Source organism: Phenylobacterium sp. J426, assembly GCF_024699945.1.
Classification (GTDB): domain Bacteria; phylum Pseudomonadota; class Alphaproteobacteria; order Caulobacterales; family Caulobacteraceae; genus Phenylobacterium.
In genome coordinates this window covers 1-56,390 of sequence record NZ_JAJOMY010000002.1, presented here as the reverse complement: position 1 = coordinate 56,390, position 56,390 = coordinate 1, and the positions used below count along the sequence as shown (strand labels likewise).

The following is a 56,390-nucleotide window of genomic DNA, read 5'->3' as shown; positions in this document are numbered from 1 at the left end:
GGCGGCGCTGCTCTTCCGAAAGCTGCACCCGAAGCTGTTTCACGACATCGCTCGCAAGCGCCTCGCCGATGTCTTCGCCAGATCCGCCGCGCGCCAGTTGTTGGCGTGCGCTGTTCAGGCGAGCCTGCTTCTCCGCAAGATCCGCCGCAGCCTGGCTCTCGTTGGCCAAGAGCTGCGACACGCGTTGCTCGGTCAGCTGCGACCCCGTGGCGGCGAGGAGGCCGCGTTGCGCCTGGTATTGCGCCACCGCCTGTTCCGACTGTCGCACCTCCCCGCCGAGCCGCTCGACCTGCTGAGCGAGCCAGCGGTTCGCGCGATCGGTGGCCTCCAGCTTGGCGTCGAGCTGTGACGTGAGGTACCGCTCGGCGAAAGCCGTGGCGACCTGAGACGCCTTGGCGGGGTTCTGCGAGGTGAAGCGGATGTCGATGACAAAGGTCAGCCCCCGCCGCTCCACCTTCAGTCGGGACAGCACCGCGTTGATTGTCGCTTCACGTTGCCGTCGCTGAGCCTCTGGCGTTGCGGCGGGCGCGGGCTTGCCGAACAGGCCGCCCCGCAAGCGCGCGTTGAACTCCGGATCGCGAACGAGACCGAGGTCATCGACCACCCGGCCGGCGATCGTGCGCGATCGGATCAGCTCGACCTGAGTGTCCACGACCGTCGTTTGCGCCGGCAGATCGGACATCACCTCCTGCATCTGCGTCACCGAGCGCTGCCGCTGATCGATCATGACGCTGGCGCTTGCGGTGAACAGCGGCGTGCGGGTGAAGGTGTAAAGCGCGTCGAGCACCAGAACAGAGCCGAGCACGAGGGCGAACACCATCCAGTAGCGCCGCAGTGTGACCACGAGGCGGCGCACATCGAACGGCCCGCGCACAAGCGCCTGGGCCCAGGCGCTTGCGGGGATGGCGGGATTGGCTTGGGTCATGGCGAACGGGTTCCCGTGGTCCTCTGGTCTGCAGGCTATTTGTAGGCTGTGAGAACCAGACTCAGCGTCTGGTCGTCGAAGGACCTGCGCGCATTGAAGCCGCGGGATCTCGTGCTTCGTGAAGTCATAGCCGAGGTCGACGCGCAACCTGCGGTTCAGTTTGTAGGTGACTGCCAAGCCGAGCCGGGCCTGTTCGTCCTCACGGTCGATCAGGGCGTAGTCCGTCTGAAACCAAGTGCTTCGGGCGGTGACGATCACGTTGCGCAGCAGTTCGTGATCGATCGCGACCGAAGCGCTGGTGGTGATCCCGCCAGGCGAGTCGGCGTCCAGCTGCGGGGCGCTCCTGCGGCCGCCAGCGAGACTGACCGTTGTCATCTGGCTGGGGAACCACTGCACCTCGGCGTTCAGCGCCAGCCCGCTGTCGGCGCCGGCGCCGGCTGTCTGATACTGCTGATCGAGGTAGCCAATAGCCAGCTCGCCCCGCGCCAAATTGGTCAGGTCGAAGTTGGCGCCGCCCAGAAAACTGGTCGTCTCATATCCGAGGGAGCCAAGCCTCGGCGAGGTCCTATCCACCTCCTCACGCAGTAGGGCGCCGAAAACGGCGAAGTCGGGAGATAAGGCATAGGTCACGCGACCGCCGTAGGTCGTGTAGTCGCGGTCTCGGGAATCGAAATTGTAGACGCCCGACGCGCCCCGCGTCTCCTTGAAGTCCTCGGACTGGCGCGTCGCGGCGACCGCGATCTGAACACGCGGCATGGTGCGGATCGCGCGCAGCGTGACGACATCCTGATCATAGTAGACCGGCTCAAGGGTGTCGACCGGCACATCCGGGTCGAGGCGTGAAAGCACCAATCGCGCATGTGTGGCGCGGGCGTCGACGGCCAGGTTCCGACGGACGTCGAGCCGCCCGACGGCGGTGGCGTTGTACTCCGTAGAATTGTCTTCCTTGAAGTCGGCGTGGAGCTCACGCGCCGCCCAGAGGTTCAAGCCCACGCCGTGACGCGACCAGGTGGAGAAGATCCGCGCCGCGGGCCGGATGCGCCAGTAGGCCTCACCCGTCTCCGCCGTCTCGGACTTCTTGGCGTTGCTCGTGTAAGCTGAGGTCACGGATATCTCAGGATAAACCTCGAACGCGCGCACCCGCCAGGAGATCGGATCCCAGCCGGGCTGAGGACGTTCCCGCACCGCGGTGTTGCGCCCTCGGGCATAATCCGGCGGTTGCTCAAGCGGTCCGAGGCTCTGAGCGGCGGCCACGCCTGCGCCGGCCGTCGCCGAGGCGGCGGTGGCGAACAGAAGCAGATGACGCCACACCATGCGCGCTCCTTGGGGACGGGTGTCGGAATCAGGCGAGCGCTTCAGAAGAAGCGCTCTCGGACGCGGATCGTGTCGCCCGGCGCGATCGGAGTCGATGCGTCGACCGTGATCTCACGCTCCTTCTCCGTGCCTGCCCGGCGAACCAGCACCTTCCGCTGATTGGCCCGGTAGGTGAAGCCTCCTGCCGTCGCCACCGCGTTCATGATCGTGAGCCCATTCCGATAGGCATATTCCCCGGGCTTGTTGACCTCCCCCAAGATGAAGAAGGGCCGGTAGGTCAGCACCTCGGCAGCCACCCGCGGGTCGCGAAGATATCCATCCGCCAGCCGGGTGCGGATCGCGGCCTCAAGATCAGCCACGCTGCGCCCCGCCGCCGGCACGGCGCCGATCAGCGGGAAGGCGACGTCGCCCGACCCCGAGACCGCGAATTCGCCGGTGAGGTTCTCCTCCCCGAACACGATGATGCGCAGACGGTCGCCCGGTCCGAGCGTGTACTGGCCATCGGCAGACCCTGCGCCCAGCGGACCGTTCCCCGCCGATGACGGCGCTTGCGCGGCGGCCGTCGCCGCCGGTGCGAGCGCGAGCAGCAGCACCGCGAGGCAGAGGTTTAAGATTTTCAAGGTCCAACGCATGCTAAGTTCCTATTTCAAAGCGCTCGCCGTCTCAAGTTTGGCGGCGTGTGGTCCCTCGATCTCGACACGTCCTTGGGCGGCGACTGCCTGCCATAGGCGGCAGCCGTCATCTTCGATCACAGCCGCCGTCAGACGGCCGGTGGCATAGGCGCCAGTATCCAGGCCGATCCGCCGATGCGAGACCACGGCCTTTTCTTCCGGGGTATGACCGTGCACGATCGTCTTCGGCCAGACGAACTTGGCGCGCAGGAAGCTGTCGCGGATCCACATCAGATCCTGAGCGGACTGGTCTTCAAGCGGGACGCCTGGACGAGCGCCAGCGTGCGCGAAGAAGTAGTCGCCATACTCGGCGCAGTACTCCAGCTCTTCAAAGAAAGCTCGGTGCTCGCCCGGGAGGAGCTCCGCGAAGGCGGCGCGCGTCGCCGCCCAGCCGGCCTCGTCGCCGCGCGCGCTGGGCAACGGCGCCCCATAAGACTCAAGCGTGGCGCCGCCGCCGTAATCGATCCAGGTTGGACCCGCCGCGGGGTCCGCCAGGAAGTTCAACACCGTGTCGTCATGATTGCCGCGCAGGAAGCGCACCTCGCATCCGGCGACGCGGCGGAAGGCGAGCAGGCTGTCGATCACGCCGCGGGAATCGGGGCCGCGGTCGACGTAGTCGCCGAGAAACACGACCGCGCTGCGCCGAGATCCCCGCACCAGCTCGCCAATCACGTCAAGCAGCGGGCGCAGGAGATCATTGCGCCCGTGGATGTCTCCGACGGCGATCAGACGCCCGGCCTCGCCCACGCAGCGGGGCGGCGGCGCTTTCAAACGTCGTCTTAGACCAAACATTCCGTTGCCTGCAGTCCCCGGCCGCTCGCGAGCAGATGCCCGCCCCGCCCCATGTCGTCAAGCGCAGCAGGCCAAGGTGGCGCAAGATGACGCGGCGCTGTACGTTGGCAAGTCTTATGCCGCCTTGGCGACGAGCCGTTCGATCTGCGCCATGCGTCGCTCTGTGGCGTAACGAGCGTCGAACACAGCGCGTGCCGAGGACGCGAGCGCCGCATACCGTGCGGCGTCGTGGAAAAGAGGTGCGATGAGCCGCGCGACCTGATGGACCTCGGTGAAGTCTAGAGCAAAGCCGTTCGCGCCGTCCTCGACGACGCCCGGGATGCCGCCGGCCCGGGACGTTAGGGTCGGCACGCCGTAAGCGTGCGCCTCGATCAGAGCGATCCCCATCGCTTCAGCCCGGCTCGGCAGCACCAGGAAGTGCGCTTCAGCCAAAAGCTGTTCGAGGCGCGCCATGTCGGTCGGATCAGTCTTTCTCAAGAAGCCGAGCTGATCCACGAACGCGGGACAGGCGTCTGGAGCGAATGGCGTGGCGCCGACAACGGTCAAGGTGGCGTCCACGCCCGCGTCGCGTAGAGCCTGGGTCAGCGCCACCGCTATATCGCCCCCCTTCCGCCGCCAATCGACGCCTATGAACAGAAGTTTCGGTTTCGCGCCAAGGCGCGCAGCGATCTGCGCCTGAACCCGTCCGGCGTCCGGCGCGCGGGGCAGTCCGACCGGAAACGGCGCCAGGACAAACTTCTCCGTGGCTTCCGGATGGCGGGCGGCCAGCGGCTCCCGAACCCACTCTGAGGCGCAAAGCACCCATCGCGCCGATGACACCGCCTGAGCTTCGCGCGCCGCAACCTGCTGCGGATTGAGCACCTTGCGCCAGTAGCCCGGGAGATAGGCCTCATAAAGCGGCTCGGCCAGGGCGTCACACCAGTAGAGGACACAGGGGTGACGGGCGCACGCGGCGGTCACCGCATCCTGGCAGAACACCGCATCATAAGCGCCAGCGGTAATCAGCTGACGGATGCGCCGCCGCGTAATCTTGCTGTAGCTGTCGGTGTAACGGTGCATCAGGCGCCGCCCGAGGCCATAGGCTGCAAGCCGCGCGGGACTCAGGAGACGGCCAGCCAGCGCGGGCTCGGCCTGGGCCGCCGTCACCGCGTGGCCGCGTTCTCGCAGGTGCCGGACAGTCCAGTACGGAATGCCGGACCAATCCGACGCATTCTCCGGGTCGTCGCGCCCGAGGTAAAGGAACCGCAGCTTGCGTCCAGTCATGCAGGCGCCAGCCGCCATGGGGCCCCCCGACATCAAATCTTGTAACCCAAGCTGCGCGCTCTTCCAGCCGTATCGGCGCGCGTCGTCTCGAGGGCCCGCGGAAAGGCGATGTCACGCCGCGGCTCGGTCGCAGCAAGCCGCCAGACCGCTTTGAGCCAGAGGCGCCGTCTGCGCGCCTCAGCGCAGACTGCGAGATCGGCGATCATGGCGCCCCGTCGCCGAAGCGGATGCCTGAGCCGGGTCAAGAAGGTCGCCACCCTAGGCCTGAGGCTGGGCGTCCCCGCGATCAGCGTCCCAGGCTGTCGCTCGTCCTCAGTGGACATGCCGGGGTCCCGTCGTCGTGGTGGGTGATGGCCACCACACCTCCGGCGGATCATCAATAATGCGCGCCTCCCCCTCGTACCTGAGGGTGCAGCGGGGCAGGAGGGCGATCCAACGCCCGTCGCGCCAATAGGCCCGGGCGACGTGGGGCGCGTCCAGCCAGCCTACAAGCACAACGGTGCCGTCCTTGGGCGCCGAAGCGATCGGCTGATGAGGTCCTAGGCTCATGGCAGGCACGGCTCAAGGTTTGCACGAAGACGGGCGCAGGGCCGCCGCGACGTGACCTAGTAGGCGACGGACCATTCGTCCATCCAGGGCGAGCCCTTGGCCTCCTCAGCGAACCGATAGGCGAACCGGTGCTGGTTCTTGTCGAGGTAGGCGTAGTGTTCCTCGAACACCTTGGTGTTGATGTTCTCGGTGTCGCATTGGCACGTCATCGCCGGGCACGGCTTGGGACCGGCGAAGAAAACGATCTCGGGACTGTCGGCCAGATTGCCCAAAGGCTGCAGGTGCTGCGCGCCGCCACAGGAGAACACCACGCCCTCGGGATCAACGAACAGGTATTTGAAGCCGGCGTTGCAGAGCCCGGGACGTTTCAGGTTCAGCAGGAACTCCCAGTCGTGGCGCGAGTAGATCACCTGCCGAATGATCGCCCGCTCCGCCTCGGTATAGGCTTGCGGGTACATCTTGCCCTCGTGCTCGCCAATGAAGGGCTGCACGAAGTGGTCGACGCCTGCAGCTTCGAACTTGGCCTTAATCTCAGGCATCTTATGCAGCGACGGCGGATAGGCGACGCTCATTGTGGTCAGGTCGTAGTAGGTCCCCAGCTCCTGGGCCGCAGCGATCCAGGCGTCCTCGTTCTTGATCTCGGTGGGGTGATAGCTGGCCACCAACGCCACCTTCTCCTTCGGAATGCCAGCGAGGATCCGAGCGTACTGCTTCGGATGGAAGGAGAGGTTGGTGATCAAGTTGAGCACCTTGACGTTCTCGGAAGCGCCCAGCCGGCGGGCGCCCTCCACCAGCGTCTTCGAGATAAAGAACTCGCCGCCCACGCCGATGCGAATATTGATCGGGAACGGCAGTTGGCAGAGATTGTCGATAATCCGGAGGTAGCGCTCCTCATTCCACGGGCTCGGCCCACGGCCCTCCGGCGGCGCATGCCCCGCCACGCAATACGGGCATTTGTAGTTGCAGACCGGATAGTCGGTGAAGAAGCGCACATTGATTGTTTGCTGTGCGACGGGCGCGGCTGTGGGAGACCTTACAGCCTGCCGGGCGACAGGTTTGAAGAACATCCGGACTAGGCCTCCGTGGACGGCGCGTCGTACCCGAACAGTGCAATGTCCTCCGCAAAGCGACGGCGGACAGCCTCGAGGGTTTCGGCGTCGTAGTAGCTCATTGCGCTCTGGCGCGTTGATCTGTTCCGTACAGGTAATGCGGCCCGCGGCAAACCCAAGCGCTCGCAGACGCTGTCGAAATCCGCCTGCAGTCGTTCGAAACGCATGATGGCCTCGAAGTTGCTCGGGATGTCGGCGAGCGCTTGATCCGGTGCGTCCCGTAGATGCTCGACCATCGGAGGTGCGGTCTCCAGGAACGTCATAAAGTCGACCTTCGAGAAGGAGGTGACGCCCCTGTGAGGCGAGAAATAGAAGGAGATCGCGCGTTCCCAAGGATTGCGCACGCAGGCGAACTTGAACAGGGAGCGATAGACCTCGAGGGGCAGTTCCGTCCGGTAGGCGCTCAGCGGGCTGTGCTTAGAAAAGCCGAAGCCTGGCGTGACCAACTCGAACCGTTCCAAGCCGTCCTGATGGGGCTCACGGCAGACGATCTCATCTTCCGAATAGGCGCGCAGCACATTCTGCACCGAGTTCCCGCCGGTTTTCGGGACGTGGACAAATAAGAAGCGCCGAGCTTGGCCGAGCAACAGAGGTCCTCCACGCGGTAAGGCGGGGCGGCGGCGCTGGCGAACCGCCGCCGTCGCCGCGGAAACAGATCCAAAAACGAAAAGGGGCCGTCTTGCGACGGCCCCTCCGCTGTCTGCTGTCGAACGACGGTTAGATGATGTTCGACACGTCAATGTCGGCGAGCGTGCGGCCCACAAGGACCACAGCGTCGTCCGCGCCACCGGCCCCGTCCTGGTTGACGAAGACGATCACGTCGCCGCCAACCTGAACCGAGACGTAGGTGTACCCGTTGGTGGTCATTCGCGCGTTGGCCTCGGCTACCGCGGCGTCATAGGTGGCCGCCGTGGTTTCCAGGTAGTTCGCGTTCGTGGCCGCACCCGGGTTGAAGTCCAGCTTGTCGTTGGCTTCCCAGTCGCGGATCTGATCGATCGAACCCGCCGCCAGGCCCGACTCACCGCCCAGGATGCGGAAGGTGTCAGCGCCGCTGCCGCCGAACAGGATGTCCTGATCGCCGCCGCCGACGATGAGGTCGTTGCCTTCGCCGCCGTTGATGGTGTCACGGCCAGCGCCGCCGTCGATGCTGTCGTTGCCACCGCCCGCGGTGATCGAGTCGTTGCCCGCGTTGCCGAAGAGCACGTCGGCGCCGGCGCCGGCGGTGATCACGTCGTTGCCGTCGTTGCCTTCGGCATAGTTGTCGCCTTCGCCGAGGTCGATCACATCGTTGCCAAGCCCGCCGCCGATGCTGTCATCGCCCGCGCCGCCCGACAGCGAATCCGCACCGTCGCCGCCGAGAATGGCGTCATTGCCATCGCCGCCGCTGATGGTGTCGTTGCCGGCGCCGCCCAACAGGGTGTCGTCGCCAGCTTCACCGAAGATCTGGTCATTGCCAGCGCCGGAGTTGATGAAGTCGTCGCCCAGGTTGCCGTTGAGGAACTTGTTTCCACCGCCCAGCGCAACAATCGCGTCATCGCCCTGGCCGCCGAGGATCGTGTCCGCACCATTGCTGGTGCTGGTGATCGTGTCGTTGCCCAGGTTGCCTTGCAGGTTATTCGCCGAGGTGCCGCTGACGGTGATGACGTCGTTGCCATTGCCGCCGGCGATGCTGTTGGCGCCCGTGCCGCCGTTCAGCACGTCATCGCCGTCTTCGCCGAAGATCTGGTCAGCGCCGTCGCCGCCATTGACCGTGTCGTCGCCGAGGTTCCCGTACAGCAGGTCGTTGCCAGCGCCGCCGATGATGCTGTCGTCGCCTTGGCCGCCGTAGAGCCACGCCGTGCCGGTCGCCAGCGACGCCGAGATCGTGTCGTTGCCAAGGTTGCCGTGGGCGAAGTTGAAGCCGGCGTCGGCATTGGTGCCGTCGGTCACGTCGATCACGTCGTTGCCTTGACCGCCGTAGATCGAGTCAGCGCCGTTGCCGCCCACCAGGGTGTCGTTGCCCTGGTTGCCGTGCAGCAGGTCGGCTCCGTTGCCGCCCGTCATGCTGTCGTCGCCTTGACCGCCGTACAGGCCATCGGCGCCAGCGGTGCCAGCCACGGTGTTGTTGGCCGTGCTGCCGACGAACAGAACCGAGCCGTCGGAGAACACGCCGAGGTTGCTACGATCGGCCACCGCAGCGGTCGCGAAGCTCAAGGTCTTGCCACCGAAGGTGATTTGAACCGACGCGACGGTGGTCGCCGTCCGCCGGCACGTAGGTGACGGCCACCTGATTGGCGCGAGCCGCCGCGGTCGTGAAGACGATCACGTCGCCCGGGCCGAAGGCGGTGGCCTCCGCCTGCGTCATGTTTTCCCAGATATAGCTAGCCATAAGTCTCTCCAGTCAGTGTCACATGGACCCCGAAACGCCTGACCTCCACGGACTGGTGGAGCGATCCCGGCGGTCCCTTGCCCACACGCCATAGCAAGCTGCGGCGCAGGTTAGACGAGCCCGACCCGACACGTAACGGAAGCCTGCCAACCCTGCAACTCGAAAAACAACCGCCCGCGCCGTCGCCGCCGCCGTGTGGCCAACGCGCCGCTATTCCTCACGGAACGCGTCATGGAGGGTATCGGTAATCGGAGAGATCAGATACCCGAGCACCGTCCGTTGACCGGTGACAATGAGGGCCGTGGCGGGCATCCCGGGGGTGAGCTCGAGACCGCGCTTCAGCTTCTTCAGCTCAGCGGGCGGGATCTTCAGATCGACCCTGTAGAAGGCGACGCCCGTCTGCTCATTTGTCACGCGATCCGCGGACAGCACCGACACCTCGGCGTTCAGATCGTCATTGAAGCGCTGGTTCAGGCCGGTTAGCCGAACCCGCGCTGGCATTCCGACCCGGATCTGGTCGACGTCCTCTGGCTTGACCATGGCGGTCACGGTCATCGGAGAAGCGGACGGGACCACATCCATCAGCACTTCGCCGGAACCGACAATCCCGCCCGGCGTGAATTGCGTAAGATTGAACACATAGCCGTCGACAGGACTGCGGACGACGGTCTGGCTCAACGCTTGGCGCGCAGACGCGAGCCGGGGAACCGTGTCCGAGAGCCGAGTCTGGCTCTCCCGAAGGCCTTCGGCCGCTACCGACTGCCGCTCGCTCCGCAGCGAACCCAGCTGGATGCGCGTCTCACCCATCTGTTGGCGCAAACGAGCGATGTCAGCCATCAGTTGGCCCCGACGGCCGCCAAGTTCCGCCAGCGAGCGTTCATAGCGCAGGATCAGCGTCTTGGGGGCGTAGCCCTGCTCATTCAGCTTTCGGTAACCGGCGAGCTCTTCCTCGGTAAGCCGACGCTGCTCATTGATGGACTCGACCTGGGCCTGCAGCCCTTGAACCTGGGTCTCCAGCTGCTCGATCCGCTGGGCCAAAACCGCTGACTGGCTGTCGAACAGCTGCCGACGCGAGGTGAAGAGGAATTCCTGATCGCGCACCAGGGCCGAGACACGCGGCTCCGCCATACGCGCAGTGAGTTCGGCCGGGAAGTTAAGGGCGGCGCGACCCGTGGCTTCGGCGGTGAAGCGTGCGTTCTGAGCCAGCAGCGAATCGTACTGATTCTGGAATACGTCGACCGCCGCGCGCGCCTCGACATCGTTGAACAGGATCAGCGGCTGACCCGCGCGGATCAGCTGGCCTTCTCGAACCAGGATTTGGCGGATTGTCCCGCCCTCACGCGCGGCGCGCAGGGTTTTCCGATTGCTTTCGACCCGCACCTCCGCTGGAGCCGTGACGCCGCTGCTGAGCGGGGTCACCGCCGCCCAGAGCCCAAGTCCGATGACCAGCAGGCCGACAATCCAGGCGCCGAGCACGATCGGCTGCCGAAGCCGCTGCTGCAGGGCCGTCTCGCCGCCGTCCCGAGAACCGTCGGCGAAGACCGGCGCGACAAAGGCTGACCGCTTAGGGATCAGATCAACTTTCAACGGCTGCCCTCCACCGCACGGGGTTCGGGCGCTGGCTTCACGAGTCGCGCCATAACCTGGTCTCGCGGCCCGAAGAGCTCGACCCGCCCATCTCGCAGCACCAGCAGCCGGTCGGCAGAACGAAACACCCCCGGCCGATGCGAGATGATGATCACGGTAGAGCCTTCCGCCTTTAGCGCATCGATCGCCTTGACCAGCGCATCCTCGCCCTCGGCGTCCAAGTTCGCGTTCGGCTCATCAAGGACAACGAGCGCAGGCTGGGCCAGGACGGCCCGGGCGAGGCCGACGCGCTGACGTTGCCCAACCGACAGCACGACGCCACCTTCGCCGACGTCGGTGTCATAGCCCTTAGGCATGCGCAGGATGATATCGTGCACGCCAGCGAGGCGCGCGGCAGCGACGACCTGATCGTCCGTCACGTCATCGCGAAAACGCGCGATGTTGTCTCGGACGGTGCCGGCGAACAGCTCCGTATCCTGCGGCAGGTACCCGATGTAGCGGCCAAAATCGGCGCGGTCCCATGTGAAGACATCGGCGCCATCCAGCCGCACCACGCCCTGGAGCGGCTTCCAGATGCCCACCAGCAGGCGCGCCAGGGTCGATTTGCCCGCGCCCGAAGGGCCAAGGACGCCCAAGACTTCGCCGGGCTCGACGCTGAAGGTGACCCCGCTCAGGATCAGCCTGTTGGCGCCCATCGGAGCATAGTTCAGGCCCTCGGCGGAGAGCTTGCCGCTGGGCCGCGGCAACTGAGTTCCAGACGGCGCCGGCTCCGCCTTGGTGAGCAGGTTCTGAAGCCGCTCATGGGCGCGCACCATATTGTTGAGCGGCTCCCAGGCCCCCACGATCTTCTCGATCGGCTGCAAGGCCCGGCTTGCCAGGATCATGTTGGCGAACAGCATGCCGGTGTGGATCTTGCCCTTCAGGATCAAGTAGGCGCCGAGCGCGATGATCAGGACCTGCATGCCCATCCGGACGAACTTGATGAGGTCGGTGTACGCGTTGGAATATTCCGCAGCGACGGCGCCGCGCTCGATGGTCACATGCCGATGACGCGCCCAGGCCGCACCCAGCGTAGGTAGCATGCCCATCGCCCGAACCACTTCGCCGTTGCGCAGAGCGGCGTCTGTGAACGCATAGCTCTTGATCGCAGCCTCGTTGGCGTCGCGCATCGCGCCCTGCGTGGCGCGATGCTGCAAGATCGCCAGGACGAGGAGGACAGCCGCGCCCGCCAATGTCACCGCCCCCACGAGCGGATCGATGATGAAAAGGACGATCAGGAAGACCGGGATCCACGGCAGATCAAAGACGGCCGCCGCGCCAACGCCGGTGAAGATCTGGCGGAACTGGTCAAGGTCGCGCAACGCCTGCGTCCGCGCGCTCGCCTCGCCGCGCACTGCCGCGTCGAACAGGCTGGCGAACACCCGGCCCGATGTTCTCTGATCGAGCGCAACGCCGTAGTTGATCAACAGACGGGCGCGAACGTCGTCGATCAACCCCGAGATAGCGAAGACAAAAGCCGTGACCGCCGTCAGGACCCAAAGCGTCGCCTGGCTCTGGCTGACCATCACTCGACCGTAGACCTGGTAGGTGTAGAGCGGCAGCGCCAGATAGAGGACGTTCGACACCAGGCTGAAGGCGAACGCGGCCCCTGCCACCTTCTTGACGTCGGCGAGCGCGCGTGTCAGCGCGGTGTCGGGCTGGTTGGCGAGAAAGGTCAGAAATTTCATTGCGGCGCTGACCTGTTCCGTTCGGGCTGTGGCCACATAGTTCTTATCCAGCGGCCGTTGTGAACGCAGAACCGCGGTCGCTGTTCTCCAGCGCGCATCATCCGCGGGGCGGCTAGATGCGGAGCCCGTGCGCAGATGTCAACGTCAGCCCGCCGGCGCGCGGCGGACATAAGGGAAGCCGCCATGCCACGGATCGCCATCATTGGCAGCTGCATCACCCGGGATTTGTGGCCGATCCAAGGCGCCGCCGGGGACCACGCTCTCCTCTACGTCTCGCGCACCAGCCTGCCCAGTCTAGTGTCAGAGCCGGTGCGGGGGTTCCGCCCCGCGGCGACGCCGCCGCCTCCGCTGAAGGGGAACCAGCACAAGGCGCTCGTCGCCGACCTCGCCAAGACCGCGCTGGCGCGACTTGTGGCCTTTCGACCCACTCATCTGGTTCTAGATCTGATCGATGAGCGGTTTGACCTGATCTCGGTCGGCCGGTCGATCGTGACCCACAGCTGGGAGCTCGAAGCCAGCGGGTATCTTGAGCAGAAGGCCTTCCGCGGCGGGCGTCCGATCGGGCGGCTGTCCGCCGGGTGCCAGCGCCTCTGGACGGAGGCTGCGGGAGAGTTCGCGGCGCTCGTGCGCGCCACACCGCTCCGGGAAGCGCAGCTGGTCTTGCACGTCTCTCGCTGGGCCGACGAGGTGCGCGGCTCCGACGGCCGTCGACGGCCGCTGACCGACGTCGCCATCCTCGACGGTCGACCTGCAGACATCGGCGAACACAACGCGCTGCTGGAAGCCTATGAGGCGACGCTCACCGGGCTCATGCCGCCGATGGCGCGCCTCGACGCCGGCGGCCTACGGGTGGCCGACGCCGGTCACCGATGGGGGCTGAGCCCGTTCCACTTCACGCCTGAGTACTACGCCGAGATCTGGCGACAGCTGGAGGCGCTGGGCGTGCCCCAGCTCAGCGCTGCGCCTGCCGCGCCCAGTGTTCCAGCGGCGTGAGTCCGTCTTTCGCAAGCTCTGGCCGCGAGGCGAGATAGGCTGCCGTCGGGAAGCCCGGCCGCGCTTCGGTCACCCGCCAGGCTCCGCCCTGAAGATAGTCCACCAGCGGATTCACGCCGGGCTGCAGGCCGGCGCCGCGCGCTGCGACGTAGTGCGGCAGATCGAACCACGGCCCCGGACTGGCGCCCTCTTCCGCTCCGAAGGTGAGGAAGTGCGTCAGCGGCTCCTGCCCAGCCTCGGCCACATCCGGCCGGCGCTCAAGATACCAGTCGGGGTCGAACAGGGGGTGGGGTGACAGACCCTTGCGCCAACCTTCGCCAAGGTAGTGCAGAAGCGGCGGACTTCCTCGGGCGCCTCTGCCGGCCTGGCCGACGTACCAGCCGACGTCGAACAGCGGGTGGGGCGATAGGCCAGCCTGCCAACCTTCCCGCAGATAATGTCCCGCCGGGTCCTCTCCAGGGCGCAGCGACGGCGCCTGGGCGAGATAGTGGGGCACGTCGAACAGCGGATGCGGGCTGCGGCCGATGGCGGCGCCGCGCCGGACGTAATGCTCGAGCGGCGTGACCCCCGTCTGCGCGAGCTCACCGGCGTTGTGTCGGCGATACCAGGGGGTCGTCGAAGAGCGGCCGCGGGGCTCGGCCCTCGTAGCCCCCGGCCGACAGGTAGTGCACCAGCGGCGCGTCTCCACCCGCGGCGACGTCGGGGTTCTGCTCCAGATACCAGGCCTGATCGAGCATCGAGGGCGGCATGACCGCCGGGTTGGCGCCGCGCCGCGCGTAAGCGGCCATGTGGCGAAGGTCGAAGAGGGGCCGCCCCGTTCCTGTCCAGACGCCGCTGCGCGCGATCACCGCGGCCTTCCCGAAGGTTCCAAGGCGCAGCAGCAGCAGCTCCAGGCGTCGGTTCAGGCCCGCGCGGCTGCGAAGCGGCTGCTGCCGCATCCCCGCTGTATAGGCGGCCAGCGCCGCGGCCCGCAGCCGCGCGCTGAGCTCCGAGCGGATGAGCATCGCGTCGTGAAGCGCCGCGCTCAGTTCCGCGCGAACTACGGCCTCGCGGATCTGGGCGTCTTGCGCCACGCGGCGCAGGCCCGTCACCTTGCCGGCCACGGCGCGGGCCTTCTCCACGACGCGGAAGAGGGGATCGGCGGCGTCGCTCATGCGGCCTCGTGCTCAAGCCATTCGCGGAAAGTGCCGGCGCCGGCGGCGTAAGGATCCGGGTAGGCGGCCTGCAGGTCGCCACGCTCTCGATAGAGCAGTCGGTGGGCTCGCTCGATCGGCGCGCCGTCCGCATAGGTCCCATAGGCCCACCAGCGGTCGGGGATGGCGCTCTCGGTCGCCTGGGCGACCTCGCGCTTGTACCAGGACCAAATCTCGTAGACGGGGAAATTCGAGCCGGCGTACCGCTTGGTCATGGTGTCGCCCAGCGGGCCCAGCTTGGTGAAGTGCCAGAAACGCAGCGGGTGGCCATTGACGGTGATGGCGCCGTCCTTGCCGACGGCGACCTTGCGCTGGCTGAGGTTCCAGCTGGCCACGTTGTAGCCGGGGTCGCGGACCACCTTCACCTTGTCGAAGAGCGCGGGCACGTGGTCGCACCAGCGCTGGTCGACGAATAGGCCCTGCGGGATGTCGTCGTAGCAGTATGAGAGCAGCCGGTCGTTCCACCACTTGGCGAACCGCGCCCCCTCGCCCGTCGTGCGGATGGCCACGAAGCCTAGGTTATAGATGCCGGTGCGCAGCGTCGCGATGTCGTTGTCGAGGATCGCTTGAACGTCGTCGTTCGGGTCGATGAGGTGCGGCGTGAGCAGGATGTCGTCGGCCTGCAGCATGTCGAGCAGCGGATCGAGCGGGCCCAGCAGCGCCGTGTCCGGATCGAGGTAGATCACCACGTCCGCGCCCGAACTGCAGGCCCGGAGAATGTGGGGCCCTTTCACCGCTGTGCAGACCTCGACGATGTCGTGCTTGAACAGCCAGCCCTTGAAGTTCGGGATCCCGAGGTCCTGCGCCCAGACGATGCGGTCAAACGGCTCGTCAGCGACGTCGAAGGCGAACCCCGGCGGCGGCTCGTCGGTGATCAGGGCGACCAGTTCCCAGTCCGGATGGAAGCGGCGCAACGTCTTGAACAGCACCCGGGCGCGGTTCAGGTACGAGAACGTGAAGCTGGAATAGGCTTGGACTTTCATGCCTCGGTTCTCGCAGGCAGCAGGTCGGCGGTCATGCCGCTCAGGGTCAGATCGTAGTGCATCGGCCGCCGCCACGCGCGCGACAGCTTAGCCATGTCGGCCGATTCTGAACGCGGCCTCGACCGCCGCGTCGTCGGCCAGCACCGCCCCCTCGCCGCTGGCAGCGACCACGGCGGCCACGTTGCCGCTGTCGGGGCCGGTGACCACCGCGCAACCGGCGGCCAGCGCCTCGTGGACGGCGAACGAGAAGGTCTCACGCCACAGCGGCCACAGCAGAACGACGTCGATCTCAAGCTGCTCCAGCGCCTGCTGCATCGCGTTCGGCCCGCCGGCGGCGACGCGGACTTCGTGGAACTCGGCGGCGACGCCGGTGTCCTGCTGGGCGCCGAGATGGAAGAAGGCGTAGCGCAAATCGTCGGCGTAGCGGGTGACGAGGCGCTTGAAGAGCGGCCAGCCCTTGTGCGCGACAGGATAGCCGACGAACGCCACCCGCAACGGTCGCTCCGGCGGCGGGAGCGCCGCTGGGCCTCGCGGCGCGAGCTTCGCGTGGGGATGGACGAGGTGGCGGGCGGCGGGGAAGTCCCAGCGGGTCTTCCAGAAGTCTAGCGTCACAGCCGCCGGCGAAACGACAGTCAGCTCGAGGCCGCCGAACAGCTGCTCATGACCGACGAGATGGCGCGCACGCCACGGACCGAAGGCGCAGATGCCGCAGGCCGCGCTCTCCGGCGGCGGCGCGGCGCAGTCCTCGACGCCGTTGCGCAGCAGATTGTACCCGGCGCACAGGCTTGCGTAGTCGTGCAGCCAGAGGAAACCCGCCTGCAGGCGCAGCGCCGCCAAGATGTCCAGCGTCTCCGCCACGGAATGGCCGAGCAGGCTGTGGATGGCGAAGCTGCGATCGCGCGCATCAGCGCCGCAGATGTCGCGGAGGGCGGCCGACACGTCGGCCGGTGCGTACGCCCCGAGGTCCTGTCCGTTCAGCAGCACCCCGAGGGGGCCTTTCTCGCCGTCGCGCATGACCGGCCAGGGGGCGGCCGGGAAGATGTGCAGATGGTCGCGACCTTGTTCGCCGACGCGGGCGCTCTCGATCTGGAGGCAGAGCTGCACGCCGCCCACGTTGATGCGGTAGTCATCGTGACTGAAGGTCACGTGCAGGCGCGCGAGGCCCGTCCGCGCCCCGGCGAGCGCGGCGGCCAGGCGATCCGCGCCGCCCACGGGTCGCATCAGAGCCGCCTTGACCGATTCCTCGACCTGATCGTCGATCGGCCGCTGCCGGGCGAGGATGTCGTATCGGAAGCCGAGGTCCGGTCCCGCTTCGCGCCCCTCCCGACGCCCACGCCGCAGATAGTGGACGAACGGATTGACGCCGGTTTCCGCGACTTCCGGATACTCGTGAAGATAGCCCCGCACCGAGAAGTTCGGATTCGGGTCGCGCCCCTCCCGCCAGCCGTGCGTCAGGAAGTGGTGCAGCGGGTCGGCGCCGGCGGCGACGAGATCGGGGCTGAGCGCCAGATAGAAGCGGCGGTCGAACTCGGCGGCGACGAGCCGGCGGTCCGGGTGGAAGAGGCCAGCCACGCGGGTGACCACGCGGCGCATGATGGGCGGCAGGCCACGGATCATCGGCGCGGCGCCGCCTCGAACAAGTCGACCGTCAGATTGCTGAACGTCAGGTCGTAGAGGCGCGGTCGGCGTCTGGCGCGGCCGAGCTCGGCGATCGAGCCATCATCAAAGGCTTGGACCAGCGCCGTCTCGTCGGCAAGCACCCGGCCATGGTCGCCCTCGCGGACGAAGGCTTGGACATTGCCGCTGTCGGGGCCGGTGATCACGGCGCAGCCGGCGGCGACCGCCTCGTAGGCCGTGAACGAGAACGTCTCACGACACAGAGGCCAGACCAGCACGACATCGGCCTGCACAGCCTCGAGCGCCTCCTGCATCGCCCGCGGACGCTCCTCCGTGACGACCACCTCGCGAAAGTCCAGCGGGAGCCCGGGAATGGTGCGGCTGCCCAGGTGGAGGAAGGTGTAGCGGCCATCCGCCTCGTGATTCAGCACCAGATCGCGGAAGATCTCCCAGCCCTTATGAGCCGACGGCAGGCCGGCATAGGCGATGCGCAGCGGTCCGTTCGGGGGCGCCGGGGCCGGGCCGCGTTCCACCAGGGTCGCGTGCGGCAGGACCACCGTCTGCGCGGGCGGATGGACGTCGCTCGCCACCCACAGGTCGAGCGTTGGCTGCGAGGGCGCCACGACCGTCAGATCCAGCATCGAGAACAGCCGACGGTGAGCGTCGAGGTGGCGCATACGATGGCTGAAGTAGGAGCACACGTTGCAGGCGGGGCTGCCCGGCGGCGGGGCGGCGCAGTCCTGCACGTCGTTGCGCAACAGATGGTATCCGGCGCACAGGCTCGCGAAGTCGTGCAGCCAAAACCAGCCCGATCTCAGGCCCACCGCGCCCAGGATCTCGGCCGTCTCCTCAGGCGAATGACCGAGCAGGCTGTGGATGGCGAAGGTCCGGCGCCCGGGCTGCGCCTGGCCTGCCGCCGCCTTCAGGGCGCTCATCACCGCCTTCGGCTTGAAGAACCCGATCCGCTCGCCGTTCCAGAGCACGCCCAGCAGGCCGGGCTCATTCTTCTCGCGCACCACCGGCCAAGGATCGGCCGGATAGAGGTGCAGGTGATCCATGCCGAGCGCCGCCACACGCGCATCCTCGCGCTGCAGGCAGAGCTGAACGCCGCCGAGGTTGGCGGAATAGTCGTCGTGGCTGAAGGTCACGTGCAGGTTCGCGAGGCCCGACCGCGAATGCGCGAGGGCCTCCGTCAGCCTGGCCGGCGGAGCCGGCGCGCGCGCAGCCGCCCGGACGGCGACCTCTGCCGTTCGCACGGCCACTGGCCTCAGATCGGCCAGAAGCTGGTACCGGAAGCCGAGTTCGTTGCGCGCGATCCGCCCCTCCGCGCGGCCGGCGCGGATGTAGTGCACGAACGGGTTCACCCCGGCGGCCGCAATGTCCGGATAGGTGTCCAGATAGTCTCGCACGGAGAAGCGCGGGCTCGGATCGCGGCCCTCCAGCCAGCCGGTAATCAGGAAGTGCTCCAGAGGGTCCTGGCCGGCCTCCGCGACGTCGACGTTCGCCTGAAGGTAGAACTGGGCTTCGAACTCCGGCTCGATCAGCCGGCGCTCCTCGACCAGCTGCTCGGGCGACGGCCCCAGCGATTCGGTCGCCGCGGTCTCGCCCTTTGGCTGGAGAGCCTCGAAGCTCCAGCCGTTGCTGCGACGACTCAGCAGATAGCGCTCACCCTCGACCGACGGCCGCACCTCGCGCCCCTCGCGACGGCCGTGCGCCAGGTAGTGGAAGAACGGCTCCACCTTGGTCCGACGCACGTCCGGATGATCGTTGAGATAGGCTGAGGAGGAGAACCACGGCGCGGGGTCGCGCCCCTCGCGCCAACCCGTCTCCAGGTAGTGCTTGAGCGGGTCGGTCCCCGGCTTCGCCACGTCGGGATAGGCGGCCCGGTAGAACGCCGCGTCGAGGGCGACCGAGACGATCCGGTGGACTTCGTCGGCGGCGGCCGTCGCGGCCATGCGGCGCAAATTCCTTCACTTTGACGGGGGCTTCTCTGCAACAGAAGGTCCCGGTTATCAACGGGGGATGGTCAGGCGTCGCGGGCGCCGGCTTGCGGCGGACTGCGCACCTCCCTACACGCTGGGCGACAGATGACGACCCGAACCGCCTATCTCGTGCTCGGCATGCACCGGTCCGGCACCTCGGCCGTGACCCAGCTGCTGTCGCTGGCCGGCGCCGAACTGCCCGAGAACGTGATGCCGGGCGACGAGCATAACGAGAAGGGCTATTTCGAGCCCTGGAAGATCGCCCTGCTCAACGACGAGCGGCTGCGGGCCGGCGGCTCGGCCTGGGACGACGTCTTCGCCTTTCCCTACCGGCCCCTTCCTCGCAAGGACGAGCGCGCCTGGCTCAACCGCGCCATGGACCTGCTTGGCGAGGAGTTCGGCGACGCGCGCTTCCCGCTCCTCAAGGACCCCCGCGTCACCGTGCTGCTGCCCTTCTGGCGGACCGTTCTCGACGATCTCGACATCGGCGCCCGCGGGGTGATCCCCTTGCGCCATCCGCTCGCCGTGGCGGGATCGCTACGCCGCCGCGACGGTTTCGCCGAGCAGAAGTCCGTGCTGGTCTGGACGGCCTACATGCTGGCCGCGGAGGCCTACACCCGCGACCTGCCCCGCGCCTTCGTCAGCTACGACGCCCTGCTGGCCGACTGGCGCGCCCAGGTGAGGCGGGTCGAGGCCGCGCACGGCGCGCCGCTGCCGAACCTCGACGGTCGGGCCGCCGCCGAGATCGACAAGGCGCTGGCGCCCGACCTGCGCCACAACGCCGCCACCGGCGACCTCGCCGCCCTGGGCTGGCCGGGCGCGCTCGCGGCCAAGGTGCTGGCCTGGTTCGAGGCCGCCGCCCGTGACGAGGCCCCTTCGTCCGCCGTGCTCGACGAAGCCGCCGAGGAGATGTCCCGTCGCGCCGCCGAGATGGGCCCGCTCGTCTCGCCGGCGGCCCGCGACCTGGACGCCGCCCGCAGCGAGCTGCGCGACGCCAAGGCCAAGGTCGCCGTCCTCGAGGACACGCTGACCCGCGACCGCGAACTGCTGGAGGAGGGCTGGCGCTCGACCATCCAGCGGCTCGACCAGCACCGCGAGATGCTCATGGCCGTCGAGGCCCAGCTGGACTCGATCCTCGCCGAGGGCGACCGGTGAGCGCCCTCGAAATTCGTCTCGCCCGCTTTCCGAAGACCCGGCCGCCACTGCCGCCCAAGATCGCAGAGATCTATGCGCGCCAGTACGCCGAGAACCGCGCCGGCGAGACCACCGCCGCTTCGCTCTCGCAGCGCCTCGAGCAGTGGATGCACCGCCAGGTCGCAGCCGACGCTTCGCCAGCAAAGGCGACGCTCGAGCTGGGCGCCGGCAACCTGAACCAGCTGCCGTTCGAGCCGGAGGGCGGGATCTACGATATCGTCGAGCCGTTCGCTGAGCTGTTCGAGGACTCCCCGCGCCTAGCGCGGGTGAGGAAGGTCTATGCCGACGTGGCCGAGGTCCCCGGCGATGCGCGCTACGACCGCATCACGAGCGTCGCCTGCCTGGAGCACATTACAGACCTGCCGGTGGCGCTGGCGCGCTCGGCGAGGCTGCTGGCCTCCGGGGGCTCCTTCCGCGCCGCGATCCCGGCCGAGGGCGGCTTCCTGTGGAAGCTGGGCTGGTCGATGACCACGGGTTTGGAATTCCGCCTGCGGCACGGCGAGGATTATGGTCTGCTGATGGCCCACGAGCACGTCAACGAGGCCGCCGAGATCGAGGCCCTGTGCAAGGCGCTGTTCGAGCACGTCTCGGTCAAGAGCTTCGGCCTCGGCCGCCAGCTCTCGCTCTACCGCTTCATCGAGGCCGGAAAGCCGCGCCTCGACGTCGCCGAGGCCTGGCTTACGCGCTACGCCGCCTGAGCCGGGGGTCGAGCGCGACATAGACGGCGCCTGTGATCGCGGCCAGGTCCAGGAAGTACAGGTAGCGGTAGTCGCAGGCGAGCGAGATCACATAGAAGCTCGCTCCGAAACTCAGGGCCGACAGCATCAGCCCCGCCATCGCGATGTCGGCGGCGTCGCGCCGCAGCAGCAGGAAGCCGGTCACCGCCACCGCCAGCAGGGCGAAGGCCGGATGCGACAGGCCCGGGGTGTCCATCCACCAGGTCGTGTAGTTCCAAAGCCGGCGATCTTCGCCGTCGAGGCGGGTCTTGAGGCCGAGTTCGTCCATCAGCTTCGGCGGGCCGTCAACGCCCAGGTGGATCGGCAGGCACTGGTCGATGTCGGGGGTGGCGAACACCCAGCGGAACACGTCGAATCGTCGCTTTGCGTAGCCGACCGGGTCCTCGGTCAGCGTCTGCACCCACTGCTCAGCGATCACGCCGTCGCTGTAGCTGGTGATGGCCTTGCCGAGCGTCTTGGAGCCGAGCAGCGCGTCGACCCGGGTCGCGGAATAATACTTCGGCGCCTCCTGGCGGAGGTCCGCGGCCGCTTGCGGGTTGTCCGCCTCCAGCGCGCGCAGCGGCCGGTTCGGATCGGCCGCGATGGCCCCGGCCAGGTCGTAGCCTTGCAGCAGGCGCAGGCCCACGTCGCGGTTGACGCCCGGCGGGTCCTTCACCGGCGTCACGACGTCCAGGGCGGTCATGAACACCAGCGGCCCCGCAAAGCCCGCCGTCGCCCAGGCCACCGCCTTTCGCCAGCCGCTCTTTCGGGCCGTCCAGGCCAGCGTCACCGCCGAGAAGACCGCGACCAGAGCCCCGTTCTGCCGGAGCAGACACGCCATCCCGAGCAGCAGGAAGGCCAGGATCAGCAGCGCGAGCCTGGGGCGGAGCCGCTCCCAGCGCTTCACCGCGTGCGCCAGCGCCACGAAGCCGGCGATCGCGAAGTTCGCGAACAGCACGTCCTTCCACATGATCGCCTGGTAGAGCAGCACCTGGGGGGCCAGCATCGCGCCGGCCAGCACCACCGGTGCAAGCCAGGCGATCCGCCCCCCGCAGGGTCGGCATCGCCGCCCACGTCAGCGCCAACAGTCCCGCCGCGCCGGCCATGTACGCGACGGGTGAGCTCGGCGTGATCCGGTCGAAGGCCCCCAGGATCGAGGAATACATCGGCGGGCCGAAGACGATGCGGACGCCGCGCCGGCCCTCGGCGAGCGAAATCACCGAGTCCACCGACATGTGGCCTGGGTGGTTCAGCCGCAGGATCAGGAGATACCCCGCAGCCAGCACCCCGAACCAAAGGAGCGCGGGCGCTAGGCGGATCAGGCGTTGCGAGGTCATCGTCGTCCCCCCGGACTTTTCGTCGTCAGGCGCTCTGGCTCTGGATGAGCGCCAGCCCGGCCAGCATCAGGACGTACCCGCCGGCCATGCGCCAGCCCAGCGGCTCCTTGAACACCAGCCACGCGATGATCGGGATCAGGCCCGTGCCGGCGAGCGCAAAAGGATAGGCCTTTGACAGCGGCACCCGCGTCAGGATGTAGAACCAGAAGATGGCGGTGAGCCCGTACCATGCGAGCGCGCCAATCAGGGGACCATTGGTCACCAGCTTCTGCAGCAGCGGCCCTGTCTGGCGCGCCTGATAGACCGCCGCCCATTTGAACATGGTCTGGCCGATGGGCAGCGCCAAGGAGAAGCCGGCGCAGAGCAGCATGTCGCGCGGCGTCATGCGCCGCGGTCCTGCAGGCGCTCCAGTGTCTGCAGATAAGGATGGATCGGACGGCTGGGCACGTTCAGCACGTCGAAATTCATCGCCTGGAGAAGAAACTGCGCGCCGAGGATAATCGGCAGCGCCGCCATCATCACCACGCCGGCCGAGGCGACGTCGCCGGGCTCACGGCCCGCTAGATAGCTCAAGGCGTAGCTGAAACCGAACAGCGCCGAGAACAGACCCGCGATCAGTTGCAGACTGGCGGCGTTGAAGTCTCGAACGAAATATTGGCCGAGCACCCGTTGGATGAGGTTGCGAAGGTGCTTCACCGCGAAGGGTCCGACGATCCGCCCGATCCGGATGTTCGACACCTCGTCGGCGTACCGGGCCGGCATGGGTACGTCGCGGACCACGGCCCGCAAGGTGCCGAGGTGGTACAGCAGGTCGGTCTCGAAGAAGAAGCGGCGCGAGACGCGTTTCTCCATGACCAGGCGCGCGACATTCGCCTCGATAGCGGTGTAGCCGTTCGTCGGATCGAAAATGTTCCAGTACCCGGTGCTCAGCTTGGCCGCGAAGCTGAGGATGGCGTTTCCGAAAACGCGGATGCTCGGCATCGTCTTCAGATGGCTGATGGAGGTGAACCGGTTGCCTTTGGCATAGTCGGCTTCTCCCAGGAGGATTGGGGCGACCAGTTGGGCTGCGTAGGCGAGGTCCATCTGATCATCGCCATCGACCTTTATCAGAACGCGCGCGCCGAGCGCCGCCGCAGCGCGGTAGCCGGCCAAGGTCGCGCCGCCCACGCCTTGGTTCTCGGGCAGCCTCACGACCACGACGCGAGGATCCTTCGCCTCAGCCTCGATGTAGTCGCCAGAGCCCTCCGGACACGCGTCATCGACGCAGACGATACCTTCGACCCACGTCGGCGCCTTGTGGATCACGCGCAGGATGTGTCCGCGCACTCTGAAGCAAGGGATCACCAGCCAGACCCGCGCCGCCGCCAGGTTCGGCGCGACGTCCAGCGACGTGTAGGGACCCGGACCGGGCGGAAGACGATCGATGGAGGTCATGTCGCGGCGACAGGCATGGGCGGCCATCGGCTAGCATGGAAGGCCCAGCCGATGCAAAACGCCCCGTGACGTGCGCGTCTCCCTCCAACGTCGGCGCCGGATCGCGGGCAGCTGACAGGCTGGCAGGCTGGCAGGCGGGCGTCGTGAAGCCCGTCGCCTGGGTTTGCGCGCCCTTGGCTGAGAGGAAGCTCCGGAGCGTAGACAGACATCACGGCTTCGCGTTCGAGGAAGGTGGTCGTGTCCTCCTGGCCTTCCGCCGGCAGAATCTCGGCGGAGGCCAGGCGCGCGGCGTCATCGACGCAGACATTCAGGAAGTCCCAGCCGGCGTGGCGCGAGCGGGGAGCCGGTCTTCGGTGACGCGGTGGCCCGCCGCCTGGAACCGGCCGAGCTTCTTGATGTCGAGGTGGATCATCTCGCCCCGCCGGCCGCGCTCGTAGCGGATCACCGGCGGCTCCGGGTCAAGGGCGCCGGCCCAGCCACCGGTACGCCGTCCTGGCCGATACCCGGAGGCTTCCGCCGGCCGCTACACCGGCCAGTCCTCATCCTCAATCCGCAAGATCATCAACGCTCGACCCAACGGGCGTCAGGCGAGCTTCTTGTGCACGTTCATCCGAGGAGCTCCGGCTAGGGTGGGTTGGCTCGCAACCCCAGCCTTTTCGTCCCTCCTCGGGTGAACAACCTTCATAGCTTCGACATCTACACCGCTCGCTCCTGGCGGATCTGCCCATGAAGCGTTGATCGAAAGCCGCCCACGACCAGATCGGCAAGTCACAGCACCCCAACGACGCCTGCCGGAGATCCACGATCCGTCAGATGAGATCGCGCAGTAGCGCCGCCCCGACCAGCAGCAGCACGACGATCGGCGCCGCCAACACGCCCCAACCTGACGCGTTCGCCTCGAACCATCGGCCAAGCTTGAGGGAGAAAGTCGAGCCCGCGTCGGGCGTGCGTTTGGGCGATCGAGCCATTGCGTCAGTATAAAACATACAGATTCGAACCGCAAAAAGATATCGGGCCGCCGGCGCCTTCGGCTAGATTGCGGCCGCATCTCGCCGCGCAGGTGACCATCCGTCACTCAGCGGCAGCGACTGGGCCGACACCAAGCCGAGGCGGCCGTCGATCAGGACGATTGCGCTGGGGTAGCGGAGGCTCAGGGCCGGCATGGCCGCGTCGCGGAAGACGTTCCAGCGGTCCGGCATCTCGATGCGCCCGGCGGTGACCTTGGTCTGGTCGATCCGCGGCAGCAGCTGCAACAGGCCTTCAACCGCGGGCTGGGTCGGGCCGCCTGTGGGGTTCTTCTTATAGCCGGTGAGCGGCATCTCCCACCGGGTTCCCAGCTGCTCGATGAGGTACACGCCAAGCTATTTTACGAGTTCCCGCTGGAGCGGCACGTCGCATCGGATCACCTGCTCCGCGCCATCGATCACTTCGCGGACTTAGAGGGCGTGCGGGCGCATCTGGCGCCGTTCTACAGCCCGACCGCCCGGCCCTCGATCGAGCCGGATCTGATGATCCGGATGCTGCGTGCGGGCTACTGCCCGGCCATCTGCTCGGAGCGGCGGCTCTTTGAGGGGGTCCATCTTAACCTAGCCTACCGCTGGTTCTGCCGGCTCGGCCTAGGCAGCGACGCGCCGGACCACACGACCTTCTCCAAGAACCGCCACGGCCGCTCCCGCGACAGCGATCTGCTGCGCGAGCTCTTCGACAGCGTCGTGCCGCGCCGCATGGCCGAGGACCTGGTCGGCGGCCCGGGCGGGCCGGTGAGCTTCGCCTACGCCGGCGAACGACTCCCGCGCCCTGGGCGGCGTGAACCGGCCGGCGCCGGCGGTGGACGCGCCGTAGCGCATTCCTTGAAGACCTCGACGCGTCCACCATCCGGCCGCGGTAGCGACCCTGCGCGGTCTCTTTGAGCGGCCCCGCGGCGTCCTGCGCCCGCCCCACGCCCGCCGCCAACACAGCCGCCGCGGCGCCGAGCACGGCCCGCCGGGGCACTCGCCTTCCCTGCACTTCCCGCTCCGCCTTCGCCGCCGCTTGGACGGCGTGCTTTCTGGATGGCTTTGCCGTCTGTTCGCACCGGATATTCGAAGGGTCGCAGCTGCGCGGCGGCGGCTTCCGACTGGCGAGGCTTTGGCCGTCCTCCTGGACGATCGGTAGCGGCCTCGCGCTTCCCACCGCGTTGACGCTGGCGATCGGGTCAACCCGGGTTCGGCGACGAAGGCGACGTTTCGAGACGAGGACGCGGTCTACAGGGTGCGCGATCCACCCTCCAACGCTTACAGACGCTGCGCGAGCAAGGCGTCGGCGCGCTCGAAAATCTCCGTGATGGTGGCGTTCGCCGGCAGGTCTTCCGCCGCCCGGGCAGCCGCCTCAATCCGCGCCTCCAGCACGGCGGCCTCCGCCGCAGGGAGTTCCTGGAGGAGTTCGGATGCGACAGTCGCCCAAGTCAGGGCCATGGTCGCGTTCCTGCCCCCGGTGCGATCTTCGCCGATTATCAGCGCGCGGCAAAGTCGCGCGACGGAAGGATTTAGTTCGTTCACAGCGTTTCTCGCTCTGCAAGCGTGGCGTCCAGGCCCCATCTGTCAAGGGGCTCGGCCGAGTCGGCCGACTGCCGCGGATCCGTCGTGGCGGTCTTGCCTACGGGGAGCGCCGCTGATACCTGCGGCGACCTTGTTCCTGGGAGCGTCGATGAACCCCTCCGCCCCCCCTCGCGTCCATCGTCTGCGAAGACCTGTCGATCCGCTTTCCCGTCGAGGCCCGGCGCGCCGGCGGCTGGGAGGCCGCCACGACACCGCCGGCCGCTGTCGGCGGGGCCCTGCGGCGCCGGATGGGCGGCGCTGAGGTCACGGCCCTGGACCACGTTAACCTGCGCTTACGGGCGGGCGACCGACTTGGCCTCATCGGACATAACGGCTCGGGGAAGACGACGCTGCTGCGGGCGCTGTCAGGCGCCTACGAACCCGATGGAGGCTCGGTGGAGGTCCACGGGCGGATCGCCGCCCTGCTGGACCTGACCCTCGGCCTCGATCCCTCCGCCAACGGCTACGACAACATCAAGCTCATGGGCAGGCTGGCCGGACTCACCGCGCGCGAGATCGCCGACAGAACGCCCGCGATCGCCGAGTTCACCGGCCTCGGCCCCTTCCTGGCCATGCCCGTGAAGACCTATTCGGCCGGCATGCAGGCCCGACTGGCGTTCGCCGCGGCCACCGCAATCGAGTGCGACGTGCTGCTGATGGATGAGTGGATCGCGGTCGGCGATGCGGATTTCCGGGCGCTGGCGCACCGGCGTCTGCTGAGCCTAGTGGAGCGCGCAGGGGTTCTGGTCCTTGCCACCCACGACACAAGCCTGTTGCGGTTGTACTGCAACAAGGTGATGCGGCTAGATGGCGGCCGGGCCTCGGAGATTGTCGACATCCGCCGGCTCGACGAGGTCCTGGCCGCCTGACAGGCGAAGGGTCGGACGAGGTCGTGGACGTCATCTTCACCATCGTGTCGCGCAACTACGCGGCGCAGGCGGCGACGCTCATGCAGAGCCTTGCGCGAGCTGAGCCGTCCGCGCGCCGGATCGTCGTCGCGGCCGACGGTCCGATCTCGGAGCTGGCGCCCCTCGCCGAAGTGATCGCCGCCGCCGACCTCGGCGCGCCGGTGCGCGACATGAGCCTCTACTACGAGGCGCTGGAGCTAAACACGGCCGTCAAGCCATTCGCCTTTCGCGCCCTGCTCGCCCAGCCCGGCGTGAAGCGCGTCATTTATCTCGATCCCGACATTCAGGTCTTCAAGCCGCTGACGCCTGTCTGGGATGCGCTGAGGGCCGCGCCGCTGGCGCTGACCCCCCATACGCTGCGGCCGTTGACGACCCCCGGCAATCCGACCAACGCAGACCTTGCCGCGTCCGGTCGCTTCAATCTCGGCTTCCTCGCCGCCCGACCCCATGCAACGGTCGCCGGGCTCATCGACTGGTGGGCCGAACGTTGCCGGTTCGACTGCCGGGTCGCACCCGCCGAGGGAATCTTCACCGACCAGAAGTGGATGGACCAAGCGCCAGCGCTTGTCCCCGACGCCGCGATCCTGGATCACCCCGGCCTTAACCTCGCCTACTGGAACCTCGAAGGGCGCGAGCTTTCCAGAGGCCCGGACGGATGGCGGGTCGACGGCTTGCCGCTGATCTTCTTCCACTTCTCAGGGTTCGAACCTGAGCGACCGCTCAACCTCTCGAAGCACCAGAACCGGCTTTGCGTCCGCGCCGGCTCGCCGATGGCCGGCCTGCTGGCGGACTACGCTATGGCCCTGCGCGCTAACGGCCATGCCGAAGCCAAGGCCAAGGGCTACGGCTTTGAGCGCTTCACCTCCGGGCGCCGGGTCCGGCCAGCCCATCGGCGAACAGCGCTCGCGGCGGCGCGCGCCGGTGAAACCTTCCCGGAAGGCCTGAACGCAGCGACCGAAGCCTGGCTGGACGCGCCCGCGCCCGCCGAACCCCTCCTGACGCGCGTCATGGCCGCTCTGGCCGCTGACCAGCCGGCGGCGGCCTACCCGTGGTGGTTCGTTCCCCACGCCGAGGCCCTGGGCGCCGACACGGCCTCCGCCGAGGCCGCGCGACAGGTGTCCGGGCCCGCCGATCCCGCTGAGCGGTTTCGCGGCGACGAGCTTACCGCCTGGTGGATCGGGCCGATGGCTATGGCGGGCGAGTTCAAAATGGACGCCTTACCCGAGCACGAGTGCGACCGGCTGCTGGCCAACCCCGCGCTCCTCGCCCGGGCCGCCGCGCTGGCCGAGACGGAGCGCGCGCCGTCCGAGTTGCGCCGCGTCCTGTTCGCCGCCTTCGGCCTGCCGCATCTCGCGCTTTGGCCGGCGAGGTTGACGGCGGCCCTGCAGGCGCCGCACCTCCGGCCCGACGGCCAGGTGCTGATCGCTCTCTTCCGCACCATATGGCGGGGCCGTGCCGACCTGCAGAAGCTCTATCCGCTGGACACCGCCGTCGCCCGTTTCCGCTATCTGCGCTGGCTCCTGGCCGGCGGCCTCAGCGAATATGGCGTCCCGCTCTCGGCGCTGCCTCAGACGGTTCGGCGCCACCCCCTGCTGCGCCTGGCGCAGGTCAGCGTGAGCCTACGCCGATGAACCTCCAGGCGCTGCAGGGCCTGTGGCGCGGCGCCCTGCCCGCACCCGTGCGCCGCCTCGCCGCGCCCGCGCTTCGACAAGGCCTACGGACCTTCGTCCACGCCGCCGGCCGGCCGCGCGCCGTCGCAGGCCCGCTGCCGATCCGCATCGTCGGACTGTTCGGCGGCTCGCACGGCATTGCGGCCTCAGCCCAGTTGGCGGCCCGCGGCTTTGCGAGCCTCGGCGCCGCCGTGGAGCTCGTCGCTGTCGAGCCAGGGCTGGATTGGAAGGCCAGCTCGGGGACGCAGACGCCAGCCATCTGGATCTTCCATCTGAACCCCCGGAGCTGGTGGCCGCTCTGGCCGCCATGGGACCGCGTCGCCTAGCTGGGCCCCGCTTCGGCTACTGGGCCTGGGAGTTGCCCAAGGGCCCGCGCGAATGGCTCGCCGACGCCGGCTTGGTGGATGAGGTCTGGGTCCCCAGCCGTTATGTGGCCGAGGCCTTCGCCAGGGCCCGCGCGCCGGTCCGCGTCGTGCCGCATCCGCTGTTCCTCGAGGATTATCAGGCGATCACCCCCCGCCCCGCGGACCGCCAGCTTCCAGGTCGTGACGCTATTCGACTTCAACTCCTCGGCCGCTCGCAAGAATCCGGCTGGCGCCATCGCCGCATTCCGGCAGGCCTTCGGCGACGATCCCGCCTGCGAGCTGATCGTCAAGACTCAGAACGGCGCGGCGCACCCGCAGGCGCTGGCCGCATTAAGCGCGGCGGCCGGGGCGAATGTCCGCATCATCGATGCAACCTGGCCCTATGATCGCATCAAGGTGCTCATCGCCGGCGCCGATGCCTTAATCTCGCTGCACCGGGCCGAAGGTTTCGGCCTCGTCATGGCCGAGGCCATGGCGCTCGGAACGCCTGTGATCGCCACCGCCGCCAGCGGCAATCTCGATTTCATGGATGACGCTTCGGCCGTGCTTATCCCGGCGGCCCTCGTACCCGTCGAAGATCCTCAGGCCATCTACCAGGGCCAGTCGTGGGCTGAACCCGACCTCCGCGTCGCCGCCCTGGCCCTTCGACGACTGCGCCAAGACCCCGGGCTACGGCAGGTTTTGGCCGCGGCTGGGCGTCGCTCGGTCGAGGAGCGTCTCTCGCCCCAGGCTTGGCGCGCAACGCTTCCACTGATCGTGAGGGATGCCATCCCGGCGCCCGCGGAGGCGCCGGTCAGCCTTTCAGGATAGTCGCCAGGCGCGCGCACGGGAACTGGACCATGGCTGCGCCGTTACCGCGGCCATGGAACGGGCGGACGTCTATCGCAGACGGGCAGAAGCCCTTGAGGCCCGTGCGCGTGAGGCGCCGCCAAGTTTCGAGCGGGAACAGTTGGCGATGGTGGCGGTCCAGTGGCGTCAGCTGGCCGACCAGGCCGCTCGGGATAAAAAGCGTGGGACCTGACGCAGCGCGAACGCCTGACCGCGGCTTGCGGCCCCGAACCCGTGGACACGCCGGGGCGGTCAAGGCTTGACGGTTGAGCTGACGCCGCAATCATGCGCGAGATGCGCGTCAACGTCGTCATGTATCCAAGGCCGGACAAGCAGACCATCATCCCCCCTGGAGGCGCCATCGCACCTGCAGGATGATCTGGATGCGCTCCGCCACTGGGCGATGGCGGAGGCGGCGAGGCTCAGCTCCGATGTGCAGCGTCTGGAGCTCTATGACGACGGCGCCGCGGCGCCGCGCGAGCTGTGGTTGCGTAAGGAAGGCGCCTGGTTCCCCGAACGACGTGCGCGGCCCCGCTTCTGAACCGCTCAGCCGCCGCCTCATGCCGGGGCGGCGCCAAAGCGGCCGACACGCGCGCAGGACGTGCATCGGCCGCCCGGTGGGAGACGTTCGAGGGCTAGCCAAGTCTCAGGCAGCCGAGGATATGGAAACTCCGCGCATCCGAGTTCGCAACGCTGCGTCCGCGACCGTCAGGACCTGCGCCGGATCTGCTCCCGCGAGGCCCACATAGGCCGCGACGGCGCCTCATTTTGCAGCGCGTCAACCTGAACGCAAAAGGCGTGCGGCCGCGCTGTTGGGCGAGGAAGAATGGCCAACGGCGCACCGGGAATGGCGAGCAGAGGGTGCGGCGCCCGTGGACTTAGCGGCTGCACCTATTGGCGAGGCCCGGGACCGTGAGGCCGCGTGACCCGCAGAAACGCCGTTTGGCCGGCGCGCCCCAAGGCCTGCGCCGGCCACCCGTCCTGGTGTGGAGATCCGGCAGATGCGAAGCTGACGGACGCGACCTGACTTTAAGCTAAAGGTCGTTTCTCTGACAAGCGGCCCATCCGAGCCGGCAGCGCGCTTCGCCGACGGCGGCCGGGCTCCGCCGCAGCAGAGGCCCCAATGCTCTGGCCGCAACATCAGCTCGCAGCGCGTCGCAGGCCGCGTTTGGCGCGGCCGTTCGCGCGCGTTTCCGCAGAGCGTTCCGAGGTGGCGAGCGCTGCCGCCACCGATAACCGCCGCAGCGCCGACACAGCGGCAGGCGTCGCGCCGTCGCGGTGCGAGGCGCGGCATTGGCTCTCCCTTCTGCCGGAACAGCCCTCCTACGGGACGGTCGCTTGGAGTTGAGCCGTACCGCGCCGGCCCGCAAGAGGAGCGCGCCGACGGCAAGAGGGCGACGGCGACGGAACATGCGGAGAGCGGCTGGGTTCTGTCGCCAGGACATCTCAGGATGTCCAGGAAGGGCCCTCGCCGCGCGGGACGGGCCGGCGAGGGCCCTGACGGCGGCCGATGCGCGGTCGGGTTAGCATCCCAACCTCCCAGATCGCGTCCGATCCAGCCTCGAGGTTGTCTTGATCTGCGGCGCTCGATTCGCTGAACCAGGCCGCCGCAGCGCCTGCGCCCGCATGCATCGGACATTGCGCGTCTCGCCGCCCGAGAAACGCTCTGGCCTAGGCGTGGCCGCGTCGGCGACCGCATGACAATCTGCGTCCCTGAGGCGGAGCGTCCCCCGTCGCGCTAGATCAGGGATCGGGGCTGTTGGTCGCGGGGGCCGCGCGTTGCCGTGCACGATCGCGCGTGTCCGAGTCGACCCGCGGCGGTTCGCAATCGCCGGCCCGCGCCTGGACGACGTAGAACAGGGCGCGACCTTGCGCAAACACCCCATGCTCGGCGATCGGGTTGGTCGGCTCACCGGTCAGGAGACTCGGCGCTTCAAGCGCCTGGCCGGCGCCCGCGGCGGCGTTGAGCGCCTGCTGGTTCCACCGCGCGAGCGGTGCGCTGCAGGCCGCCACCACTGCGCCCGCCACCGCGGGCGCATCATCCTCGGACTTGGCCAGGGTGTAGCCCCAGCGGTGGAGGCAATCATCTAGCGCAAGGCCGCCGTCCAGGTCCGCGGCGTCTGGGGCTGTCGAGCGTGGCCCGTCAAACGCCTTACAGAGCCCCTCCGCGGCAGCGGAAGCGCGCGCGCGGCGGTCCTGACCCTCGGCGCAGGCGGCGATGGCCAGCGTCAATAGCAAGACGCCCGCCGTCATGGTTCGTGCTGACGCCCGCATTATCGGCAGACCTGCGCCGGGGCCTGCACGAGCTGGCCGTAGTGATCATAGTAGGCGCGGCTCTCATAGCGGCAGGTCGGCGCGCGCGGTCTCGCCGAGGCATAGGCGGCTTGGCGATAAGGACGGTCCGCCGCGTAGCGCGGGCCGCTGGCGCGCTTGCACTTTGTGAGTTGGTTTCCCGCAAGACCGCCGACGGCGGCTCCTATCAGCGCGCCTTCGGTCCGATCTCCGCGGCCAGCGACGGCGTTGCCGAGCAGACCTCCGGCGACGGCGCCGACCACAGTTCCGGTCGTGCGATTGGGACAAGCCGCATCGCTGACGCGCGGCAGGGCGGCGAGGGCCACGGCCGCGCCAGCCAGAATGCCGATACGCATGCAGTCATCTCCTCTTCGAGGCTCCGATTGGGCGAAGCCGTCCGAAGAACGTGCGAGGCCGGCGATGAGATGCGAGGCTAGGCCAGCCAGTCCACAAAGCCATACTTGGCCAGCCACGACAGGGTCAGCTCCGCCTGCCGCCGCTCAGCGACAGGAAAGGTCATCAGCAGGTCGCGCACGGTGCAGGATCCCGCCTGCAGGCGCCGCATCACGGCTTCGGCGGCGTGCGGCGCCCGAAGCCCCTCGTAGGCGCGGTCTAGCGCGATGTCTCTGGTCGCCGCTAGGTCTGCGACAGTCGCGGCGGTGGCGGATAAGCGCGTCTCCAGCGTCATCTCGGCCGTGGCGAAGTGGCCAAAGTCGGCGAAGGGCTCGCCGCGCACTGGGTGCAACCTGCGGCTCGCCGGGATTGGCGTCGCCTTCGCCCGAACCTCCGCGAGCGAGCGCTGTAGTTCGACGTAGTGCTGCGCCACGATCCGCCAGTCGAACGCCGCTCGCGCCCATTGCCGCGCCGCAGCGCCCATCTGGCGCCGCCGCTCCGGTTCGGCGATAAGCGTCCTCAGGGCCGTGACGGCCCGGCCAATGTGCACAGCGGTATGCTGGGCCGTCGCGCCGACGTAGTTCTGATAGCTGTCGACGCCCAAGAGATGGCGCGCGGCGAGCGCGCGGCCCAGCCCACCGCCGGACGGCGGCGACAGGGTGGGAATCAGGAAGCCGGTCTCCTCGTGTCGGACGGTGAAGCGGTAGCCGTCCCAGTCGCTAGCCACGACAGGGCGTCCCGCCGCCATGGCCTCAATCGGCGTCAGCCCGAACGTCTCCTGGATATTGTCGACTAGCGAGAGGAAGATGTCGGACGCCGACCAAAGATCGTTCACGAGGGCTCGATCGTTTCCGTCTAGGAAATGCACGTCCGCTGCGCCCCCATAGGCGGCGGCCACCTCAACGTATCGGCGTTCGTCCTCCGCATTCGGGAACCACCCGGCCATAGCGAAGGCGACCTTCACGCCGACGGCCTGGGCGGCGGCGGCCACGGCGCGGATCATTGGCTGGGGGAAAGCCTTTTCGAAGAACGACAGGCGGCCGACCCACAGCACGAGGACATCAGCCTCAGAGAGGCCGAGCTCCGCGCGCTTCGCCGCCCGCGCGGCGGGACGGTCGGCGATTGCTGCGAACCGATCCACGTCGACGCCCAGGGGCACAACCGGCAGGGCGGGGGTTGGGGCGGCCGGCCGCCGGTACGCTCGGCGAGGTGTTCGCCGTAGGCCTCAAACAGACTCCGAAGGCCTGTCTGCACGCTCGGAGAGGTGCAAACGATCGCATCCCAGGGCTGCACCGGAGCTATCAAGGCCGCTGCGATCTGCTCCCGGACCGCGGGCGGCGCGAGAGTATGCGCCAAGCCGATCAGGCTGAAATCATGGTCCTCGCCGCCGTCGCGACGCAGCCAGGCCAATTCCGCAAGGTAGGGCTGGCCGCGAAGCAAGGCCCCCGCCGTCCGCGCCGGCTTGAGCGTCAGCAGGCTATGACCCGCCACCGTCGGGCCGGGACGGCCGCCAAGCAGGCCGACCTTCAGCGCCTCGTCCGAAATCGCCGCGCCGACCAGGAGGTCGAGGTGCGCATAGCCGCCATGCCGGGCCAGGGCTTGGAACAGTTCGAGGTTGGCGACATCCTTGCCAAAGGGCTTGGCGCCAAGATCGAAGCGCGCCCGGGGATGGAAGATCGCCAGGCGCGCATTCATGGCGTCGCACGCCAGGCCTGGGACGAATAGCTGTAGGGCGACGGCGCGCGGCCGGGGCTCGGAATCGGGGGGCTCACCCCGTGGTACCTAGTGGAGAATGATCGATCGCCCAAGCTTCGCCTTGATCGCGGGTTTCAGCGGAGCGGTAGCCCCAGGGCCAGCCAGCCGCCGACCAAGAGCGCATAGACCGCGCCCGATCCTATGCAGGCCAAGAGGATCGCAAGCCGCGCCTGATGAAACGTCCGGCGATCTACATTTGCGCGCTCGTCAGACACGTCGGTTTCCCCCTGCGGCAGCGGGCGACCCCTAAGCGCATGCTGACCACGGAGCAAGGCGCCCCTCCACAGAATGGGTAACTGGGCTCACCGAGGCTGCCATGAGCGCAGGTGGGGGGCGCCTTCACCTTCGCAAGCTTTGCTAGGGTTCGGTCCATCTGCCGCCCTGTGCGGGCCGGCCAGAAGAGCACTCAAACAGGCGGCGCGGCCGGGGCTGGATCGCGGTTCGCGCGCCGGGATCCGCCACCCGCGCTGGCCTCGCGCTCCTGCGGCGCGGCCGGGTGATATTTGGCAGCGCCGACCAGGGTCACCGGCCGAGGGAAATCTTCGGCTAACCGAACTCGTTCGCCTTCCAGCGGAGAACACCTGCGGCCCTTCGGCGTGGAACCGGCTGCGCCAGCGCGTCCGCGAAGGACCAGCCGACGAATTGCGTGGCGGCCTGCAGGCCCAGCGCGACGATGGGCCCCAGCCGGGCGAAGCGCGCCGCGCACAGACCGTTCGGGTCCGGGCCGTCGCGTCACAACGGCATCCCGGAAGCGTGGATAGAGCCCCGGACGGCGGCCAACGCGCAACGAGATTGCAGGCGGCGCGACCCGTTCGCGCGCCCGTCGCAGGCGTACAGTAAATGGTGGACCTGCGCCTGACTATTCTCCGCGATTATGAACTAGCCGACCTGTGGTTGGGGAAAGCGGCAGCTGCAGCGTGCTTCGCGCCGGCGCGCAGTCGCCGCGGTTCCGCGCGCCGGCCGCCTTCGCCGCGCCGACCGACCAAGCTGTGATCTGGGCGAACTATGCGGAGAGCTGCCTCCTGCAACCGGAATGGCCGCCCGGTCGCCGGCCTCCGAGCGGACGCAGAACAGCCTGCTGGCGACGCCCTGGTCGGCCCCCGCCCGCTATGCCCGTTCTACCTCGTCAACCGAATCGCCACCCGGTCCTGCTGTTCCTCGGCTCCGAGAACAAGCCGCCGCTCGGCCAGTCGATGGCGATGTTCTCGGCGCTCGAAAGACCCCGACCGAAGGTAATCCGTACCGCGAACTGGGCGCCGAATTTCGATATGTTTTGGAGGCTGCCCAAGGGGGCTCACAGCGTCAACTCTTAAGGCGTGGGGAGCGCCCGTCGTCAGCGCCACGTCTTTGCGCCGCTCGCGTCCGCAGCGCCTACTGCCGAAAGAGGCGCCCGGAGCCGAAGCTCCAGGCAGTGACACCGCTCAGGGAGGAGGTCGAGAGGCTCGTCGGTCAATAATACGTTTCGTTATTTGGAACAACGTGTCTATCTTTCCGCCCCTCTCGTCGGAGGTGTCACGACTGCCATGCGCCCAGCGCCCGCGCCCCTCTCCAAGGTTCGCGTCTTGGACCTGACCCAGGTCTACAGCGGGCCCTACTGCACATTCTTGCTGGCCCAGGCGGGGGCCGAGGTGATCAAGGTCGAGCCGCCGGTGGGCGAGGGCCTGCGCGCACGCGGCGGCGTGGCGGCGACGCCCTTCGCCATGTTCAACGCCAACAAGCGGTCCATCACCCTGGACCTGAAAAGCGACGCCGGGCGCAGCGCCCTGCGCCGGCTCGCGGCGACCGCCGACGTTGTGGTCGAGAACTTCCGGCCCGGCGTAATGGCAGGCCTTGGCCTTGGGCCTAAGGACCTGCGGCGCCATCGGCCGGAGCTCATCTACGCCGCCCTCTCGGGCTACGGCGCAACGGGGCCCTACGCCCAGTTCCCGGCGCTCGACATCACGATCCAGGCGATGCTGGGCGTGATCGCCTCGACGGGCGAGCCGGACCAACCGCCGGTGAAGGCGGGCGCGGCCATGGCTGACATCTTGGGGGGCGTCCATCTGTACGCCGCGATCGTCAGCGCCCTTTATCGCCGCTCGGTCACGGGCTTGGGCGGGGTGATCGACGTGGCCATGGCCGACTGCGTGTATCCGACCCTGGCCTCCAACCTTGGCCCTGCGCAGAACGCCGGCCCCGGCTTTATCTCGAGGACCGGCAACCGGCATGGCGGCGGCACGGTCAGCCCCTACAACGTCTATCGGACGGCGGACGGGCACGTGGCCATCATCTGTACGACCCAGGGCCATTGGCTGAGCCTTACGACGGCGCTGGGCCTGGAGGCCGCGGCCGCGGATCCGCGGCTCGCGACCAACGCCCTGCGAGCGCAGAACGTCGGCGTAGTTGACGCGCTCGTCGGCCAGGCCCTAGCTGCCCGGCGCAAACGGGACGTCTTCCAGATCCTCTCCCAGGCGGGCGTTCCCTGCGGCGCGGTGCTGGAGCTGCCCGAGGTGATGGCGGACCCGCACCTCCACGCCCGCGGCCTGCTGAAGCGCATCGATCACCCCCAATACGGGCCGCTGGTGGTGCAGACCAGCGCGCTGCGATTTGAGGACACCGCGCTGCCGCCCTACGAGCCCAGTCGCCCGCTTGGCGCCGACACCGAAGCGATCCTCGGAGAGCTGGAGGCTTAGGCCAGAAGCCCCGCGTAGCGCTCGCGCAGCAGGTTCTTCTGGACCTTGCCCATGGCGTTTCGCGGCAGCTCGGCGACGAACAGCACACGCTTCGGCGCCTTGTAGGCGGCCAACTGACGGCGAGCGGCCGCGATGATGGCCGCCTCGTCGCCCTGGCCCTGGACGACGGCGACGACGGCTTCCCCGAAGTCGGCGTGCGGCACGCCGATGACCGCGCTCTCCACCACGCCCGCAAGCTCGTCGAGCACCAGCTCGACCTCCTTGGGATAGACGTTGTAGCCACCTGAGATGATCAGGTCTTTGGCCCGGCCCGAGATCCAGACGCGGCCGTCGGCATCTCGCCGGCCGACATCGCCGGTGACGAAGAAGCCGTCGTCGGTGAAGTCCTGCGCCGTCTTTTCCGGCATGCGCCAGTAGCCGCCAAAGACGCTCGGACCACGGATCTCGATCACCCCGGTCTCCTCAGCGCCTCCGATCCGCAGTTCGACGCCCGGCAGCGGATAGCCGACGGAGCCCGCGAGGCGCTCGCCGTCCAGGGGATTGGTGGTGATGATCACCGCCTCGCTCATGCCGTACCGCTCGAGGATGCGCTGGCCGGTGCGATCCTCGAATTCGGCGAAGGTGGACGGCTGCAGCGGCGCGGAGCCCGAGATGAAGACCCGGACGCCTTCGGCGGTTTCGCGCGTGAAGGCATGGTTGGCGAGAAGGCGGGTGTAGAAGGTCGGCACCCCCATCATCACCGTCGCCTTCGTCAGGCCCGCCAGCACCTCGGCGTCGGAGAACTTCGGGAGCCAGATCATCGAACAGCCGCTGAGCAGCGCGCAGTGCAGGGCCACGAACAGGCCATGGACATGGAAGACCGGTAGGGCGTGCAGCAGCACGTCGTCCGGCGTGAAGCCCCAGGCCTCGTGGAGGGCCACCGCGTTGGCGGCCAGGTTGCCGTGGCTCAGCATCGCGCCCTTGGAGCGGCCGGTGGTGCCCGAGGTGTAGATCAGGGACGCCAGGTCTGGGGCCTGGCGGGGAACCGACCGCGCCAGCGGCTCGAAAGCCTTGGCGTCCCGAACATAGGCCGGCGGATCGGTGACGAAGACGCGCGGCTCGGCGTCGCCCAGGAAGTAGTCGACCTCGGCCGCCGTATAGGCGGGGTTGAGCGGCAGGAAGACGGCGCCGGTCTTCAGGGCCGCCAGGTAGACGACGATCACCTCGGGGGGCTTTCTCGGCCTGCAGCGCAACCCGGTCGCCCGGCTGCACGCCCTCGGCGATGAGGCGGCCGGCCGCCTGCGCCACCCGGGCTTCCAGCTCGCCGTAGCTCAGCGCCGAGCCGTCGGCGAGCAGGAAGCAGGGCTTTGTGCGGTCGGCGGGAAAGCCGGCCGCGAGCAAGTCGTAGAGGTTGCCCTCAGGCAGGTCGGAAGCGGGCGAGCGCGACACCGTTGTCCTCCGCGACGGCCAACCGGACCGGCATGTCTCCGCGCAGGTCCTCGTTTCTCACATCGATGTTGGCGATCAGACGCGGACCTTCCTCCAGCGCCACGATCGCCACGTTGTAGGGCGTGCGCGCTGCGAACGCCGGATGATACGCCGCGTGGTAGACTACCCAGGAAACCAGGGTGCCTCGACCGCTCGCCTCCTGCCATGCCCACTGGTCGTCCCGCAAGCAGGCGGGGCATTCCCGGCGGGGTGGAAGCCAACGCCGACCACAAGCGCAGGCCTGGAAGACGAGCCGTCCTTCGCCAAGCGCAGTCCAGTACGGCGCATTAAGCTCGGTGATGTCGGGCCTGGGCAGTTCGTTCACGCCGCGCCTCCCAGGATCAGCGTGGCATGGGTGTCCATCACCCCCCTGGTTGGAGATGAGGGCCACTTCCGCGCCCGGCGTCTGGAGCACGGCCTCACCGCGCATCTGGCGCACCGCCTCTTGCACGAGCTGGAGGCCCGGCATGCCCGTCTCGGAGAGCAGGCCGCCGCTGGTGTTGAACGGCAGGTCGCCGCCGGGACGAAGACGACCTTCCCGCACGAAGCCCTCCGCCTGGCCGGGGGGACAAAAGCCATAGTCCTCAAGCGTCATCAGGACTGTGATGGTGAAGCAGTCGTAGATCTGGGCGACGTCGACGTCGGCAGGACCAAGGCCGGCCATGCGAAACGCGGTTTCAGCCGAGACCTTGGCCTGGGTGCTGGTAAGCGTGGGCCGGTTGATCAGGGCCGCGGAGGTCTGGCCATGGCCGAAGCCCAGGATCGGCACCGGCCGAGCGACGCCCAGCCGCTTCGCCCGCTCGGCGCTCATCAGCACGAGCGCCGCCCCGCCGTCGGACACCAGACAGATGTCGTCGCGCCGCATCGGCTCCACGACGAACGGCGAAGCCAGATAGTCGTCCATCGAGATCGGTTTGCGGAGTTGGGCGCGAGGGTTGGCGGCTCCATTCGCGCGGGCCGCTACGGCGACCTCGCCGAACGCCTCGGGCGGCGGCGCGTACTCGATCAGGTAGCGCTGATGAATCATCGCGTAGCCGGCCGCGGTGGAGAACCAACCGTAAGCGGCGTCCTCTCCTCGCGGGCGAGCGTAGACGTCCCGGGCGCCGCTGCGCGGATTGTCTGCGTAGCAGACCAGCGCCACTTCGCATTGCCCGGCTTCAATCGCCAAGGCCGCGAAGGTGATCAGGCTGATGTTGGCGGCCCCGCCTTGGTCCCAGGCCCCGCCCATCCGGGGCGTGATCCCCAGCGCTTCGGCCAGCTGCTGGCCGTACATGAACTCGCGTTTTGACGTCGGCGTCTTCACGAACACCGCATCGACCGCATCCTTAGGGATCGCAGCGTCTTCCAGCGCCTTGCGGCAGGCCTCCACGTTCAGCGAGACGGTGTCGCGGCCGAGCTTGCCGAAGGCTGTGGCCCCGACGCCTGCGATGACGACCTTGCCGCGCATCTCAACGCCCCCTGAACCTTGGCGTCCGCTTCTCGGCGAAGGCGGCGCGGCCTTCCTGGACGTCCTCCGAGCCCTGCAGGATGCGGCTGACCATCTGTTCCAGACGCAGGCCGTCAGCTAAGCTCATGTCGCGCGAGCGCACGGCCAGCTCCTTCGTCGCCTGGATGGCGAGCGGCGCGTTCGCGGCGATGCGCCGGGCGTAGTCGTAGGCCGTGCTCATCAGAACCTCGCGGGCGACGATTTGGTTGATCAGCCCCCACCGCAGCGCCTCTTCGGCCGGGATGGGATCACCGGTCAGCAGCATCTCCATGGCGACGGCGTAGGGAAGCTGGCGGATCAGCCGTTGGGTGCCGCCGTTGGCCGCGATGACGCCGCGCTTCACCTCGGCCACGCCGAAATTGACGCCCGGAACGCTGATGCGGATGTCGGCCGCCAACAGCAGCGTCACCCCACCTCCGATGCAGACGCCGTTCACCGCGGCGATTACCGGCTTCCACACCTCCAGACCGCGGTTCAGAAGCTGACCCTTCTGGGTCTGCCAGTGGCGTCCAAGCTCGCCCTGCTGGCCGATGTAGCTCTTCAGGTCTGCACCGGCGCAGAACGCCCGGTCGCCCGCACCGGTGACGATCGCAACCCGTATCGCCGGATCGTCGCGGACGCGGATCCAGGCCTCGGAAAGCCCCTCGTAGTGTTCCGCGTCGAGCGCGTTCATCTTCTCGGGCCGGTTGATGGTGACCAGAGCGATGCCGTCGTCGTCCACGGACAGGTCGATCGACATCTCAGCGGCGCCCGCTCAAGAGGCTGCGGGAGACCACCATCCGGTGCACCTCGCTGGGTCCCTCGCCGATGCGCTTGATGCGCAGCTCGCGGAACCAGCGTTCCAGCGGCAGCTCCTGTGCAACACCCATTGCTCCGAATATCTGGATGCAGCGGTCGACCACGCGGAAGGCGGTCTCTGTGCCGAACACCTTGCACACCGAGGCGTCGACCTTCACGTCCTTGCCGAGGTCGGCGTTCCACGCGGCTTGGTAGGTAAGGAGACGGGCGGCGCGAAGCTCGATCTCGGAATCGGCGATCATCCATTGGATCGCCTGCTTCTCGGCCAGCGGCGAGCCGAAAACCTCACGGCTCTTGGCCCATTCGATCGCCAGGTCGAGTGCATACTGAGCGATGCCGATGGTGCCAGCGGCATAAGGCATGCGGGCGTGCACCAGCCAGGTTTCGGCGAGCTTGAAGCCCTGGCCCTCTTCGCCGAGGCGGTTCTCGACCGGCACCTTGACGTTCTCGAAGTGAAGCTCATAGGGGCTGTAGGAGCGGATCACGCCGACAGGCCGCATGGTCAGGCCGGGCGTGTCGCTCTCGACGATGAAGCAGGTGATGCCGCCCCGCTGGCCCAGCTCGCCGGTGCGAGCGTAGACGACGCCGTACTTCGCCGAGCCGGCGGCGGTGATCCAGAGCTTGGTTCCGTTCAGGACGTAATGGTCACCACGCAGTTCGGCGCGGCAGCGGATAGAACGGGCGGGATCAGAACCGCCGGACGGCTCGCTGATGGCGGAGAACGCCTTGCCCCCGTTCTCGATGATGGGCTTCGCGTACCTCTCGAACTGCTCCGGCGTACCGCGCAGCAACACGTTGGGTGGGTCGCCCCCAAACGCGCCCAGCGCCGGGAAGTAGGCGCCCATCCGGCACTTGGCCGCCTCTTCGGCGACAAGCGTCTGGGCCAGCACGCCCATGCCCGCGCCCCCGTATGCCTTAGGCGTCGCCAGGGACCACAGGCCGAGCGCCCGGGCCTTGGCCTGCAGCGGCTTCAGCAGCTCGGGCGGCAGGCCAAACGCATCGTGCGGCAGTGTCTCCTCGAGCGGGCGGACCTCGGTCTCCATAAACCGCCGGACCGTTTCCTGGAGCATCTTCAGCTCTTCAGGGAGTTCCCACGCGCCCGTCGGGAAATCCTCTCCCTCGTTCCTAACTGCCGCGTCCATGCTCGCCTCCGTCGGATAGCCCGATCCAATCGGGCAATATTCCATTATCTAGAATTGCGTTTCAGCCATTTCGTAAGTTTCGCCGGCCGGCGTGTCTAACGTCACCGGGTAGCCGATTAGCTGACGGCGAGCGGCGCGTCCGCTGCGCGGAGCGACGCGAACTCACGCCGGATGTGCCGGCTGGCGCGCCAGTAGAAATAAGCCGGCACGAGGTAGAGAACGGCGGCGCCCATGAGCACCCAGCGGACGCTTTCTCCTTCCCCGGCGAACGGTTTGAGCAGATCGCTGACCATGCCGAACGACAGGGCGCCGAACCCTGTGCCGACCAGAGTCATCACGAATAGCATTGTCGCCGTCGCCGTTGCGCGGGTGCGGTCGCTGACCAGGCTCTGCACCGCCGCGAAGACGCCGCCGTAATAGAGGTTGTCGAACATGTCGGGCAGGAACAGCAGGGCGATCGCCAGCATCCAGTTGTTCGTGTGCCAGGCGAGCAGCAGCAGCGGCACGGTGAAGATCATGCCAAGGATGGGAGCCGTCATATAATGGCGAGGATCGCGGACCCCGTAGCGATCGGCGACCACACCGCCCAGCCAGGTGCCGATGATCCCCGCGATGCCGCCGCTCAGCCCGATCCAGACACCCGCCGTTCCGGGAGTCAGGTGATGGTTGCGGATGAAGTGGACCATACCCCAGACGCTGCCGCCGGTGACGAGCAGGCTGGCTGTTGAGACGGCAAGCGTGAGGTTCACCAGGACCGGCGAGCGACGGATCTCGCGCACCACCTCGCGCAGAGGTATCCGCGCTGCCGGCGCCGCCGCGCTTGCGACCCGCATCCGCCGAGGTTCACGAACCGTGAGGAGCAGCACGGCCGCCAGGAGGATGCCGGGAATGCCGACGATGAAGAAGGCCGACCGCCAGCCGAAGGCATCTGCCAGAACGCCGCCCATCGCCTTGCCCAGCAGCGCCCCGATCGGCACCCCGAGCCCGAAGATGGCCAGAGCTCTCGCCCGCTTGGCGAGCGGTACTGTGTCGGCAATCAGGGAATGAGCCGGAGGCACGCAGCCCGCCTCACCGGCCGCCACGCCGATCCGCGCCAGCAGGATGTGGCCAAAGCTCTGAGCGGCCCCGCAAAGCGCCGTCATGCCGGACCACACCGCCAAAGAGGCCGAAATGAGCGTCACCCGGTTGGTGCGGGCGTTGTCCGCCAATCGGCCGAGCGGGATGCCCACCACATTGTAGAACAAGGCGAAGGCCAGCCCCGTCAGCAGGCCGAGTTGGGTGTCCGTCAGCCCGAGTTCCTGCTTAATCGGCTCGGCGAGGACGTTGATGACCTGCCGGTCGAGGACATTCAGGATCATGACCAGCAGCAGCGCGAACAGCAGATAGCGCCTGTAGCCAGGGCTGAACGGCGCCGACTGCGGCTCGGAAGCGGACGGGGAGCTTGTCACGGGTGTGAGGTTCCTCAGAAGCGCCTGTTGACGCCGACGTAGTAGCGGCGTCCCAGCACATCGTAGAGCGCTGGGTCAGGCACGGCGCCCTGCACATAGGCCGGCGGCACGGTGTCGAAGAGGTTCAGCACGCCTGCCCGGAATTCGGTTTTGCTGTCGAGGTCATATCGCCCCGCGAGATCGAAGTACTGCCGCGACTTCACGCCCGGCAACGTCCCGTTGGCGAGGCCGACATTCTGATGGTTGTCCATCTTGTCGTAGAAGCGCGCGCGCAGCGTCGCCGCGAAGGGCCCCCCGTCCCAGGTGAGACTGGCGAAGATCTTCCATTCTGGGAAGCTGACGGTGTTCGGGTCGACCTGGGTGTTGCCGATTGTCCCGGCGTAGTCGACGAACGGCTGGCCCTCCAGGTTCTGGATCTTGAACGAGCGCAGGTGCGAGACGACGATGTTGGCGCTGAGGTCACCGCGGTCGCCAAGTCCCAGGTCTTCGAGAGCCACGCGATAGTCGACCTGCACGTCGACGCCTGAAGTCTTATAAGCGCCGAGGTTCAACGTCGGCTGCAGGGCTTGCTCCACCGCGCCTGTGGCGGTGTTGCGGGTGATCAGCGAGCAGAAGTAGTTCGACGCCGCATAGGTCGGGTTGGACCTGCCGTCCGCGTTGAAGCAACGTTGGAAGCTGAGCGCCGTCGTGATCTGCCCGATCGCGTCCTTTACGCTGATGTCATAGTAGTCGACCGACGCCGACAGGCCGGACAGCAGTGGATGGTCCGAGCGTGAGCGCCAGACGAGGCCTGCGGTGTAGGTGTCGGCCGTCTCTTCCTTGAGGTCGGTATTGCCCGCGGTGACTGCCGGCACTGCGCTGCCCGAGAAGCGGAAGAGATCGATCACACTCGCCGGGACGCCCTGGGCCAGGCACAGCGCGCGAACCTGTGCGGCGTTCGCGCCGGTGCGCAGGCGACTGTTGGCGTCGCAGAAGTCGCCCGCCCCGCCGGCCACGGAGCCGATCTGCGGCAGCGACCGTTCTGGCGGCGCGTAGAGTTCGGCGAGATTCGGGGCCCGGATGGCGCGTTGGTATCCCCCGCGGAATCGCAGGGCGCCCACGATGTTCCAGTCGACGCTGCCCTTGTAGGTGTGGACGCCGCCGACGGTGCTGTAGTCCGAGAAGCGATAGGCGAGGTCGAGGTTGACCTCCTTTGCGAACGGCAGATCGCTGAGCAGCGGGATCAGCAGTTCGGCGAATCCTTCATAGACGTCCAGCGAACCGCCAGTCGGTCCCGTCGACTGATCGGGATAGACCGTCCGGAAGGTGCGCGCGGTGTCGGGAAGAAAGTTGTAGGCATTGCGCCGGTAACTCGCCCCAATCGCGGCCCGCACATCACCCGCCGGCAGGGCGAACAAGGCGCCCTGAGCCGTGCCTTCGATCACCTGCTGTTCGAAGCTGGTGTTCTCCTTCAGCGTTCGGTTCAGATAGTCGTAGCAACCCCGCTTGGCCGGATTGAGGATCAGCGGGTCAGGATTGAAGGGATTATAGCCGCCCTCGCAGACGCTGCGGCCGCCGTCGGGGGGCGCTGACTAGCGCCGCCCAGGCCGTCCGATCGATGTAGCCGTCTTGGATCTCGTTGAGCTTAGTCTTGCCATAGGTGGCATAGACGTCCCACGTCCAGTCGCGCCAGGCGTGCCCCTTCACGCCCACCATGTACTGGCGCACATCGTAGCTCTGGTAGTTCACGCGCGGGCCGACCCCGCCGGTGTTGAAGGCGAAGTTGATCGGCGCGTTGGGGTTCGGCCGCGACGCCAGAACCGTCCGCAGATCGGCGGGGATGAACGGGTTGCTGAGCGGGATGGACGCCGTCGCCGTCGCCGACGTCGCCGTGTCGCCGTTGCGCGTCCATTGCGACTTGTAGTCGGTCAGATTGACCTGAGCATAGGCGGTGACACGGTCGCCGACCGCGTGCTCGGCCCGACCGAACACCGCGTAGCGCTCCATGGGGCTCTGCAGGAAGTAGGTCTCTGCGAGCGGGAAGCCGACCCGCTGGCCCTGGTCGACGATATAGGGGTCGTGATCGGCGTAGCGCAGGTTGAGGATGGGGGCGGTCGACGTGAACAGCGTGCCGTCCCGATTGACCCCTATGGCCTGGTTCCGCAGCGGGTTCGTGCCGGCTCCGTAGCCGCTCACGAAGATCGCGTTGAGCGCCGCCTGCGAGGGCAGGTTGGAGGCCTCGGCCTGCACGACCCCGCCGCGCAGTTGGCCGGCGATGCCGGTGGCCGCGAAGAAGTCGCGCGAGCGACCGTAGATTTCTTCGCGATTGAAATAGGACAGCGAGACCACGGCATGGCCTCGGCCATCGTTGAAGTCGCCGCCGAACGCCGCGCTGAGTTCGTAGGTGTCGCCGTCGGCGCGGTGCGTCTCCCCGTACTGCGCGTCAAGCACCAGACCTTCGAAGTCGGTCTTGAGCTTCAGGTTCACGACGCCGGCGATGGCGTCCGAGCCGTACACGGCGGAGGCGCCGCCGGTGATGATCTCCACCCCGCCGATCAGGCTGGAGGCGACCGTGTTGAGGTCGATCGTGCCCTGGGCGTCCGAGGGCTGCATCCGCCGGCCGTCCATCAGCACCAGGGTGCGTGTCGGGCCAAGCCCCCGAAGGTTGGCGCTCGAGCGGCCCTGCTTGGCGGGCGAGGCCGTGGTCGTGCCCTGGAGGGCGCCGAACTGCGGGAGCTGGTTGAGCGTCTGCTCGATCGAAGCCGGTCCCGAGATCTCCAGCGCTTGTTCGCTCAGCGTCACGACCGGGCTGTCGGCGGCGTAGTCCTTGCGGGCGATGCGCGAGCCAGTGACGACCACCTCGCCGACGTCGGCGGGTTGAGCCGCCTCCTGCGCCGCGGCCCCCGTCACCGCCGCGGTCGCGCTCAGCAGCGCAGCCGCGGAGCATGTCGCCAGCCAATAGATCGCTTTCATGAGCCTCCCCTTGTTTATCTTTGTGTTGGGCTTGAAGTCGGTGGTCAGACGCCGGCAGGGGCCTCCTCGCCGATTGCCGCGGCGGCTTCGTCACGCAGCTCGCGCTTTAGGACCTTGCCGATGGTGCTCCTGGGCAGGGCGTCGCGGACGACCACGGCGGCGAGCCGCTGGGTCTTGCCCACCTGTCGGTTGACCCAGGCGCGAAGTTCCTCGCGGTCGAGCGACGCGTCGGGCGCGGCGGTGACGAAGGCCACGGGGGTCTCGCCCCAGGCGCGCGATGGGGCGCCGACCACGGCCGCCTCGGCCACTGCAGGATGCCGCGCCAGGACGGCCTCGATATCGCTCGGATAGATGTTGAACCCACCCGAGATGATCATGTCCTTCTTCCGGTCCATCAGGACCAGGAAGCCGTCCGGGTCGAAGCGGCCGATGTCGCCGGTGCGGATGAAGCGCCGCCCCTCGGCGTCGTACCACTCGGCCTCGCGGGTTTTCTCCGGCTGGTTGTGATAGCCGATCATCATCGCGCCGGAGCGACCTACGACTTCGCCCAGCTCGCCCTGCGGCGCCGCGCGTCCATCCTCGTCGATCAGGCGGATATCGTGGCCTTCGGCCGGACGGCCCACCGTGTGCAGCTTGTCCGGATGCTCGTGGGCAAACAACAGGCAGGTGCCGCCGCCTTCGGTCATGCCGAAGATTTCGACCAGCCCGCCGGGCCAGCGCCGCAGGATGTCGTCCTTCAGCTCGGCGGCGAACGGCGCGCTGGTGCAGGTCTTCATGCGGAAGCTGGAGAGATCGAACCTGTCGAAGTCCGTCAGGTCCATCAGCCGGCGGTACTGCACCGGCACCAGCATGGCGTGGGTCGCGCGGACTGCCTGGGCCACCTCAAGGAAGGCGTGGGCATCGAACTTGCGCATCAGCACCACAGTCCCGCCACGCGCCAGGGCCGGTACGAGGCTGACCAACGTCGTGTTCGAATAGAGCGGCGTGGAGATGATCGCGATCGACGAGGTGTCGTACCCCAGCGTCTCGCCGCGCACGACATGTCCCCAGCGCATCCTGTGCGATTGAACGATGCCCTTGGGCGCGCCGGTCGTGCCCGATGAATAGATTATGTTGAAGGGCTGCTCGGGATCGATGGACGCGCGGGGCCCGACACTGCCTTCCGGCGCGAGCCAAGCTTGGAAGGCGGGATCGTCCAGCCCCTCCATCCGCACCCGAAAGTCGGCCCCCGGAACCCCTCCTCGTCGAGCGCGGCGGCCGTCACGGTGTCGTGGAGCAGCAGCCGCGCGCCGCTGTCGGCGATCATCGCGGCCAGCGCCGCAGCGCTCGATCCAGGCGCGAGCGGCGTCACGACCCCGCCTATCTGCAGCACCGCCAGGAAGCTGGCCACATAAGCGGCGGACGTGGGCGCGCACAGCGCCACGGCGTCGCCCGGCCCCACCCCCCGCACCCGCCAGCGTCGCGGCGATACGATCCGCCAGTGCAGCAAGCTCGGCGTAGCTCAGCGTCAGATCGCCTTCCCTCACCGCCGGACGACCGGGTCGTTCCGCCGCCGCCATCCGCACCAGTCCGGGAAGATCCGCGAATGGGCCCCGCAGCGCTTGCTCATGTCTCGTCGCCGTCATGAGCGCACCGCTAGTTCAAATATGCGACGGCCTCAAGCGTTTTGATATGCCGTTCCATTTATCAGAACATCTTGCCGGATCTCGCCAATCCAGGTAGGGCCACGGGACGAGGAGGCTAGGCGGATGACTCAACCCGACCGAATGGACAGTGGGACGGAGAAGCTGACAGGCCGCATCGAGGCCCCTATCGGCTGGCTCACATTCAACAACCCCGAGCGACGGAATGCGGTCTCGCTCGAGATGTGGGAGGCGATTCCGCGCGTGCTGGACGCCTTCGAAGCCGACCCGACGGTTCGTGTGGTGGTGATCACTGGCGCGGGCGGGCAGTCGTTCGTCGCGGGCGCCGACATCTCGCAGTTTGAGACCGCGCGGGCCACGGCCGAAGCCAACGAGCGCTACAAGGCCGTGAGCGGCAAGGGACATGGTGCGCTGGCTCGGCTGCGGAAACCGTCCATCGCCATGATCGACGGCTTCTGCATCGGCGGGGGCTTGGCCGTGGCGCTGGCCTGTGACCTGCGGGTCGCGTCGGATCGCTCTCGGTTCGGCATCCCTGCCGCGCGCCTGGGGCTCGGCTACAACTTCCCCGGCGTGCAGAAGCTGGTGCAGCTTGTCGGCCCCGGCGTCGCACGGGAGATCCTGTTCACCGCCGAACGCTTCCCAGCCGAGACAGCGTTGCGGATGGGGCTGATCAACCGAATGACGGCTCAGGAAGATCTGCGCGCTGAGGTCTGCAAGCTTGCTGAATCCATCGCCGCCAACGCGCCGCTTACGATCCGCGCCGCCAAGCTCGCTATCGGACAGTCGCTGAAGGATCCCGACGAGCGGGATCTGACAGCCGTCGAGGAAGCGGTGAAGGCCTGCTTCGACAGCGAAGATTACGCTGAGGGCCGTCGCGCCTTCCTGGAAAAGCGGACGCCCCGCTTCCAGGGCCGCTGAATGGCCGCCCTCGCCGCTAGGTCCCGCGTGGACCAGACCCCTGCCCAAGGAGCCCGCGCGTGAGCGAAGCCGCCTCGAATCCTGGCCGCACGGAGGGCGCCGGCCGGCTGCCCCTGGAAGGCTTGGTCGTCCTCGACCTGACCCTCGCGCGCGCCGGCCCCACCTGCGTACGGCACCTGGCCGACTGGGGCGCGGACGTGATCCGCATCCAACCGCCCGACACCGGCGGCGAGGAGGTCATCGGGCGCGCGAGGGGGCCGATTATCAGAACCTGCACCGGAACAAGCGGGTCATGACCCTGGACCTGAAGACGGCCGAGGGCCACGAGGTCTTTCTCAAGCTGGTGGCGCGCGCCGACGTCCTCGTTGAGAACATGCGGGCTCCCGTGAAGCATAGGCTGAAGATCGCCTGGGAGGATGTCCGAGCCATCAATCCGCGCCTGGTGTACGGCAGCATCTCGGGCTTCGGCCAGACCGGACCCTATGCGAGCCGGGCCGGCGTGGACCAAATCGCGCAGGGGATGAGCGGGCTGATGTCGGTGACCGGCGAGCCGGGACGAGGCCCAATGCGTGTCGGCATCGCCGTCGCCGACATGACGGCGGGGAACCTCCTGGCGCTCGCGATCATGATGGCCCTGTACGAGCGCGAGCGCACGGGCGAGGGCCGCTGGGTGCATACCTCGCTGCTGGAGAGCCAGGTCTTCATGCTGGACTTCCAGGCCGCCCGCTACCTGGCCACCGGCGAGACCCCGCGGCAGGCGGGCAACGAGCATCCCACAGTGGTGCCGACCGGCGTCTTCCCGACCGTGGACGGCTACGTGAACATCGCCGCATCCGCCTCGCACCAGTGGCGGCGGCTTTGCGAGATCCTAGGACGACCCGACTGGCTGGAGCGGGAGGACTGGTCCACCCAGGTCGGCCGCGGCCGGGATCGCCAGGCCGTGCACGACGCCATCGCGGCAGAGACCCGCAAGCGGCCGACAGCCTACTGGGTCGAAAAGCTTGAGCCCGAGGGGCTTCCCTGCGGCCCGATCTACACTGTCGATCAAGTGTTCGCCGACCCGCAGGTCCAGCACCTGAAAATCGCCACGCCGATCACGGACGAGCGCGGGGCGGTCCGTCGCGTGGTGGCCTCTCCGCTGAACATCGAAGGCGCCGAGAAGGCGATCCGCACCCCAGCCGAGATCACGGGGCGCCACGGCGCCGAGATCCTGGCCTGGCTCGGCTACGGCGAGGGCGACGTGACAGATCTGATCGGGAAGGGGGTTATCTGACGCTTAGAGGCGGCCGACCGTTTCGGCGATCCGCGCGCCGGTATGAAGCACAGCCTCGATGATCTCCTGGCGCTTCTCGTCCGAAATGCGCTCGGCCGGCCCAGAGACGGTGAGCGCCGCCGGGCCGCCCCGCGTCGGTATGGCCACCGCGACGCTGACGATCCCGGGCGTCCAGCTGCTCTCCGAGGTGGCGTAGCCGTCGCGGCGGATCCGCTCGAGCTCGGACATCACGGCGTCGACGTCCAGATCCTTGGCTTTCGACCAGCGCTTCACGCTGCGCGCCAGCACGGGCCTCGGGTCGCCCGTGAGCGCCAGCATGGCCCGGCCAGAGGCGGTGAGCGCCGCCGGAGCGCGAGTGCCCGGCTGGGTCGTGAACCGCAGGGGCCGCGGCGACAGCAGCTTGTCCAGATAGAGCACCTCGTCGCCATCCAGCACGGTGAGGCTCACGGTTTCGGCCGTCGAACGATGCAGGTCCTGCATGAAGGGCGCGGCCGCGCGCTTTGCAGGATGGGCCGATATGATGCCGACACCTAGCTCCCAGAGCTTGAGGCTTGGCTGGTAGCGCCCGGTCTCCGCCTCCTGGAACACGTAGCCGAGCGTGCTCAGCGTCCCAAGCAGACGATGGACGTTGCTTTTCTGCAGATCGAGCTGCTCGGCGATCGCGGACAGCCTCAGCGGCCCGTCCGCCTTGGCCAGCAGTTCCAGCACCGCCATTCCCTTCGCAACTGTCGTATCCAAAATAACCTCGCCATATCTCCCGCGATGAAGGCCGGGAAACTGGTGAGGAAATCAATGGCGTTCCGCTATTTGGAACCTGTAGCGGCCAAGCCGAGGCTGATGCGTCGAGCAGCCTCCATCAGTGTCTCCCCCAGCCGTAGGCAGGCCGCCTCATTGACACGCTCCACCGGCGCCGAGATGGAGATGGCGGCGAAGGGAGCGCCGGATCCGTTGCGGATCGCCGCGCCCACGCCGTTTTCGCCGGGCCAATTGGTCTCGAACGTCACGGCGTAGCCGCGCGCCCTGGCTTCGCGCAGTTCGGCCCGCAGCGCATCGGCGTCAGTCTGGGTTCGAGCGGTGAGCGCACGCAGGGGGCCGGGACAGGTAGTCCTCGAGTTCGGCGTCCGGCAGCGCCGCCAGGATCGCCTTGCCGAGCGAGGTGGCGTGCATCGGGCCAGCCTGCCAGAGGGGCCAGGCGTGGACCGCGGGGTTTAGGCCGTCCAAGCGCTCGACGAGGGCGATCTGCCGCTCGAAGCGCACCGCCAGGTAGATGGACTCGCTGGTCCGTCGGCGCAGCTCCTCCATCACCGGCAGCGCCGCGGTTCGCAAGCGACGCGTGGCGTAGTCTGCGCGGCCGACCGCGAGCCCCGCCTTGAGGCTAAGGGACCAGCCGGACCGTTCGCTGTCGGACGCCTCGATCCAACCCGCGTCCTCGAGCACTCCCAGCGTCCGCTGGACGGTGGACTTCGGCAGGTCGAGCCGACGCGCCAGTTCGGAAACGCCGACAGGCTGCCGACGTCCGATCGCTTCGACGACGGCCAACGCCGTGCGGACTGGCCGCATCAGACGCCGATGAGCGCGGAGAGCCGGCCGCCCTTGGCAAGCCCCTCGATGTTCCAGACCGCTGCGACGACATCTCGGGCGCGGCCGGCGCCGAGGCGCGGTGTCATCAGCTCAAGCGCCTTTGCCTCCACGTCGGCCTTGCTCATCGGATGCGACGGGAAACCCACCACATAAGGCACGTAGATCTCGAACCGGCGGCCGTCCTGCTGCACGACGACCACCCGCGCCGATCTGTGCGCGCCTCGCCCGGCGCATGTTCCTGTGCCGGGTCGTGCGCCACGTCGACGCGGCTCATCAGCGCCTTCGCGCGCTCATCTCCATGCATGCGCTCGAGCGATTGAGCCGAGACGAAGTCCAGTCTGCCATCCAGCAGGATGATGGCGCTGAGGTAGCGGAGGATTCAAAGCCGGCATCGCGGCGTCGCGGAACGCCTGCCACCGCCCGGGCATGGTGATCATCACGCTGGCCACCTGCGCTCTGTCGATCTTCGGCAGCAGCTGCAGCAGGCCGTGGACGGCGGGCTGGGTAGGGCCGCCCACCGGATAGCGCTTGTAGGCTGTCTCCGGCATTTCCCAACGCTCGCCCAGCTTCTCGATCAGGTAGGCGCGATTGGCGTCGTGGCCGCGGAAGATCTGCGAGTTCATCCAGCCGGCGGGATTGTCCAGACTGTCGCGCACGCCGCGGAAGCCGAGCTCTGCGAACAGAGCCGCCTGCATCCCGGCCCGAGCACCCATGCCGGCGAAGACGAACGACTTCTCCACATGTTCGACGTCCAGCATCCACTGCCAGGATCCGGAGGCCTGCTGGGCGCAGTAGGTGAGCACATGCGGGATGCGGTTCTCGGGCAAGCCGATGATCGAGGATGCGGCGGCGGCGGTGCCGAAGACCGGGCCAATGCCGTGATTGGCGATGTTGGCCCTGCGGAGGTTCTCGATCCCAAGGGCCTTCGGCATGCGCCCGGCAAGTTCGTAACCGATGATGACCGACCGCAGGATTTCCGCCCCCCGACTTCCCGCGCTGCTCGGCCAAGCCGACGGCGGCGCTGACGATGGCGGGGCCCGGCTGAACGAAGGCCGAGGGGATGAAATCGTTGATCTCCGCCCCCGTGGCCGGTCATCGCGCCGGCGAACACGGCGTCGGCCAAGCCCGCGCGCTGACGGGTGCCCAGGATCGTCACGGCGCCCCGCCGGGCGTCTCCGCTCTGGGACAGGGCGTAGCGACGCGCAAGTTCGGACGGCTCCAGGTCACGGCAGGCGACGATGGAGGCCAGGGTGTCGAGGATGCCGGCTCCCAAGGTCCAACGTCTCCGCGTCGATCGCCATCTTCTGGCCCCCGGCGATGAAGGCGCTGATCGGCTCCGTCACGAGAGGGGTGACTGACCCAGAGGCCTGGGCAGGGGCTTGGGCAGAGGCCCGGGCGGGCGGCAGGGCGATCAGCCCTGCCGAAGCGGCGGCCATAAGGATCGCCTGGCGGCGGTGCATGACTGGCATCAGAAGCGCCTCTTCAAGCCGACGAAATAGCGTCGTTGCAACAGGTCGTAGAGGGCGAGGTCGGTGGCTCCGGCACCCGTCCATACCGGCGGCGCGGTGTCGAACACGTTCAGCACGCCTGCCCGCCAGCGTCGTCTTCTGATCGACCCGCCACGAGCCGGTGAGGTCGACGTACTGGCGGTCCTTCACGCCCGGCAGCGTCGGGTTTGCGAGCCCCACGTCCGAGGCGTGGGTCATGGAATCGTACCAGCGGTAGCTCACCGTCGCCGTGGCGGGGCCGTATTCGTAGGTCAGGTTGGCGGCCACCTTCCACTTCGGGAAGCCGATGGCGCCGGAGTCGATCTGGGCGTTTCCAATCGTGCCCGCGTAGTCGAGGAACGGCGCCCCCTTCGAGGTTCTGGATGCGGTAGTCGAGCAGCCGCGAGACCACCAGGTTGAGGCTGACCGTGCCGAGGTCCCCCATGCCGACGTCATCGAGCCGGATCCGCCAGTCCGTTTGGAAATCGAGCCCCGAGACCTCGTAGGCGGCGAGGTTCAGCGTCGGCTGGAGCTGGGTCTCGATGCCGCCGTTCACGTTCCGCGTCGTGAGCGAGCAGTAGTAGTTGTTCGGGTCGTAGGTGGGGTTGGACTGACCATCGGCGTTGAAGCATCGGTTGAGCCCCACGCTCGCCGTGATGACCCCGATCGCGTCCTTCACCTTGATGTCGTAGAAATCCAGCGACGCCGACAGGCCGCTGAGCCAGGGCTGCTCGAACTTGCTCTGCCAGACGAGGCCGGCGGTCCAGGTGTCGGCCGTCTCCTCCTTTCAGGTCGAGGTTGCCGGACGCCACCCCGCTCACCGAACTTCCAGCGAACCGATAGATGTCGATGATCGAGGCGCGACGCCCGTGGCGATCGGGAGCGCGCGGACTTGGGCGGCGTTCGGGTTCGTCGCCGGGTTGCGCAGGCGTCCGATCGAGTCGCAGGGATCGCCAGCGCCGCTCGCCGTCGAGCCGAGGGCCGAGGAGGCGCGTTCAGGCGGCGAACAGTTCGCCGAGGCTCGGCGCGCGGATGGCCCGCTGTTACCCGCCGCGGAACCGAAGCCCGGATGCGATGGCCCAATCGATGCTGCCCTTGTAGGTGTCGACCGAGCCCACGAGGTTGTAGTCCGACCGGCGGTAGGCGACGTCGATGTTCAGCTCTTCCACCAGCAGCAGGTCGCGCAGCACCGGCAAGAACAACTCGGCGAAACCTCGCGCACATTGTAGGAGCCGTTGGAGGGGCCGGTCGCCTGGACCGGCCAGACCTCGCCGCGCACCCGCGCGTCGGGCGGCACTATAGTCGTACGTGCTGCGGCGGTAGCTGGCTGAGCGCAAAGCGCAGACGGCCGGCCGGCAGATCGAGCAGGCTGCCCTGCAGCGAACCTTCGACGATCTGCTGCGTGAGCTCTGTCTCCTCGCTCAGCGTACGGTTCAGGTAGTTGAAGCAGGCCTCCTGGCCGGGCGTGGACTCCAGCGCTGCGGGAATGAACGGGTTGAAGCCTCCGGGCAGATCGAGGCGCCCCCGTCGGCCGCGTTGATGAGGGTGTTCCAGGCCGCGACAGCGACCCAACCCGGACGTGCGCTCGCTGGCGTCCGTCCGGCCGTAGGAGCCATAGACGTCCCACGTCCAGTCCCGACCCGGCACCTCTCCGCGCAGGCCGACGAGCGTCTCCATCAGATCGTAATCGACACCGTAGGCCGTGCGGCCGATGCGACTGGTGCTGAAAGTGAAGTTCACCGGCGCGTTCGGGTTCGGGCGTGAGGCCAGCACCGGGCGCAGGTCGGCGGGGATGAAAGGGTTGGTGACCGGGATGAGCGCCAGCGGCGCGGTCGAACCCGCCGACCAGCCTGGACGGCTGTGGCGGAGTCGTAGGTCATGTAGTTGAACTGGAGGTAGGCCTCGACGTTCTCGGTGACGTCGTAGCTGCCGCGGAAGAAGCCGGTGTAACGCTCGATCGGCGTCTGGAGCGGGAGCGTGTTCCCGAGCGGATAGCCGACGCGGCCCTCGAAGGTGATATAGGGCTCGCCATCCGGATAGCGCAGGTTGAGGATCGGCGCGGTCGTGAAGACTGTGCCGTCGGCATTGACGCCGAACGAGGCATTTCGAGCAGGCGCGGTGGTTGAACCATAGCGGCTCACGAAGAGCGCGTTGAGCGCCGCCTGCGTCGGCAGGTTCGAGGCGTCGACACGATGGCTCTACCCCGTGCGGCGCTGGCGATGCCGGAACGCTCGAAGAGGGGTCGCGACTCGCGGGAAGGTGCCGCCGCGGTCGGGGAAGTAGGTCAGCGAGGCCACCGCCCGGCCGCGGTCGTCGTCGAACGTTCCCCCGACCGTCGCAGCGAATGAGATCGCCTCGGCGTCTCCGCGATCGGTGACGCCGTACTGGGCGTCGAGTTCGAGGCCGCGGAAGTTGCGCTTCAGCTGAAATTGACCACCCCGCAACGGCGTCTGAGCCGTAAGACGGCGGAGGCTCCCCCGGTGATCACCTCGACGCCTCGATGAGTGCAGGGGTGATGGAGTTGAGGTCTACGGGCACCAAGGGCGTCGGAGGGGTGCGTGCGGCGGCCGTCGAGCAGCTACGAGCGTGCCTGGATCCCCAGCCCTCGGAGGTTGGCGTTGTTGCGCCCCTGCCGCGCGGGACTCGAGACCGCTGTTGGCGTTGCTGGCCGCGAACTGCGGCATCTCGATTGAAGGTCTGGTCAATCGTCGCCGGACCGCGGGCTTCCACCGCCTGGGCGCTTAGCGTGACGATCGGGCTTTCCGCGACATAGTCGGTGCGAGCGATCCGCGAGCCCGTGACCACCACCTCCTGCACGTCCGAAGCCGGCGCGGCCTGCGCCGCCGCTCCGTTCGCCGAGGCTGCAAGCGCAGCCAAGGACACACCTGCCAGGATCATACCCCGCATCGACGTTTCCCTCATGCTCAGCCGTCACGCGGCACGCTGTTCTGCGAGTATGTTCTGTGTGATGGAACTTTGTGT

The 56,390-nt window shown here is 67.9% G+C and carries 57 protein-coding genes and 3 pseudogenes (1 of these 60 running past the window's edge); 14 read left to right on the top strand and 46 right to left on the bottom strand.

Translation table 11 applies throughout. From position 1 onward, the window contains the following. The 10 genes from LRS10_RS21935 to LRS10_RS21890 form a co-directional block, all read right to left on the bottom strand. Nucleotides 1–2,239 carry the 5' portion of an outer membrane beta-barrel protein gene (locus tag LRS10_RS21935; RefSeq protein WP_257839299.1) on the bottom strand. 569 nt of this gene lie to the left of the window's left edge, so the window shows 2,239 of its 2,808 coding nt (coding positions 1–2,239); its start codon is at nt 2,237–2,239; the stop codon falls past the left edge of the window. 41 nt (nt 2,240–2,280) lie between these two features. Further along, nucleotides 2,281–2,832: a polysaccharide biosynthesis/export family protein gene (locus tag LRS10_RS21930; RefSeq protein WP_257839298.1), complete on the bottom strand. Its 552-nt coding sequence runs from the start codon at nt 2,830–2,832 to the stop codon at nt 2,281–2,283. Nucleotides 2,833–2,880: 48 nt separating this feature from the next. After that, a complete protein-coding gene (locus LRS10_RS21925; protein WP_257839297.1) occupies nt 2,881–3,657 on the bottom strand; it encodes a metallophosphoesterase family protein in 777 nt (258 codons plus the stop codon). A 159-nt stretch (nt 3,658–3,816) separates the two neighbouring features. Then, on the bottom strand, nt 3,817–4,965 hold the full coding sequence (locus LRS10_RS21920) for a glycosyltransferase family 4 protein (RefSeq protein ID WP_257839296.1): 1,149 nt from the start codon (nt 4,963–4,965) through the stop codon (nt 3,817–3,819). A gap of 605 nt (nt 4,966–5,570) precedes the next feature. Further along, nucleotides 5,571–6,581, bottom strand: coding sequence for a hypothetical protein (locus LRS10_RS21915; protein ID WP_257839295.1), 1,011 nt, complete (start codon nt 6,579–6,581; stop codon nt 5,571–5,573). Nucleotides 6,582–6,586: 5 nt separating this feature from the next. Beyond that, nucleotides 6,587–7,210, bottom strand: a complete 624-nt coding sequence (locus LRS10_RS21910; protein ID WP_257839294.1) for a sulfotransferase family protein — start codon at nt 7,208–7,210, stop codon at nt 6,587–6,589. 130 nt (nt 7,211–7,340) lie between these two features. Continuing rightward, on the bottom strand, nt 7,341–8,816 hold the full coding sequence (locus LRS10_RS21905; RefSeq protein ID WP_257839293.1) for a calcium-binding protein: 1,476 nt from the start codon (nt 8,814–8,816) through the stop codon (nt 7,341–7,343). Then, a complete protein-coding gene (locus tag LRS10_RS21900; RefSeq protein WP_257839292.1) occupies nt 8,782–8,991 on the bottom strand; it encodes a hypothetical protein in 210 nt (69 codons plus the stop codon). The genes LRS10_RS21905 and LRS10_RS21900 overlap by 35 nt, the downstream gene beginning before the upstream one ends. Nucleotides 8,992–9,201: 210 nt before the next feature. Then, complete coding sequence (locus LRS10_RS21895) at nt 9,202–10,578, bottom strand: HlyD family type I secretion periplasmic adaptor subunit (protein ID WP_257839291.1); 1,377 nt, start codon at nt 10,576–10,578, stop codon at nt 9,202–9,204. Beyond that, nucleotides 10,575–12,305, bottom strand: coding sequence for a type I secretion system permease/ATPase (locus tag LRS10_RS21890; RefSeq protein WP_257839290.1), 1,731 nt, complete (start codon nt 12,303–12,305; stop codon nt 10,575–10,577). The genes LRS10_RS21895 and LRS10_RS21890 overlap by 4 nt, the downstream gene beginning before the upstream one ends. A 183-nt stretch (nt 12,306–12,488) precedes the next feature. On the opposite strand from LRS10_RS21890, the gene LRS10_RS21885 reads away from it, so the two are divergent. After that, nucleotides 12,489–13,298, top strand: coding sequence for a DUF6270 domain-containing protein (locus LRS10_RS21885; protein ID WP_257839289.1), 810 nt, complete (start codon nt 12,489–12,491; stop codon nt 13,296–13,298). On the opposite strand, the gene LRS10_RS21880 is transcribed toward LRS10_RS21885, so the two are convergent. The 5 genes from LRS10_RS21880 to LRS10_RS21860 form a co-directional block, all read right to left on the bottom strand. Next, on the bottom strand, nt 13,258–13,794 hold the full coding sequence (locus LRS10_RS21880; protein WP_257839288.1) for a hypothetical protein: 537 nt from the start codon (nt 13,792–13,794) through the stop codon (nt 13,258–13,260). The genes LRS10_RS21885 and LRS10_RS21880 overlap by 41 nt on opposite strands. Nucleotides 13,795–13,879: 85 nt before the next feature. Continuing rightward, nucleotides 13,880–14,452 (bottom strand): hypothetical protein, encoded by a 573-nt coding sequence (locus LRS10_RS21875; RefSeq protein WP_257839287.1) that lies wholly within the window; start codon nt 14,450–14,452, stop codon nt 13,880–13,882. Further along, a complete protein-coding gene (locus LRS10_RS21870) occupies nt 14,449–15,474 on the bottom strand; it encodes a hypothetical protein (RefSeq protein ID WP_257839286.1) in 1,026 nt (341 codons plus the stop codon). Before LRS10_RS21870 ends, LRS10_RS21875 begins: the two co-directional genes overlap by 4 nt. Nucleotides 15,475–15,561: 87 nt before the next feature. Continuing rightward, nucleotides 15,562–17,091: a hypothetical protein gene (locus LRS10_RS21865; protein ID WP_257839285.1), complete on the bottom strand. Its 1,530-nt coding sequence runs from the start codon at nt 17,089–17,091 to the stop codon at nt 15,562–15,564. Continuing rightward, complete coding sequence (locus LRS10_RS21860) at nt 17,088–19,046, bottom strand: hypothetical protein (RefSeq protein WP_257839284.1); 1,959 nt, start codon at nt 19,044–19,046, stop codon at nt 17,088–17,090. The genes LRS10_RS21865 and LRS10_RS21860 overlap by 4 nt, the downstream gene beginning before the upstream one ends. 132 nt (nt 19,047–19,178) lie before the next feature. On the opposite strand from LRS10_RS21860, the gene LRS10_RS21855 reads away from it, so the two are divergent. Both LRS10_RS21855 and LRS10_RS21850 read left to right on the top strand, forming a co-directional pair. Beyond that, nucleotides 19,179–20,228 carry a sulfotransferase family protein gene (locus LRS10_RS21855; protein WP_257839283.1) on the top strand — a complete coding sequence of 350 codons (1,050 nt, stop codon included), beginning with the start codon at nt 19,179–19,181 and terminating at the stop codon, nt 20,226–20,228. Further along, nucleotides 20,225–20,965: a bifunctional 2-polyprenyl-6-hydroxyphenol methylase/3-demethylubiquinol 3-O-methyltransferase UbiG gene (locus LRS10_RS21850; protein ID WP_257839282.1), complete on the top strand. Its 741-nt coding sequence runs from the start codon at nt 20,225–20,227 to the stop codon at nt 20,963–20,965. Before LRS10_RS21855 ends, LRS10_RS21850 begins: the two co-directional genes overlap by 4 nt. On the opposite strand, the gene LRS10_RS21845 is transcribed toward LRS10_RS21850, so the two are convergent. The 6 genes from LRS10_RS21845 to LRS10_RS21820 all read right to left on the bottom strand — a co-directional run bounded on the left by LRS10_RS21845 (nt 20,946) and on the right by LRS10_RS21820 (nt 25,109). Continuing rightward, nucleotides 20,946–22,007, bottom strand: coding sequence for a hypothetical protein (locus tag LRS10_RS21845; RefSeq protein WP_257839281.1), 1,062 nt, complete (start codon nt 22,005–22,007; stop codon nt 20,946–20,948). The two genes, LRS10_RS21850 and LRS10_RS21845, sit on opposite strands and share 20 nt — an antisense overlap. A 338-nt stretch (nt 22,008–22,345) precedes the next feature. Next, nucleotides 22,346–22,705 carry a hypothetical protein gene (locus tag LRS10_RS21840; protein ID WP_257839280.1) on the bottom strand — a complete coding sequence of 120 codons (360 nt, stop codon included), beginning with the start codon at nt 22,703–22,705 and terminating at the stop codon, nt 22,346–22,348. After that, nucleotides 22,702–23,664, bottom strand: coding sequence for a glycosyltransferase family 2 protein (locus LRS10_RS21835; RefSeq protein WP_257839548.1), 963 nt, complete (start codon nt 23,662–23,664; stop codon nt 22,702–22,704). Before LRS10_RS21835 ends, LRS10_RS21840 begins: the two co-directional genes overlap by 4 nt. 397 nt (nt 23,665–24,061) lie before the next feature. Continuing rightward, entirely contained in the window at nt 24,062–24,199 is a 138-nt protein-coding gene (locus tag LRS10_RS21830) for a hypothetical protein (RefSeq protein WP_374571190.1), read from the bottom strand. 364 nt (nt 24,200–24,563) lie between these two features. Then, nucleotides 24,564–24,722, bottom strand: coding sequence for a hypothetical protein (locus tag LRS10_RS21825; protein WP_257839279.1), 159 nt, complete (start codon nt 24,720–24,722; stop codon nt 24,564–24,566). Between the two features lie 63 nt (nt 24,723–24,785). Next, nucleotides 24,786–25,109 carry a hypothetical protein gene (locus tag LRS10_RS21820; protein WP_257839278.1) on the bottom strand — a complete coding sequence of 108 codons (324 nt, stop codon included), beginning with the start codon at nt 25,107–25,109 and terminating at the stop codon, nt 24,786–24,788. Between LRS10_RS21820 and LRS10_RS21815 the strand changes: the two are divergent. After that, nucleotides 25,092–25,508: pseudogene (locus LRS10_RS21815) on the top strand (transposase); the annotation flags it as partial. The gene LRS10_RS21820 and the pseudogene LRS10_RS21815 overlap by 18 nt on opposite strands. Before the next feature lie 519 nt (nt 25,509–26,027). Here the strand turns inward: LRS10_RS21815 and LRS10_RS21810 are convergent. Beyond that, a complete protein-coding gene (locus LRS10_RS21810; RefSeq protein WP_257839277.1) occupies nt 26,028–26,207 on the bottom strand; it encodes a hypothetical protein in 180 nt (59 codons plus the stop codon). A 371-nt stretch (nt 26,208–26,578) separates the two neighbouring features. Between LRS10_RS21810 and LRS10_RS21805 the strand changes: the two genes are divergently transcribed. The 4 genes from LRS10_RS21805 to LRS10_RS21790 all read left to right on the top strand — a co-directional run bounded on the left by LRS10_RS21805 (nt 26,579) and on the right by LRS10_RS21790 (nt 30,083). Next, on the top strand, nt 26,579–27,199 hold the full coding sequence (locus LRS10_RS21805; protein ID WP_257839276.1) for an ABC transporter ATP-binding protein: 621 nt from the start codon (nt 26,579–26,581) through the stop codon (nt 27,197–27,199). Nucleotides 27,200–27,222: 23 nt separating this feature from the next. Further along, nucleotides 27,223–28,869, top strand: a complete 1,647-nt coding sequence (locus LRS10_RS21800; RefSeq protein ID WP_257839275.1) for a hypothetical protein — start codon at nt 27,223–27,225, stop codon at nt 28,867–28,869. Further along, nucleotides 28,866–29,234: a hypothetical protein gene (locus LRS10_RS21795; protein ID WP_257839274.1), complete on the top strand. Its 369-nt coding sequence runs from the start codon at nt 28,866–28,868 to the stop codon at nt 29,232–29,234. The genes LRS10_RS21800 and LRS10_RS21795 overlap by 4 nt, the downstream gene beginning before the upstream one ends. A 78-nt stretch (nt 29,235–29,312) precedes the next feature. Beyond that, a complete protein-coding gene (locus LRS10_RS21790) occupies nt 29,313–30,083 on the top strand; it encodes a glycosyltransferase family 4 protein (RefSeq protein WP_374571183.1) in 771 nt (256 codons plus the stop codon). A gap of 1,761 nt (nt 30,084–31,844) precedes the next feature. Here the strand turns inward: LRS10_RS21790 and LRS10_RS21785 are convergent. The 3 genes from LRS10_RS21785 to LRS10_RS21775 form a co-directional block, all read right to left on the bottom strand. Next, nucleotides 31,845–32,354 carry a hypothetical protein gene (locus LRS10_RS21785; RefSeq protein WP_257839272.1) on the bottom strand — a complete coding sequence of 170 codons (510 nt, stop codon included), beginning with the start codon at nt 32,352–32,354 and terminating at the stop codon, nt 31,845–31,847. Between the two features lie 20 nt (nt 32,355–32,374). Continuing rightward, nucleotides 32,375–32,749, bottom strand: coding sequence for a glycine zipper 2TM domain-containing protein (locus LRS10_RS21780; protein ID WP_257839271.1), 375 nt, complete (start codon nt 32,747–32,749; stop codon nt 32,375–32,377). 77 nt (nt 32,750–32,826) lie between these two features. Continuing rightward, nucleotides 32,827–33,927 carry a glycosyltransferase family 4 protein gene (locus LRS10_RS21775; protein ID WP_257839270.1) on the bottom strand — a complete coding sequence of 367 codons (1,101 nt, stop codon included), beginning with the start codon at nt 33,925–33,927 and terminating at the stop codon, nt 32,827–32,829. Between the two features lie 233 nt (nt 33,928–34,160). Between LRS10_RS21775 and LRS10_RS21770 the strand changes: the two genes are divergently transcribed. Together LRS10_RS21770 and LRS10_RS21765 are read left to right on the top strand one after the other, a co-directional pair. Next, entirely contained in the window at nt 34,161–34,511 is a 351-nt protein-coding gene (locus tag LRS10_RS21770; protein ID WP_257839269.1) for a hypothetical protein, read from the top strand. Between the two features lie 1,553 nt (nt 34,512–36,064). Continuing rightward, complete coding sequence (locus tag LRS10_RS21765; protein WP_257839268.1) at nt 36,065–37,213, top strand: CaiB/BaiF CoA-transferase family protein; 1,149 nt, start codon at nt 36,065–36,067, stop codon at nt 37,211–37,213. Here LRS10_RS21765 and LRS10_RS21760 read toward each other — a convergent pair. The 10 genes and pseudogenes from LRS10_RS21760 to LRS10_RS24635 all read right to left on the bottom strand — a co-directional run bounded on the left by LRS10_RS21760 (nt 37,210) and on the right by LRS10_RS24635 (nt 47,896). After that, on the bottom strand, nt 37,210–38,415 hold the full coding sequence (locus tag LRS10_RS21760) for an AMP-binding protein (protein WP_257839267.1): 1,206 nt from the start codon (nt 38,413–38,415) through the stop codon (nt 37,210–37,212). The genes LRS10_RS21765 and LRS10_RS21760 overlap by 4 nt on opposite strands. A 67-nt stretch (nt 38,416–38,482) precedes the next feature. Next, nucleotides 38,483–38,641, bottom strand: a pseudogene (locus LRS10_RS25430) (hypothetical protein); the annotation flags it as partial. Next, on the bottom strand, nt 38,610–40,127 hold the full coding sequence (locus LRS10_RS21755; RefSeq protein ID WP_257839266.1) for an OB-fold domain-containing protein: 1,518 nt from the start codon (nt 40,125–40,127) through the stop codon (nt 38,610–38,612). The pseudogene LRS10_RS25430 and the gene LRS10_RS21755, both read right to left, overlap by 32 nt. 1 nt (nt 40,128) lies before the next feature. Next, nucleotides 40,129–40,905 carry an enoyl-CoA hydratase/isomerase family protein gene (locus LRS10_RS21750; protein WP_257839265.1) on the bottom strand — a complete coding sequence of 259 codons (777 nt, stop codon included), beginning with the start codon at nt 40,903–40,905 and terminating at the stop codon, nt 40,129–40,131. A 1-nt stretch (nt 40,906) separates the two neighbouring features. After that, nucleotides 40,907–42,106 (bottom strand): acyl-CoA dehydrogenase family protein, encoded by a 1,200-nt coding sequence (locus tag LRS10_RS21745; RefSeq protein ID WP_257839264.1) that lies wholly within the window; start codon nt 42,104–42,106, stop codon nt 40,907–40,909. Nucleotides 42,107–42,222: 116 nt separating this feature from the next. After that, nucleotides 42,223–43,554, bottom strand: coding sequence for an MFS transporter (locus tag LRS10_RS21740; protein ID WP_257839263.1), 1,332 nt, complete (start codon nt 43,552–43,554; stop codon nt 42,223–42,225). A gap of 14 nt (nt 43,555–43,568) precedes the next feature. After that, nucleotides 43,569–44,978: a TonB-dependent receptor domain-containing protein gene (locus LRS10_RS21735; RefSeq protein ID WP_257839262.1), complete on the bottom strand. Its 1,410-nt coding sequence runs from the start codon at nt 44,976–44,978 to the stop codon at nt 43,569–43,571. A 100-nt stretch (nt 44,979–45,078) separates the two neighbouring features. Next, nucleotides 45,079–46,506: a TonB-dependent siderophore receptor gene (locus LRS10_RS21730; RefSeq protein WP_257839261.1), complete on the bottom strand. Its 1,428-nt coding sequence runs from the start codon at nt 46,504–46,506 to the stop codon at nt 45,079–45,081. Between the two features lie 44 nt (nt 46,507–46,550). Further along, complete coding sequence (locus LRS10_RS21725; protein ID WP_308238033.1) at nt 46,551–47,714, bottom strand: fatty acid--CoA ligase family protein; 1,164 nt, start codon at nt 47,712–47,714, stop codon at nt 46,551–46,553. Further along, entirely contained in the window at nt 47,615–47,896 is a 282-nt protein-coding gene (locus tag LRS10_RS24635) for an AMP-binding protein (protein WP_308238043.1), read from the bottom strand. The genes LRS10_RS21725 and LRS10_RS24635 overlap by 100 nt, the downstream gene beginning before the upstream one ends. Before the next feature lie 358 nt (nt 47,897–48,254). Here LRS10_RS24635 and LRS10_RS21720 point away from each other — a divergent pair, with 358 nt between their 5' ends. From LRS10_RS21720 to LRS10_RS21710, 3 genes are read left to right on the top strand one after another with little or no spacing between them, the layout of a single operon-like run. Continuing rightward, nucleotides 48,255–49,067, top strand: a complete 813-nt coding sequence (locus LRS10_RS21720; RefSeq protein WP_257839260.1) for an enoyl-CoA hydratase — start codon at nt 48,255–48,257, stop codon at nt 49,065–49,067. Between the two features lie 59 nt (nt 49,068–49,126). Beyond that, the gene (locus LRS10_RS21715) at nt 49,127–49,363 is read left to right on the top strand and encodes a CoA transferase (RefSeq protein WP_257839259.1); all 237 of its coding nucleotides are present in this window, start codon (nt 49,127–49,129) and stop codon (nt 49,361–49,363) included. Next, a complete protein-coding gene (locus tag LRS10_RS21710; protein ID WP_257839258.1) occupies nt 49,360–50,340 on the top strand; it encodes a CaiB/BaiF CoA-transferase family protein in 981 nt (326 codons plus the stop codon). Before LRS10_RS21715 ends, LRS10_RS21710 begins: the two co-directional genes overlap by 4 nt. A 3-nt stretch (nt 50,341–50,343) precedes the next feature. Here the strand turns inward: LRS10_RS21710 and LRS10_RS21705 are convergent, their stop codons facing one another. From LRS10_RS21705 to LRS10_RS21655, 11 genes and pseudogenes are all read right to left on the bottom strand, one after another. Then, on the bottom strand, nt 50,344–51,078 hold the full coding sequence (locus LRS10_RS21705) for an IclR family transcriptional regulator (RefSeq protein ID WP_257839257.1): 735 nt from the start codon (nt 51,076–51,078) through the stop codon (nt 50,344–50,346). A gap of 65 nt (nt 51,079–51,143) precedes the next feature. Beyond that, a complete protein-coding gene (locus tag LRS10_RS21700; RefSeq protein ID WP_257839547.1) occupies nt 51,144–51,374 on the bottom strand; it encodes an IclR family transcriptional regulator C-terminal domain-containing protein in 231 nt (76 codons plus the stop codon). Between the two features lie 22 nt (nt 51,375–51,396). Continuing rightward, complete coding sequence (locus LRS10_RS21695; RefSeq protein ID WP_257839256.1) at nt 51,397–51,900, bottom strand: IclR family transcriptional regulator; 504 nt, start codon at nt 51,898–51,900, stop codon at nt 51,397–51,399. Beyond that, nucleotides 51,900–52,127 (bottom strand): annotated as a pseudogene (locus LRS10_RS21690) (hypothetical protein); the annotation flags it as partial. The gene LRS10_RS21695 and the pseudogene LRS10_RS21690, both read right to left, overlap by 1 nt. 84 nt (nt 52,128–52,211) lie before the next feature. Then, a complete protein-coding gene (locus LRS10_RS21685; protein WP_257839546.1) occupies nt 52,212–52,988 on the bottom strand; it encodes an MmgE/PrpD family protein in 777 nt (258 codons plus the stop codon). Between the two features lie 156 nt (nt 52,989–53,144). Next, nucleotides 53,145–53,390, bottom strand: coding sequence for a hypothetical protein (locus tag LRS10_RS21680; protein WP_257839255.1), 246 nt, complete (start codon nt 53,388–53,390; stop codon nt 53,145–53,147). Between the two features lie 109 nt (nt 53,391–53,499). Then, nucleotides 53,500–54,087, bottom strand: coding sequence for a hypothetical protein (locus tag LRS10_RS21675; RefSeq protein ID WP_374571166.1), 588 nt, complete (start codon nt 54,085–54,087; stop codon nt 53,500–53,502). 364 nt (nt 54,088–54,451) lie between these two features. Beyond that, on the bottom strand, nt 54,452–54,604 hold the full coding sequence (locus LRS10_RS21670; RefSeq protein ID WP_257839254.1) for a hypothetical protein: 153 nt from the start codon (nt 54,602–54,604) through the stop codon (nt 54,452–54,454). A gap of 100 nt (nt 54,605–54,704) precedes the next feature. Further along, complete coding sequence (locus tag LRS10_RS21665) at nt 54,705–55,148, bottom strand: hypothetical protein (protein ID WP_257839253.1); 444 nt, start codon at nt 55,146–55,148, stop codon at nt 54,705–54,707. Continuing rightward, nucleotides 55,145–55,549 carry a hypothetical protein gene (locus LRS10_RS21660; RefSeq protein WP_257839252.1) on the bottom strand — a complete coding sequence of 135 codons (405 nt, stop codon included), beginning with the start codon at nt 55,547–55,549 and terminating at the stop codon, nt 55,145–55,147. Before LRS10_RS21660 ends, LRS10_RS21665 begins: the two co-directional genes overlap by 4 nt. A gap of 57 nt (nt 55,550–55,606) precedes the next feature. Continuing rightward, a complete protein-coding gene (locus LRS10_RS21655) occupies nt 55,607–55,852 on the bottom strand; it encodes a hypothetical protein (protein WP_257839251.1) in 246 nt (81 codons plus the stop codon). Nucleotides 55,853–56,205: 353 nt separating this feature from the next. Here LRS10_RS21655 and LRS10_RS21650 point away from each other — a divergent pair. Further along, the coding region (locus LRS10_RS21650; protein ID WP_257839250.1) for a hypothetical protein at nt 56,206–56,390 on the top strand (185 nt) is incomplete at its 3' end.

Excerpts from the sequence above, each read along its gene's own strand:
- LRS10_RS21920 (WP_257839296.1), bottom strand. The coding sequence starts at position 4,965 with ATGACTGGACGCAAGCTGCGGTTCCTTTACCTCGGGCGCGACGACCCG.
- LRS10_RS21915 (WP_257839295.1), bottom strand. The coding sequence starts at position 6,581 with ATGTTCTTCAAACCTGTCGCCCGGCAGGCTGTAAGGTCTCCCACAGCC.
- LRS10_RS21900 (WP_257839292.1), bottom strand. The coding sequence starts at position 8,991 with ATGGCTAGCTATATCTGGGAAAACATGACGCAGGCGGAGGCCACCGCC.
- LRS10_RS21890 (WP_257839290.1), bottom strand. The coding sequence starts at position 12,305 with ATGAAATTTCTGACCTTTCTCGCCAACCAGCCCGACACCGCGCTGACA.
- LRS10_RS21885 (WP_257839289.1), top strand. The coding sequence starts at position 12,489 with ATGCCACGGATCGCCATCATTGGCAGCTGCATCACCCGGGATTTGTGG.
- LRS10_RS21875 (WP_257839287.1), bottom strand. The coding sequence starts at position 14,452 with ATGAGCGACGCCGCCGATCCCCTCTTCCGCGTCGTGGAGAAGGCCCGC.
- LRS10_RS21870 (WP_257839286.1), bottom strand. The coding sequence starts at position 15,474 with ATGAAAGTCCAAGCCTATTCCAGCTTCACGTTCTCGTACCTGAACCGC.
- LRS10_RS21865 (WP_257839285.1), bottom strand. The coding sequence starts at position 17,091 with ATGATCCGTGGCCTGCCGCCCATCATGCGCCGCGTGGTCACCCGCGTG.
- LRS10_RS21860 (WP_257839284.1), bottom strand. The coding sequence starts at position 19,046 with ATGGCCGCGACGGCCGCCGCCGACGAAGTCCACCGGATCGTCTCGGTC.
- LRS10_RS21855 (WP_257839283.1), top strand. The coding sequence starts at position 19,179 with ATGACGACCCGAACCGCCTATCTCGTGCTCGGCATGCACCGGTCCGGC.
- LRS10_RS21840 (WP_257839280.1), bottom strand. The coding sequence starts at position 22,705 with ATGACGCCGCGCGACATGCTGCTCTGCGCCGGCTTCTCCTTGGCGCTG.
- LRS10_RS21825 (WP_257839279.1), bottom strand. The coding sequence starts at position 24,722 with ATGGCTCGATCGCCCAAACGCACGCCCGACGCGGGCTCGACTTTCTCC.
- LRS10_RS21810 (WP_257839277.1), bottom strand. The coding sequence starts at position 26,207 with ATGGCCCTGACTTGGGCGACTGTCGCATCCGAACTCCTCCAGGAACTC.
- LRS10_RS21805 (WP_257839276.1), top strand. The coding sequence starts at position 26,579 with ATGGGCGGCGCTGAGGTCACGGCCCTGGACCACGTTAACCTGCGCTTA.
- LRS10_RS21795 (WP_257839274.1), top strand. The coding sequence starts at position 28,866 with ATGAACCTCCAGGCGCTGCAGGGCCTGTGGCGCGGCGCCCTGCCCGCA.
- LRS10_RS21790 (WP_374571183.1), top strand. The coding sequence starts at position 29,313 with ATGAGGTCTGGGTCCCCAGCCGTTATGTGGCCGAGGCCTTCGCCAGGG.
- LRS10_RS21785 (WP_257839272.1), bottom strand. The coding sequence starts at position 32,354 with ATGACGGCGGGCGTCTTGCTATTGACGCTGGCCATCGCCGCCTGCGCC.
- LRS10_RS21780 (WP_257839271.1), bottom strand. The coding sequence starts at position 32,749 with ATGCGTATCGGCATTCTGGCTGGCGCGGCCGTGGCCCTCGCCGCCCTG.
- LRS10_RS21770 (WP_257839269.1), top strand. The coding sequence starts at position 34,161 with ATGGTCCTCGCCGCCGTCGCGACGCAGCCAGGCCAATTCCGCAAGGTA.
- LRS10_RS21765 (WP_257839268.1), top strand. The coding sequence starts at position 36,065 with ATGCGCCCAGCGCCCGCGCCCCTCTCCAAGGTTCGCGTCTTGGACCTG.
- LRS10_RS21755 (WP_257839266.1), bottom strand. The coding sequence starts at position 40,127 with ATGCGCGGCAAGGTCGTCATCGCAGGCGTCGGGGCCACAGCCTTCGGC.
- LRS10_RS21750 (WP_257839265.1), bottom strand. The coding sequence starts at position 40,905 with ATGTCGATCGACCTGTCCGTGGACGACGACGGCATCGCTCTGGTCACC.
- LRS10_RS21745 (WP_257839264.1), bottom strand. The coding sequence starts at position 42,106 with ATGGACGCGGCAGTTAGGAACGAGGGAGAGGATTTCCCGACGGGCGCG.
- LRS10_RS21730 (WP_257839261.1), bottom strand. The coding sequence starts at position 46,506 with ATGAAAGCGATCTATTGGCTGGCGACATGCTCCGCGGCTGCGCTGCTG.
- LRS10_RS21725 (WP_308238033.1), bottom strand. The coding sequence starts at position 47,714 with ATGGAGGGGCTGGACGATCCCGCCTTCCAAGCTTGGCTCGCGCCGGAA.
- LRS10_RS21720 (WP_257839260.1), top strand. The coding sequence starts at position 48,255 with ATGACTCAACCCGACCGAATGGACAGTGGGACGGAGAAGCTGACAGGC.
- LRS10_RS21710 (WP_257839258.1), top strand. The coding sequence starts at position 49,360 with ATGACCCTGGACCTGAAGACGGCCGAGGGCCACGAGGTCTTTCTCAAG.
- LRS10_RS21695 (WP_257839256.1), bottom strand. The coding sequence starts at position 51,900 with ATGCGGCCAGTCCGCACGGCGTTGGCCGTCGTCGAAGCGATCGGACGT.
- LRS10_RS21680 (WP_257839255.1), bottom strand. The coding sequence starts at position 53,390 with ATGCCAGTCATGCACCGCCGCCAGGCGATCCTTATGGCCGCCGCTTCG.